This window comes from Peribacillus sp. FSL K6-1552 (assembly GCF_038005205.1).
In the GTDB taxonomy this organism is placed as follows: Bacteria; Bacillota; Bacilli; order Bacillales; family DSM-1321; genus Peribacillus; species Peribacillus butanolivorans.
This window is the reverse complement of record NZ_JBBOST010000001.1, coordinates 2,362,974-2,420,644: the sequence shown is the minus strand read 5'-3', so window position 1 is coordinate 2,420,644 and position 57,671 is coordinate 2,362,974. Positions and strand designations below refer to the sequence as shown.

The following is a 57,671-nucleotide window of genomic DNA, read 5'->3' as shown; positions in this document are numbered from 1 at the left end:
CTAGCACAAAACTTGGGACTAATAATTTCATAGAACTTACAAATCCTTGAAATAGTTCAATTAATGCTTTAAAGAATGCCATAACAACTATTTCTGGAGATGGGAAGATAATTGGGCTTAACCATCCCGTAAAATTTGTTATATAAAACCATAAGGCGAGTAAAGCAATTGTAATTATCGTTGTATATATATAGATAGAAAAAAACTTTTTCATCATATTCTCCTTATCATTTGAGGTCTAAGTTTTGCTCATTATATCTTTGTAATACTTGTTTATAATATTTATCATTTGGATTCCCTTTAATCAGCTCATCTAATGCTTCTTCATACATAGAAAGATCGAAGTGATTTTCTAGATTAATAGTTTCTACGTCTGAAATATACCCAATATCTTGCATTTTTTTCCATGTGTTAATAACTTCCCTTTTGTTTGGGTCTGCAGAATTGATTAAATGTTTCTCATTAACTATTTCGTTCACTCTTTCTTCAGGTAATTGTTTAAAAGTGGGTTTCGAGGCTTCTAAATTTTTCTTTGGATTTTCTAATTTTACACGTTCTGCCTTTATTAGCCCTTTCATGAATTTCTTATAAGCAACTGCCTTATCACCAGTTATATTGCCTCTTACGGTAACTCGGCAGCAAAGATCATTTGGACTTAGATCATTACTCCAAAAAATAGGGGTTAATCCTAATGCCTCTGTTTTTGTCATATGCCCTGTATTGGAAAGTCCAACATCTACTTTTCCAGAATTAACAGCTTCAAGTACATCTGCCACACTTTTTACTTCTACAAATTCAACATCTTTATGAATATCAATTCCAGCATCATCTAGCGCTGACTTAAAGACAACATCAAGTGTTCCTAAACGAATAGTCGCAATTTTCTTTCCCTTGAAATCTTCTAATGTTTTATATTGACTTGCATTTTCTTTTTTTGTGACAACCGGCTGTCCACCTTCCATATGACCTCCAACAAATTTAAAATCTGCACCTTGGGCAATATAGTTTAAAGGTGTTGCTGTACCAAATGTTAATGCAATATCTATTTTGTCAGCTTGTAAAGCGTCCAATCCCCCACTAGTAAAGGAAACCATTTCTACCTCTAAATTTTCATCCTCAAAAAACCCTTCAGCTCTAGCAATATCTGCTAGAGGAGCTCCATATAATTGACCATATCCAACCTTTAATTTATATGTTTTCTCTTGCGTAGATGCTTTTTCTTCATCACCATTGCAAGCTACTAACGTTAAAGCAAAGAACATCACAATACCGAATAACCACTTTCGCTTTCTCACGCAACCATCCTCCTAATCATTTTTATATTATTTATATTCCTTCTCCTGCTGAACGGATTTCATGACCTTGTTCTAATTTTTCAAGGATTCCTTTGTTCATAATGTCTAAAATATAATTTCTTAATTCAATAAACTCTAAACTCTCTATTAACTTTTTACGATTTCTTGGCTTAGGAAAAGGTACATTAATAGTCTCAACAAGACTTCCAGGTGGTCCAGGTGAAAATATCACAATTCGATCCGCTAAAATAATAGCCTCTTCAGCATCATGTGTAACAAATGCGATAGTACGCTGCTGTTCATAATTTACTTGGAGAATCAGATCTTGTAGCTGAATTCTTGTTACTGGATCTAAGGCACCAAAAGGCTCATCCATGAACATTAAATCTGATCCTAAAGATAGCGCCCTCGCAATTGCTGCACGCTGCCTCATCCCACCTGACATTTCTCCTGGATATTTTTTAAACGCATGACCTAACTGGACTAATAGAAGATAACTTTGGGCTAAGTGCTCCAATTCCTGTTTTGTTTTTGATTTTTTTAATTTCTGCTTTAAAGCAAGAATTATATTTTCTTCTGCCGTTAGCCAAGGGAACAAAGAATAATCCTGAAATACAACTGCACTATCTGGTAAGGATTTTGCTATTGAATGTCCGTTGACAAGTATTTCACCCTTCTTTGGTTGAGCTAACCCTGTTAATAAGCGAAGAAGAGTACTTTTTCCAGAACCACTAGGACCCATAAAGACGACAAATTCCCCTTCTTTAATCGTTAGATCTATATTTTTTAGAATTTCTACACCGTCATAATCAAAAGCAATTGACTTAGCTTCAATTTTATTTCGTACATTGACCATTTCTTCTTTCACTGTATAAACTCGATCAAGGACTTTTGCCATTATCGATCCTCCAATTCTTTAGATAATTATTACAAAGCAAATGTTGTTCATCTGGCCATTAATAAATGGTTTTATGTTGGTATAAAGCTTTCATCCGCCAAATTATTTGCATATTTTAGGAAGAAAATAAACAAAAACCAGAGACGAATTCCGTATTTAGAAACTGTCTCTGGTTATCCAGTAAACAAAATATTAAATTCCAAATTTAGTAGTTGTTAAAAACATCAAGAAAAAAATCTATCCATATAGCAGATTTTTCTACTATTAGAATACCTATTCTTTCCACCTAATTTTTTAATTTATTTTCCATCTCCCCACAGCTCAAGTGGTAAATTAACTAACTCCCTACCTATTTGTTCGCGGGCCAAATTATTTGAAGGAGCCATCGGGATTCCGCCTCTAGCATCGCGGTAAATTCGTTCAAAAACCCCCTCGATGTAACCAAAACCACCTGCTACATCCATTGCAACCCGAGCTGCAGAATCTGCTAATTCTGTGGATTGAACTTTAAGTTCTGTTACCTCAGTATTAAGTTGAGTTAAAGGTTGGTTAGTCTCAAGTAACTCATCATAATGTCTAGCTAAATCAAGTTGCCAAGCTCTTAGACCTGTAATTTGAATTTTAATCTCAGCCAATTTTTGACGAATTACTTGATATTCTGCTAGGCTTTTGTTGAAACCTTTATGAATCGTTTTTGTTACATGTGCTACCGCGGCATCTAGAGCACCTTGCGCCACACCAAGCCATACTGCGCTTAAACCGAGGACTGTACCGGTGCCATTCAATATATCTCCGCTAGCAGCGTTCAATAAATCACGATGACTTACCTTCACATTTTTAAACGTGAGTGGTCCACTATGATTTCCGCGTACACCTAATGCTTTCCAAGGTTTTGCTCTTATCCCTTCATCATGACCATTCACAATAAAAAAACTATGATCACTCAGGTCGTCACTATTTGCGGTACGGGTTTGAACGACATAAAAATCCGCTTGTCCTCCACTTGTAGTAAATGACTTCTCAGCATTTAGAATAAAATCTTCACCGTCTCGTTCTGCCTGGCTTAAGTTATACCAAACATGCCCCCCAGTAGCTTTTTCACTTACTGAAAAAGTACCGATAGCACCTTCACGAATAGGCAATAACCACCGATCTTTTTGATTATCATTACCAAAAATATTAATTACTTGAGCTGCACCAACATGCATCGCATATACAAGACCTGTAGACGCATCTACCCTGCCAATTTCTTCTGCCACAACGGACAAACCTACATAACCTAGGTTTAAGCCCCCCCATCTCTCAGGAATCGTTACCGAAGTCCAGCCTTCTTTTGCTAGGGCCTGTAAATTCCCTCGTGGAAACATGCCTTCTCTATCAATCATATCTGCATTTGGTTTAATTACTTTTTCAACAATCGGTCTAATCTTTTCTCTAATTTCCTGGATGTACGCTCTTGAATATATATTTTTTTCTAATGCTGCATTGCTCATTTTTATATCCTCCAACTTTTTGTTTATAGATAGAAAACTCACAATTATAGACTTATCTATATCAAACTCTATATGATAATGAATACAAGGAGAAAACTTTTAGTAGATCGCTTAATATCCATAGCAACCCATCTACTTAAAAGTAAATTTGCTTCAGCGGAAGCTTAGTACCGTTCACAACGTAATTACCGATAGCACGTGCTTTGTAGACAGTTGGATTATGAGAAGCTATGGTACGGATATTACGCCAGTGACGATCGAGATTCGCTGACTTTCTCGTTGCAGATGCTCCTCCCACTTCAAAAAGTAACGTGGAAGCTTGCAATGCAAGATCGTCCACAATAACCTTAGCCTGAGCCGCCCGAAGTGAAGCATCATGACTTAAATCATAGTCAATCACGCCGTCGACCGCTGAATTCACAGCAATGTCCAGTGCATCTACAGCAGCGAGAACAATCGCTTCGGACGCGAACGCACTACTTGAGAGCTGTCCAACAACCTGTTGTAGTTGCGGGTCTTCAGATGCAGTGTCTGCAGCAGCAAAACTAAATGTTCGAGTTCGTTTATGAACCAAAGCTGATGCGTCTGCCACTACATTACGCAATATGCCTGAAATAACCGCATGGAGATAAAGCTGTAAATATGAATTGAATGGCGTCCTGTCATCACGGATTACAGTCACTTCACCTTTATTGACGAAAACATTGTTTAAATGTGTCGTGCCACTCCCAGTCAATCTTTGTCCGATTCCATCCCAATCGTCTTTTATTATGACACCTTCACGATCAGTTGGGATGATCACGGATACAGGTATTCCATCTAAGGTAGATGCCGTAACAAGTACCCAGTCAGCATACATGGTACCTGTACTAAAGTACTTCGTGCCGTTCAATCGGTAACCCTCACCTTCAGGGGACAAAGTTGTTTCAAAGGCCAAATGCCCCACATTTTTCGATGAAAGCTCAGTAAAAGCATTGCCAATGATTGCTCCATCTGCTATTCTTTGTAACCACGTATCACGTTGTTCACTTGCAGGATTTCGAAGTAATTCATCCACGTTGGAAAAATGAGAACGAAGGCTATGCGCGATATCTGGATCGGCTTCAGATAATCGAATGATGACATAGAAAAGTTCACGAATACTAGCACCGCCACCCCCTAGTTCAACCGGTAAACGAAGAGCACCAAGTCGGGTTCGTCGGATTAAATCGATTGCATCATAAGGGCGAGCTTCGCTACCAGAACTCCGACGGTTCTCAGCATCTATTGCAATATCTGTAATCAATTGATCTAATTCAGCAGAGCCAACTTTTACTGGTTCAGTAAAAGTTAGTGAAGTTAAACGATCTTTGTTAACACCTAAATTTAATTGTTTTTGATTAGACATTTTTTAAATAACTCCTTTAATTATATTTTAAACACGATTATTCTTATCATATTAGTCGTATTTATTTATAAAAAAATAATTAAATAGTATTAAGCTTGCTCATATTACTGTGTAGCTCCTTTCAGGACAAAAGCATCAATAACATGCAGTAGGATGACGTTCATCATTTTGTTTAATCAAATACTTTTTATGTAGTAAATCATTTTGAGCTCTCTTGAAGACCAACTTTTCTATATTGATTCCCTACGTGGTTTTCTGGTAAACGAGCTTTTTTTCCAAATAGCTTTTCTCTGAAAGTCCCTTCTTCATATTCCATTTTCACTAATCCTCTTCGTTGAAGTTCTGGTATGACAAGTTCAACAAAATCTTTAAACGTTCCTGGTGTTATCGCATATGCAAGATTAAATCCATCGATATCCGTATCCTCAATCCAATCTTCAAGCGTATCAGCAATTTGCTCTGGTGTTCCGATTGCCACGGGACCCATTCCACCTATACCAGCAAAATTCGCTAACTCACGTACTGTCCATTTTTTATTTGCACTTGCTTTTGTCAAACTTTCGAGCATTGATTTAATTGCATTTGTTTCAATATATTCAATTTCTTGATCAGGATCATATTCAGAGAAATCAACTCCTGACCACCCACTTAGTAAGGAAAGGGCTCCTTCATAACTTATATATTTCGATAACTCTTCATATTTTGCCCATGCCTCTTCTTCTGTTCGTCCCACAATTGGAGTAAGTAATGCGAAAACTTTCACACTTTTTGGATCTCTTCCTTGCAAATTAGCTTGTGCTCTAACATCTTTAACATATAAAGAAATCGCTTCTTTTCCAGGACCAGAAATAAATGTACATTCTGCATGTTTGCCTGCAAATTGTCGGCCTCTTGCAGATCCGCCAGCTTGATACAAAACAGGAGTTCTTTGTGGTGAAGGCTCACACAAATGAATGCCTGGTACATCGAAATATTTACCATGATGGTTGATTTCGTGAACTTTTGTTGGATCGGTATAGATTCGCTTCTCTTTATCTTTCACAACTGCATCGTCTTCCCAGCTACCCTCCCACAATTTATAGCAAACTTCTAAATATTCATCGGCTATATTGTATCTTTCCGCATGTTGAAATTTATTACCGATGTCGATATTTTTTGTTCCACTTTCTAAATAGGAAGTAACAATATTCCAAGCAATTCGCCCGTTCGTTAGATGATCCAATGTAGACATTCTTCTTGCAAACGTATATGGGTGTTCAAACGTTGTCGAGCATGTGATTCCAAATCCTAAATGTTTAGTTTCATTAGCCATTGCTGAAACGAGCAGAATTGGATCATTTACCGGAACTTGTGTTGCTTCACGAACTGTAGTTTTTTTATCTCTACCATACACATCATAAATCCCGATTACATCCGCAATAAACAAACCATCGAACCGTCCTTTCTCCAATGTTTGCGCTAACTCCACCCAATATTCAATCTCATTATAGCGATGTGATTGATCTTCAGGATGTACCCACAAACCTGGTGATTGATGGCCAACACAATTCATATCAAATGCATTTAATAAGATTCTTTTTTTGTTCATTTTTTTTGTCTCCTTTTCTGACTTTTTGAAAACTGATAATACAATAAATATTTGATAGTAAAAGATTAAAAAAAAACAAAAAACCAGAGACATCTTCTACAAAATCAGAAATTGTCTCCGGTTGACCGGCAAACTATATATTAACTATTCCTATGTTATTACTAAGTTTTATATTAGCGGGCATACTTCACGTTGTCAATACACCTTATGCACTTTTCTTCAACTTTTTGCTGCACATTTAAAAGGTAATTTTCCCTAAAATCCAACAATAAAAAATTAACAACTATAGACATAACTCCGGACAACCATTGAGCAACATGAAAGGATACATATCAAATAGAACAACAACAAGTACAAGTCCTAATGAACATCCAATCATATATTCTAATAGTAAAATTAGCGAACAAGCTAAATCATTGGTACAGTACTACCATCTAAGAAAATCCGACTTTCCATCGAAAGGACTACTAAAATCTCATTCATTTGGATTGTTCTCTTTATCTTTTGATACAGTTCTTTATTTTTTTTTGTCTTTGTTACCCGACAGCTTCATTTAATATTTTTTATTAGTCCAATTTATCGAACCCGTATCACAATGAGGATGACTATCTAATTGAATTCTTTTGTATTCATTTTCTAACTCTTTTAAAGATAAGTTCAACAGTTGTTCCTTATTCTTATATACATTAAAGACAATCAGTTTATTAATTAATTTTCGCCTTATTTCTTCCATATCTCCGCAAATTTTATACCCCATATGACCTTCTCCTTTTCATCGTTTGTAGAATTGTAAAGGATTTAAAAAACCTTCTTCAAGAATGAGAGGTACGCCTTAAACTAGATTGTGGTAGCACGGAATTCTAAAAAAATCTTTGCTAGAAGTTTCAAAGGCCCTTTTCCTTCACCTCTCTGAATAAGTTTTACAAAGTAAATTCATGTAAACAAACAACTCTTAAGAAAAAGTACTCCACTAAATTACTTGAAATTCAAAAGGTATATATCCCCATAATCTTTAAAACTAACTAAAATTAGATGATCTCACTCTGGGTTATTATCGGAATACGTTTAATGCTTCATATGCTCATCTTTTTTTATCACTAATTTTATTATATTCTTCCTGTAAATCAGATAAAGTCATTTCAAATAAATGAGTGTTATTTTTCTTATAAATCCCTTCTTTAATTAACTTGTTTATCAGGAAAACCTTTTTATTATTTATAGCATTACGTAATAATTTTCCCAAGATGTAGCCTCCTTTTATATTCAAATCATTTCGTTGAATAGTGGTATGTAACAAAGAATTGTATCGTTAATTTTAGTTGTAAAACGCGTTTTCTTCCTGTTCCACCTCCTTCCATACCGTTGATTTCTATAGCCAAAAGAGGCCCTCTGTCCAAGATACACTTCATCTTGAACAGAGAGCCTCTAGTAATCTAGTCAGCACATTTTATTAGTATGAATATTTAAGTTTATACTAAATTATATTAAACACATATGTCAAGTATGAATTAAAATATATACTCGACTGAACTTATTAATAAATGACTCCGAGACCCCTCCCCAAAGCAAAACGTGTTTCACGGATACTTTTCAGAGTTATGTAATTTTATCAGGGTCATCAGGGAAAAAATCTGGCCTTCATAACCTAATACAGTGTCTTTGCTCTGATTTGATAATCCGCAAAAACAATCTTATACTCTTGCCACATATTTGAACGCCTCCATAAAGTGCTTTTATACGAAAACACTCAGTAGTGGAATAAGAGAAGAATTTTTTTTAATTAAAGACCTGTTATAACATGCTGTTGATTTTTCACAAAGAAAAAAGGACCATATTAATAAGGTCCCTTGGTAAAACATCTTGATTTAAGCTTGAAGAGCTTTCTGTAATGATTTTTTCATTGCTTCTACAAAGTTCTGACGTGTTACATCAGATAATTCTAACAAGGAAAGATAGGGATTTAAATCTTCTAATTCAACTAATAAAAGTTCACCTTGTGCATTCCGACAAGCATCAACTCGTTGAATCCCCCAATCAAGATTATTCCATTCAATAAATCGGTTAGCAAAAGTTAAATCTTCTTCAGTAGGCACATATTCTTTTAATTCCCATCTTTGCTCTTTATCTGGTGCATAAAGAGCATACTGAAATTCTTTATCGATAAAATAAAATGAAACCTCATACTCAAAGTTGATAAATGGTTGTACCAATGTGTTTTTTGATTCTGAATCAACTTTATCTCTCAATTCATCTTTCGTGACAAATTCCATACCGATAGAATCTGCACCATCTTTCGGCTTTACAATATACGTTTTTACATTAGGGAGTTTATCTAAAGAATCAAGAGTATCGATAGTTGGAATAACAGGAAATTTAGCATTCGTTAATTCAATTAAATATTCCTTCCCGTTCATATCAGCCTTTCCGTTAAATGAATTGTATGTTTTCAAATAACCAGAAACTACTCTATTTCGGAATTCTTGATACTTATCCTTAAAATTCGCTACTGGACCAGCATTTCGAAATACAATTAAGTCAAAATCTTTTTCAAACGTTTCGGTATCTTCAGGATGACAAATGACCACCTGAAAATCTTCTCTAAGCTTCGAAGTAAGGAACAAATCCTCCTCATAATAATTTCTTCCTTTTGCTTCATAGTATAAATCTGTTACGAATAATAGTGTCTTCATTACACCTTCACCTCTTTACATTTATTTTCATTGATTTAAAAAGGATTAAAAAACAAAAAATCCCGTCTCATTAAGAGACGAGATTTTAACTCTCGGTACCACTCTTGTTTAATAAAATGCTTCGAAAGCACTTTACACCCTTACAAACGTACAACCATACGTTGTTCCTTGTAACGGAGGAAACCGATAAAGCTTACTAATACATTCGGCTTTACTTCTCAGAGATGATTTTCGGTTATTATCTGGACACTGGCTTTCAGCAAAACACCAGCTCTCTTTGGAACAGAAACTATAACGTACTCTTTCTCTTCATAGAATTTTAAAAATTAGATTATTTTGAATTATTTTATATTAACCAGCAATTAAAATCAATGGTTATTTGATGAAATTAATTTTCTGCCCCTTTAGCTCGATAAGAAAGGGATCATCAGCAGCGACTTATTAAACTCTTGCACCCGTTTATTTAAAAAAGAGAGCTGATTTCAGTACTTGCTTCATCCATCCTTATAATACTGATGAATGATAGAAAAGAAACATATCCTTTCTATGGTGGTGATGGAGTTAAGAACCTAGTTTCTTCATTAATATTTACTAACTTGTTTTGCATTCTCCTATTTACAATTGAGTGCTTTAGTTAAGTATGGTGCTAATTTTTTCTACTTTTATTCGACTCTCATCTGAATGATGAGCCATCAACAGCAGCTTTGCATTTAATAAAGAAAGAATTTAGCTGGTAAAAAATAAATATAGTTTTCCTATTAAGTCTCCTTATTTATTCTATGTATAATATCGAATGCTTCTCCACATTAACTCCATATAACACGGTTATAATGATACAAGAGGTGATACCATGAGGAACTATCATATTCTTGTAGTAGAGGATGATCAAGAGATTCAGGAATTAATTAAACAATTTTTAATGACACAACACTATACTGTTGAAGTTGCATCAGATGGATTAGAGGGAATGAAACAATATAATAAGCAATCCTTTGATTTAATTCTTTTGGATGTGATGATGCCAAACCTTAACGGATTTGAAGTTGCCAAAATGATTCGAAACCAGTCAAATGTACCAATTATTATGCTAACCGCTTTAGAAGAAGAACAAGATCAAATGAAAGGTTTTGATCTTGGAATCGATGATTATATAACTAAACCTTTTTCTTTTCATGTTTTGATTAGACGAGTCGAAGCAGTACTGAGGAGAAGCTATGATCGAAGTACAGCTAATCATTTAGTTTTTAAAGAAATGCATGTCGATTGTGATGCATATAAAGTATATGTAAATAAAGTTGAAATACCTTTAACAACAAAAGAATTTGAGATGCTGCAACTACTCCTTCAAAATGAGAAAAAAGTACTCACAAGAGAAAGCATCGTAGAAAAAGTTTGGGGATACGAGTACTACGGAGAAACACGAATTATCGATACACATATTAAAAACATACGAAAAAAATTAGAAATACCCTACATTAAAACGGTAAAGGGAATTGGTTACAAAATCGATGAATAAGATATTAAAAATCATGAAGATGAACAAGATTACCTATAAACTCTTTTTGATTACATCCCTTATTTTGTTAGCCTTTGCAGTCCTGATCTATTTAACTTTATACTTCTTTCTCCCTACGTTTTATGAGCAGTATAAAACAGACCAGCTTCAAACAGGAATAGAAGAAATAATTGATAAATCTAAGGATCTTTCTTTTCAAAATGCAATACCACTTTTTGATGAATACGCTCAAAAAAATAACGCAATCATCTACCTTCAAAATAATGAAGGAACAATAATGTATTCTCCTTTTTTATCTTTTATTCAAGGTAGTACTCAAGCATTACCAGGTGTAAAATTCGATAATACAAAGCCATTAAGAAATTCAAATAACCTTTCCAATTCATTTGATGTTGCCATGCCAATTCAATTCCAAGATGGTAACTTAACGCTCGTAGTATCCGCAACATTTCAACCAATTAATGAAGCTTCACAGGTCTTGGTACGTTTCCTTCCTTATATCAGTATCATTGTAGTTGTTATTGGTGTTGGAAGTGCTTATTTATATTCGAGGTTTATTACAAGACCACTCATTTATATTAATAGAGGGGCACAAAAGATGGCGAACTTGGATTTTTCCGAAAAAATTGAGGTTCGTTCCAATGATGAATTAGGGGAATTATCCAATAGTTTAAATGATATGTCACTTAATTTACAACAAACTATGCTTGATTTACAGAAAGCGAATCAGCAATTACAAAGCGACATTGAAAAAGAAAGAGAAATAGAAAAAAAACGCAGGGAATTTTTTTCAATTGTAGCACATGAATTAAAGACTCCTCTCACTGTTATGAAAGGACACTTAGAAGGAATGATGTATAATATCGGTCCCTATAAAGACCGGGACACATATTTACAAAAAAACTTTCAAACCGTTCAGGATATGGAACAACTTGTTCGTGAGATTCTAGGTATATCCAAATTGGAACAACATACCTTTAAACTAAAATTAGAAGAAGTAAATCTCGCGGAATTAATTAATATAATCACAAAAAATCTCGGTTTTTTTGCTTCTCAAAAAGACATTCAAATAATAAAACAGATTGGTTCTCACCTTTCTGTTTTTACAGATCGTGCTCTTTTAGAAAAAGCCTGTAAAAACATTATTCATAATGGGATTATGTATTCACCGCATGGCGAGAAAGTATATATAAAGCTAACTCAGGATTCAAAACAACACCACATCCAATTTCAAGTCATCAATACAGGTGTAAAAATTAAAGAGGAGGATATACAACATATTTTCAAACCATTTTATCGAATTGAAAAATCAAGAAATCGAAATACTGGGGGAAGTGGCTTAGGGTTATATATTGTAAAGCAAATTTTTGAAGCCCTTTTTATCACGTATTCTATGAATAATACTGAACAGGGTGTACAATTTTTAGTTACCATTCCATTATCCATAAAGTAAACAAACAAAAAAAGAGTCTGAATCTCATTTCTATAGGATGAAATGAGATTCAGACTTTTATTTAATTTCAATGAATTTACATAATCATAAACACTCATAACTAAACATGAGTGATGTTATGTCTAGTTGAATTAAATTGGTCTGTTTCTTTAAAGCGACGCTCATAATTTTTCCCGAACGTTGAGAAGTGAGGTACTTTATCATGGAAACCGTAACCTAAAAACCAACGGTAAGCCATATTCGTTTCAAATTCTTCAATCGTTTTACGCATTGAACGAATACCGAAGGTATACTGAATGAATGTCAATTTAACTAAAATAACTGGATCAATACTTGGGCGCCCTATCTCTGAATACATCTCTTTCACCAAGTCATAAATGAAAGTGAAGTCAATGGCCCCCTCAATTTTACGAACCAAATGGTTCGCTGGCACCAGTTATCCAAAGTAATCATTTCAAGTTGATCTCGCTGAATAGAATTATGTTTCGAAAGCATCGTCATCACCTCTAGTTTTAATACTCCTATATTAAAACAAAAAAGAATGTAGGCAAACCTGGTTATATCTAATTGTTAAAACAAAGTTGATTGGAACGGAAGGTGCGAGACTCCTGAGGGAAAAGCGTGTCCAAGGGAGACCCCACAGGCGCAAAGGCGCCGAGGAGGCTTCCTGACCGCCCGCGGAAAGCGAGTGCCCTACGTTCCAATCAACGTTCGAATTTTTACACCCCCTCAAAAAAACTGTAGACAAACTCGATTTTCATCGAGTTTGTCTACAGTCTGGATTCTATATTTTAAAATATAGAATCTTTAAGCATGTATTTTTTTACTCATACTCATTCATTGGAGACTTCATTATGTTTACCTTCTGAATATTTCCTAAAGCTCTTCTTTCATTTTTGCCTATCCTCTGAACCTTAATAGGGCTTTGCTTCCCCCTTTGTAGAGCCTTCCTCAGACCCTCCTTGATTAGGAGGGGACACGTCTCCCTGATTTGGTCCCATTTCATCTTGATTGGAAGGGAAAAACACCTCTGGATTATCCTGAAATAAATCTTGATAACTATCTTTTTCTTTTTCATTCAATTCTGGATTATCCCCTAAATTCATCAAGTTTGTAAACGAACCAATTAAAAGACCTATTGTTATTAAACCAATGGATGTTGCAATTTTAATCCATACTTTCATCCACATCTTCTCATTCCTTTTTCATGTAGTTGAACATTTTCTCTAATTAAATTTATATTACTTAGGTATATTTCTTTTTTTATCTAACAGCGTTACCGAAACGAGTTGTAACTTCTACTATTTATTTGCCTTACAACTCTTTGATTACTAAATTTCTTTTTTCGAGATACACCGCTTTATCAGATTGTTTAGCCACCTCTTGTGAATGAGTGACGACAATGATACATTTATTTTCTTTATGAGCAAGTTCTTTAAATAACTCGATAATTTCCATGGAAGTTTCTTGATCTAGATTCCCAGTTGGTTCATCAGCAATTAATAAATCTACATTACAAGATAATGCACGAGCAATCGCTACACGCTGTTGCTGACCACCGCTAAGCTGTAATACCTTTCTTTTTGCTTCTCCTTCTGTCAGCCCTACCTTTTCTAATAACTCAAGTGCTTTTGCCTTTTTGTCTTTCACATCGACTCCTGTAATCTCCATCGCAGTGACTACATTTTGAAGAGCAGTCATATACGTAATGAGATTATATGATTGAAAGATAATCGAGACATGTTGGTTTCGATAGGAATCCAAACCTATCTTCCTTATATCTGTTCCTTTATATACTACATTCCCTCTACTTGGGATATCTAATCCACTAGCTAAACTAAGGGTCGTTGTTTTTCCTGATCCCGATGGTCCTAAAATGGTATAAAATTGTCCGGCTTGAAACGCAAAGTTTACATTATCTAATATAGTGATTTTTTTATTATTGCTTTGATAATGGTAATTCAGATCTTTAAACTGTAAAATAGTGTCCATGTGTATATCCCTCCTATTAATCTTTTAATAAAATTTCTTTTGGTTTCAATCGAAGAATCGATAATGCTGGAATAATGGTTGATAAGATTGCGATTAATAGACCTAATCCACCTACTTTCAGCACATCTTGGGATGTTACACTTACATCAATATTATCAATAGGATCCACTTCTTGACCTTGGTCATCATTCATCCCAAACATAAATGTTTGATCCCTAGGATTATTTTCTTGCTCTTCAGCGGTAATTTCTTTCTGCAATAAACTGTCTCCCATTTTTTGAGACACTGTCCCACCTGTAAATATAGAGAGGCTAAATGCTAGAACAGCTACACATAATACTTCTACTAAGAGTTGGCCTATTAATTTCCCTTTTTTCTCGCCAATCGACAGTAAGATTCCTAACTCCTTCCGTCGTTCTTTTATAGTCAACATAATGATAAGACCTAAGATAATGGATCCTGTAATTGAAACCAGGTAGATAATCCATTTTGAAGTGGATGCCATGTTCTCAATAGGGCCTATCATTTTTTTATATAAGGCATCATGAGCATCTAGTTCAAAAAGGTCAAAATCAATGTCTGTTTTCTTTCCCTTTGCTTTAAAAGCATCGATATGATTCGGGTCAGTTAAGTAATAAATTGCTTTGTCAATTGGCGTGCCCTTCATATCCTTGTTTCCTGAAAATTCTTTTAACGATTCGTACGAAACATATATTTTGTTAGATGGATGAAACAACGGTGGTGCTGTTTCCATTTGGCTAGTTATGTTGGATGTCTCATAAATCCCTATTATTTCTAACTTTATTGTCGATTTTCCATCGTCTTTTTTGATTTTTACCTTATCACCAACTTTAAGTTTGTTATGTTCAGCTAACTGTTTTTCAACCAAGGCTACTTTCTTATCTTTGTCTTCTGCTGTTATTTCACGTCCCTTAATGATTTCCTCCGTTCCTTCTGTGAATTCTTTCAATAAACCAGAGCTTCTTACGCCGGTAATTGATAGATTTGGCATTTCTCTATCAGGGTTGCCTCCACCAGCTATGGAACCACTCATCACGTCTTCATTTCCATCAACATTAATGGGAATATAGCCATCTGCTAAACCCTGATTTTCTTTTAGATAGTTGAAATTTTTCACATAGGGTGATTTAGCTAACTTATCTGCTTCCTCTGAAGAAATTTCTGGAAATTGTACTGGCTCATTAGGATTTTCTTCTCTCTGTGTTTCAATATATTTTGGAAGCTTTTCTTGATTTAATCCTAGCGTTACGTCAACTCCCAATTTTTTTCTAGCGAGATCACTCGCTGTGTCTGTGACATTTTGCAGGGCGAATCCTGCTAATACTAAATTAGTAACAACTAAAAAAACAGCAAATAAGATAAGGGATTTTCCCTTTCTTGCTCGTACACTTAAAAATGCGCGTTTGATAAAATTCATTTTTATTACCTCCTTGATATCTCTAAATGTACAGGACTAATCTAGAGTCTATATGGAGATATAGAGGAGTTTATATGGAGATATAGAGGAGGCTATATGGAGAAGTGTGGTGTTTTTGCCAAACGGTAAAAAAGGTTGTTTAGTTACGAAAAAGAACCGACCATTTCCGTGTTCATAAAACAAACTAATTAATGAATAAAATAAAAAAGCCAATTTTATTAACGTACAGGAGATTGACTTTTTTGATGGAGGGGCTTAAAGACTTATTGATCTAAATCTAAAGCCACAAACAATAATTCGATAATACCACTAAAAACAAAAAGTAACTTAATGGAATAAAGAAGAAAGGCTTAACCAAAGTACCATCCGGAGGAATGGAGAGATAACGGGTATTAAAAGTATACTTTTTGCTAATAACGTCGGTTTGTATCCTATTCCATAGAGGTAAAGGTATAAAGTCCCCGAGTAATTTCATTGATATTGTTTACTTTCTCTATAAAGTGAAAAGTTCTCCTAACTTGCCATTGTAAATAAGATCTTTACTTTGTTAACCAGGCTAATTACGATACTCAGCCTGTCCGTTTGCCTTCAGTTTTCCGTCATCATGGCCCACTTTGATAAAAGCTAACCACCATGTCAGACTTACATGAAAAAAGCCAAGGTCAGCGACTATACAAATCGCTGACCTTGGCTTTAATAACTACTATTTAATGTTGTATCTATTCTCTAACTTATTTTAATGCGTAAGCTTATCTGTATAAAGTCAAAAAAAGAAAACCATTTTCGAACCTAAATAAAGAGATTGTTTTACTACTTAGTATCCTCTTTTATTACCACTTGGGTCTCCAACGACATTCTGCCCATATCAGTTTGTCTTCGCCATACCACTTAATTATCCGTTTTTTTATAAAAAATTACTGAAGTTAGGCAGAATCTCTGCTAGCTTTCAGAGCTTTTGATTCACTCTTAATAAGCTCTCAAAAAGTGAGTGGTTTCATACTAAAAAATCGCAACTATTTTATCAAGTATTCCAGTACTATCAAGAAATACGATGATAATTACTAAAGGAATAATGAACCTCATTATAAAAAACCATATATTAAATGCAGAAGCCCCTAAACGAGAATGCTGTAATAGTTCCTCTCTCAAAGTGCTTTTCTTAATCTTAAGTGGTACGAAAATAGAGATTAAAAACACTCCTAGTGGCATTAATATATTACTAACTAAATAATCAGCTGTATCAAATAAATTTTTCGAGAAGATTAACATATCAGCAAAAACACTATAGGATAATGCAGAGGGAATTCCTACTGCAAAAATTAAAACACCAATAATAAATGCATATTTTGTTCGCTTCTCCACTTTTCCTTTAATTAGTGATGCGACAATTATTTCTAACATAGAAAAAGCCGAAGTTAATGTGGCAAATAAAAATAATGCTAAAAAACCTAATAAGAAAACTTCTCCAAAAACAATTTGATTAAACACAGCAGGCAGTACAACAAACAACAAACCAGGTCCTTCAGCTGGTTCTAAACCTAGTGAAAATACAGCTGGGAAGATTGCTAATCCTGCTAATAAAGCAATGAATAAATTCATTGTAACGATTGAAATGGCCGGTTGAATTAAGCTTTCTTTTTTTGAAAGATATGAACTATAAGTAACCATTACTGATACTCCGACACTTAAGGAGAAAAACGCTTGACCCATCGCATACAGAATACTTTGAGATGTAATACTCGAGAAATCAGGTGCTAGAAAGAACTTCACACCTTCCATAGCGTTATCGAGTGTTAGTGAGCGAATGATTAGAACAAAAAATAGTAAAAATAAAGCAGGCATCAAAATTTTATTTACTTTTTCAATGCCATTTTGAATCCCCTTTGCTACAACTAAAACGGTAATCGCCAAAAATGCAAATTGAGCTACAATCACCAAGATTGGATTTCCAATCGTCTCGTTAAAGACAGATCCATAATCTGCGCCCTCACTAATTATTCCACCAAATAAACCTTTTGTAAAATAAATAACAATCCAACCACCAATTACACTATAAAAAGACAATAAAAGAAAACAGGTAAATACCCCTAACCTACCAATCCAATGCCAATTACTATTAGGAGCTAAACTGCGATAAGCACTAACTGCTTCCTTTTGTGTACTTCTACCAATAACAAACTCTGCTAATAACAATGGAAAACCTATAAACAAAGAAAATAAAATAAACAGAAGAAAGAATGCGCCTCCACCGCTTATTCCAGTTACATAAGGAAGCTTCCATATTGCGCCTACTCCTATAGCTGATCCTGCTGCTGATAAAATAAAACCAATCTTCGATGACCATTGCTCTGATGTTTGAATGCTAATCAATCCAATCTATTTTTATTACGTCCTCTACAAAACAAAGTAAAGAACAAAAAAAGCCACGTCTCTATCGTTAACGATAGGGACGTGGCTGTTCACGCGGTACCACCCTAATTGGAAACAATACATGTTTCCCACTTGTTAAAATAACGGTTTAATCCGTTTTATACTACTTTTTCAATGTTGCAGTATAAAAAAGCTCCAAGAATGAAATTCACCTAAGTCTTTGTATCAGTTTGCACCAACCACTGATTCTCTATTAACAGGGAGACCGGCTTAATAATGTTCTTTTCTTCGCTCATTAAATATTTTGAATAATAAACGAAATTATAGTATGATAACATCCGATGGTCAAGCCCTTTTTTCAGAATTTAATATTATTTAACCCCAATTACTCCTCTCAACTCTTTATATACACCACATTCCGAGACATTTCCAAAATTCAAAAATTTATTTTAAAGGTGTACAAATTGTATACTATGTAGCACTAGTATTTGCTTAAGATTCTCATTTCCTGGCGTTAACTTTAAAGAAAAAAGATCAACAGATTGAAGAAGAACAAGTCACATTATAAGAAATAAACCGCTTAATTTTTGGGCAAATAGAAAGAGCATGTTTTGAAAGAAGATTATTCAAAACATCTCTTAACATATTCAATTAAATGATTCTTTTATAAAAAGTTTAATTATTTTCTACCTGTGTCGCTCAAAAATCGCACTTTTGCGTTGACCCCTTTGACCATTCTATTTTTATTTTTGCTCTGTATAAATTAATCGCTCCTAAAGCTACAGCGATTCCAACAAGATATAATGCTAGCTGATAACTATTCAATATATTTACGACTAAACCGAATAAAGAAGGTGCTATAACAATAAATAATTGATTTAATGTCAAAGCTGAACTCACCGTTAAGCCTATATAACGGGGATCCGATTGCTCTGTGACACAAGCAATAAAAATTGAATACCAACCAATTGCTACAAACCCTAATAGAAAACAGAATAGCAGCATCAATATTTTTATTTCTACATGAATGATTAGTGGCAACATCAATGTAAGAATTACTGTAAAAACCATCACAATAAGCAATAATCTTTCTCTATTATGCTCAAAGAATTGATCACTCATCCATGCGATGACTACCCGCCCAATCATTCCACCTATTAAAACAAGGCTTAAATATTTCCCTGCCTCTGTTAGGGAATAGCTACCTTCTTGATGAAAATAACTCATAAAATGTGCAATGATAACCATTTGTAATGACATCATCACAACACCTACAATGTACATCGGATATAATTCTTTATTATTTTTGATAGCATTCATTTTCTCCTTAAAGGACACCGATTTCGATTCTGTAGGACTAGTACTTTCTGGCTCATGATAAAATAATAAAAAGAGTAGACCTCCTATAATTGCTACAACTCCTTGTACAACATGCGCGACTGACAAATTGAAATGATAAAATGTATAGGTTAACATTACAGAGGCTAAAGCCCCTCCTATTGGTATACCGGTCTGTCTTATTCCTAAAGCTAGACCTCTATGTTTGTTGGGAAACCATTTTACGATAGCAGTACTACCACCAGTTTGAGCACTGCCGTACCATATCCCAACCAATAATAATAAAAGCAGCAATACAATATAATTGTTAACAAAAACGAGTGTTAATGCTGAGAGCCCTAATAAAATTGTCCCCCATCCAATAATTTGTTTTTCCCCTTTTTTATCCATTAGGTAACCAAACACTAACATTGAAAACATCGGACCAATATTTACAGCTGAAACAATAAAGCCTGTTTGCAGTGGTGTTAAGTTCCATTCAATTTGATAGAATGTAGCGATAGGTCCCATGCCATATGTCACAAATGTTGCTGCAGTTTGTGATAGTGTAGCCACTAATACGATTAACCATTTATAATATGTATTCATTAATGCCCCTCCAATATTTTGCTATTACATATGTATTCAATCAGTAAAATTCGGCTATGGATATTTATTATAGAGTGAATAGTCTCGTAATCTATTATTAGCTTGTAGCATCATCTCGACTCCTTATTTATTAAGCTAACTAGAGTTTACTCTCCTTACTGAGAAGCGTAAAATGGAGGAAAATGATAGGATCCATAAATTTTTTTTATAGGGTGTGTGACAAACAAAATGAACATCGAAGAAATTGCATTAAAAATTGAAATATTAAATCGACAAAATTTAAGTAAATCCGCAGAAATCACAAACTATACTCAATCCGCACTTACTGCTAAAGTGAAAAAAATGGAGTCAGAAATTGGAAAACCCGTTTTTAAACGAACACCCCAAGGATTGAAAATTACTAGCGTAGGTACCCAGTATCAAAACTATCTTCAACTTATTACTCAAGAGTACGAAGAATTTTTACAATCCATTGGTGCCTATCAGCTTAACTCTAAAGTGAACTTTGGCACATCACATACAACCTTAAAAATCTACGGAGCCCCCCTCGCCAATATGTTGAATACGAAAGACATTCAATTGGATGTAGACTTCGCAGTAGATTCTAGTAATGAAATAAATCAAAAAGTACACAATTCCGAATTGGATTGTGCACTAATTAGTGAACCTATTAAAAAATACCCCGATTTAGCATACTATATTGTTGCCACTGAAACATTTGAGATTATTTCAAGTAATGATCATATAATCAATTTCGATCAGAAAACACCTATTACATTGCTCGTTTTGAGTAAAGGTTGTATGTATACAAGAGCTGTAGTTGATTGGCTTATGGATAATCAACTACAATATAATTTAAAGGAAATAAAATCTATTAGTAGTATTCAAGATTTTTTACAAATCAGTAATACCATTGCTGTATTAAATACTAAGCTTATTGACTTATACAACTATACAAACATTCACTATTACAATTTAAACTTTGACAATGTCCTTAATACCGTTTTCATTTATAAGAAGAACGAAAGTAAGCAGAACAATATTTTACAATTAAAAAATGTACTTGAGACGATTTGTTAATTTTACTATTAATAATAGAATGTAAAAAGTTTAATAGGAATATCGCATAAAAAAAATCCAGTTTGAACAAAGAGTTTTCAAACTGGATAGGATGCAATGGAATTCATTCTCTGCTGATTTCCATTGATCATATACTTGATTAAATTCTTCCATAACAGTGATTAATCGACCAATTAAAGTACAGATTAAATTTCCTATTTAGATACTGCTCCTGCTTCAATTAGTAATTCTACGAGATGTAGAGCCCTTATACTTTCTTCTAGACCTTCCCTTTTTATACCCAATTTCATTTGTAACAAGCAACCGGGATCTGTCGTTACGATAATAGAGGCTTTAGTATCCTTTGCTTTTTCCATCTTCAAATCTAAAATATCCATGGATTCTTCGTAATTAACTAAATTGTAAATTCCTGCTGATCTATTTTATTCTTCACCTGAATCACCATATAAGGGAGGAACGTACCAAAAGAAGCATCGTAACTATAACTATGTCTATCAGATAAACTCGTAAAAATTTGGTTAGAAGGAATGTTTTCCTTTACTTCATTCAATTTTAACTGGCTCCTTCGATTAACCAATATTTGTAGATACAAATTTCTTTTCTAAATATTCTTTTTTTCCTAACTTTTAATCGTTTTACTTTTTCTACAAATTTGTTGGTTAATTCGGCGGCAACTTCATGATGAACATAGAATATATTCCTACAGACGCAGGTTTGTAAAACATTATTGACGCCTACTCACTTGCAAAATCCTAAATAATTCTTCCCATTTTTGTCCTCTACTATTGAGTCTTAAGCTTTCGTAACTCAAATTTCATCCCCTCCCTTGTAATAATCACGTTTCCAAAGTTCAATATATTCAATCGCATTATGAACATTTTCATTCTTATCTTCTTCCGTTAGCTCCCTAACCACTTTAGCAGGAATTCCTATAGCTAGTGCTCCTTCTGGAATAATCCTGCCTGGGGGTACAACTGCTCCAGCTCCTACTTGTGCTCCCTTTCTAACGGTAGCCCCATCTAGAATTTTCGCTCCAATGCCGATCAAAGCCCCATCCTCAATTTTACAGGCATGTAGGATAGCACCGTGTCCAACAGTTACCATTTTCCCTATATGTAAAGGGAAATCGGGTGTAACATGACAGATACAACCATCTTGTATATTGCTTCCTTCCCCTATTTCAATAAAATTTTTATCATCTCCCCTTAACACGGCTTGTGGCCAGACGCTCACATCTTTTGCAATCCTAACATCTCCAATAATTTGCGCTGACTCATGTATAAAGGTTTCAGAATTAATGGATGGAACTCTTCCTCTTAAACGATGAATCACCAACACCATCCCCCTATCACTCTCGTAATTAATATTAGGTGTTATATATTTAACTCTTTATAAGATTGGTCAGATTTTTCTAATCCTAATTCTTTTAAAATTTCCTCTGTATGTTGCCCTAGCAATGGAGCTGCATTTCTTATTTGACCGGGATTTTTTGATAATTTGATAGGAATACCTAAAGCCTTAATTTTCCCAGCAATAGGGTGTTCTAACTCTTCAACCATTCTCCTGGAAATGGTATGTGAATCAGTTAATGATTCTGGATAAGAATTAATTGGGCCGGCAGGTATCCCTACCTCTTCAAACTTCTCCAGCCAATAACTTCTTGGGCGTTTACTTGTTTTTTCTTCAATTAATTGTATGAAAACCTTTAAATGCTTGATCCGTGAAGGATCATCGACAAATCTTTCGTCATTTAGAAATTCGGGTCTTCCTATGATATGACAAAATACAGGCCAATGATGTGGCGTATCTGCTCCTACAGTGAAATAGCCATCACTCGCTTGAAAGGCTTGATAAGGTGCCGATAATCGGTGTCCGCTCCCCGTAGGCTCTGGTGTTTCACCATTCACCCAATATTGCGTGCTTTCCCAAACAGATAAAGCAAGACCGGTATCAAATAAAGAAGCATCTATAAATTGACCTTCATTTGATTGAACACGTGCATACAAAGCAGATAATATTCCATAGGCAGCGAACAGTGCAACACCCAAATCTGTGATAGGCAACCCACACTTTACTGGGTTTCCGCCTCGTTCTCCGGTCACACTCATGATTCCCGTCATTCCCTGCGCAATTAAGTCATAGCCCCCGCGAGATGAATAAGGACCATATTGACCAAAACCGGAAATAGAGCAATAAACTAAACGAGGATTAATCTTGTTTAGGGTGTCATAGTCTACACCCAATCGCTTAACTACACCGGGACGATAATTCTCAACTAGTACATCTGCTGTTTCAATCAATTTATAAAATATTTTCTTGTCTTCATCATCTTTCAAATTCAGCGTCATGCTTCGCTTATTTCGATTAATTGCCATAAAAGCAGCACTTTCTCCATCGATGTGAGGTGGCCACCTTCTAGTATTCTCACCAGTGGGTGGTTCAATTTTTATTACATCAGCTCCCATATCGGCTAGTAACATACTGCAATAAGGGCCTGCCATTACCTGACTGAGATCTACGATACGGATACCATTCAAAGCACTCATCAAATCAATCCCTTCTATTATTTACTAAATATTTATTAATCTATCAACACAGTATCCTCCATAAAACTCATAAATAAAGTTCATTGTTACGAAGAATAGTTACACCGTCTATTTCCACCATAGCGTCTTTAACAACCATATCGTAATGACCTTTTGCCTTAATTACACCACCAATATAAGCATTTGTACCTAAAGCAACGTGAATGGTGCCAAACACCCCTTCGTCACTTAACATACTATTTTCTAACTCACATTCCGGGTTCATACCAATTCCAAATTCACCTGCATAATAGATGTTCCCATCTTCATCATTTCGTTCAATTAATATTTTTCTAAACAAATCTGCCTCCTTTCCCCCTGTAATGGAAACAGCCTTCCCAGCCTTAAACTCAACAACCACAGGAGTATCTATAAGTCCAACTCCTGGTATACTTCCATCTACCACTAAGACCCCTTCTGCAGATCCTTCAACAGGTGCTATACTGGATTCAATGCAGTGCACAGCAGATATATCCTTGGTATTTGCAAAACCTGTCAATGCTCGCCCTTCCCTTCCTTTAATGGATAGTCGTAAATCCGTTCCTTGAGTTGTCGTTACCCTAACTACATCACCCTTGGTTAATAAATTTGCTACTTGTTCCACTTGGGGTCTAAGTGAAATAAAATCAGCTTGTAAGCCTTTACTCAACAAAATGTTTTCATGGGATTCTGGCAAGACTAAAACTCTAGCACCAGCCGCTTGTGCCTCATGACGAGCATTTGTGTGTGCGATGTTATAAGTAGTTGGAGCAATCACAACATCTACTTCTTTCATAGCTGCGGCAACTGGATCGGGTAGAGCATCACCATGCCCCTTTCTTGGTGGCATGGACATCGTGATCGGTTCAGCACCTAAAGAGGAGGTTACATCTGCCAATGTTTTAGCAATACTTTCTGTTTGAAAATCAGTTAAGATCAACACTTTCTCGCCTTCTACAACTCCTGCCAAAACTTTTATCAACGCATAGGCTCCTGGATACATCATAACTTCATTCATAACTTGTGAATCCTCCTCTTGGTCTATAAATCTCTTTATCATCTTCCTTGGAAAATTGGTATTTGTTTATTAAAAAAAGATTCAATGGCATGTTTATGATCTTGCGTATCCTGGCAAGTAATAAAAGCATCTAACTCAAACGCCATGGCTTCCTGCCAATTTACATCCATTGTTTTTTGAATTGTTTCTTTAGCATTCCTGACTGCAATTGGTGCACGTGAGGCAATCATTTTTGCCCAATCTAAAGCTTCATTCATTAATGTATTATGAGGAACAACTTTGCTAGCCAAACCACGTTGAAGTGCTTCATTAGCTAATACGGTTTTCCCGGTTAATATGACTTCCTTTGCGTAAGCTTCTCCCATCAACCTTACAAGTCGGGTAGGTCCGACAACTAATCCTACTTTAACTCCTGCTGCACACAGCTTTGCTCGATCGGACATAATTCGAATATCACATGCTAGGATCAGTTCAAATCCCCCACCAAAAGCATATCCATTAACAGCAGCAATCACTGGTTGTGGCATTTCATTAACAACATCATAAATGCGGCAATCTTCTTTGAGAAAGTAGCGTACAGTCTCAGGGGTCAATTCACCTTCTTCATTTAAATCAGCACCTGCACAGAATGCCCGGTCACCGTCTCCTGTCAAAATAATGACTCGAACATCAGTACGGGACTTTAGATTTTCCATATACGGCACAAATTCTTCACGAAATTCCTTCGTCAAAATATTCATTGGTGGGTTATTTATCGTTATGGTGCAAATCTGATTTTCAATATTGGGCTTTATCCACTTCATTCGTCCCCTCACCTTTCTAAATTTGCTGATCCACTTCTACCGGCACCTCACTTCGGTTAGAGGAATCTTCTAATCGACCGTCAATCCCTTTGCTTCTTTGGTATTTATCCCAAAAAATCACAGCAATTGGACAAAGGATGGAAGTAGTAATAGTAGAAATAGAAATTTGAATTGTAGCTAGATTAGCTATTTGTTGAAAACTTTGTGCCTCGTCTAACGACATAAGTCCTGCTCCTGCAGCAACAGAAGCAGCAGCTGCTATGGCTGCTGGTGTTCCCACTGCATTCCCTGCTGTTGATGCTTCGGCAACGGGACCAATTGTACTTTTCTCACCAAATATACGATAAACAAGGATTCCTGTTAGAGCGGTAAAAATGACGGTTGCAAAACCTAGGACAAGACCGCCCCAAACAGCTTCAGCATTAAAGAAACTCATAAAGTTCATTCCTGCTCCTAGACAAAAAGCAAAAAAGGGAACAAGTAACGTTTCACCTGGCTTTAGAAATTCCCTAATGTCCTCATCCAAATTTCCTAATAACATCCCTAATGCAATTGGTAACAATACCGCGATAAATGCAATAGCAGGGAAGTTAATTCCTACTATTCCCAATGCCATCATGGTAAAGAATGGACCATCATTTAAGGTCAATACAGAAATTGCTCCTACATCTGAACGGTTACCATATTGTCCGGTGAGAACGGCATACATTCCTTCATTACCATTTGTCATTGCAGCAATTATGGCCAGAGTGGATAAGCCAAGCAACCCGTTCATAGGATCAAAAAAGAAACCGAACAGAAGTCCAATTGTAATTCCAGTCATACACTTACTAGAAGTTAATAGAATCCCTTTTTTTAAGGCTTTTCCACCCACTCGTAAATTCATCTGGCTACCTGCGCAGAACAAGAATAAACCAATAAGCGTCAATGTCCCGTTTTTAAAGAGAGCTTCCGAAAACCCTCCAATTCTCATAAACTCATAAATGCCTTCTTCAACAGGCGTTACACCTAGTGTTTTTAGAAATCCCATTACAAATGGAATATGAAGCTGATCAATCGTATTAAAGAGTGCTCCTATAATGAGTGGGATTACCATAAGACCACCCGGTACCTTTTCAATCCTTCTCATTATTTTCATAAAATCATTCACTCCTTAAAGGATTTTTACAAAAAAGATTACGTATTTAAAAGCTAGTGTAGTAGTTATATATGTTCCAGAGTAGGGAAATCAGGGTAATCAACAACCATATTGAAAATCTGATACCAGGAACCTGGAGTGTAGTTACAATTCTATTTAGTAAATTTTTCCGTTGTTATATCACCTTTTTTGATTTACATTCTATGAATGGTTCCTATTTATTATCTGATGGAACTAATGGTCGATCTGGCTTGATAAAAAACCATAATAAAGCTGCAAATACAACAGGAATAATGTTGATTAAAAGAGTAGTATTCCAACCCATTTCTTGTGCAAACCATCCACAAATAATTGGAGAAGTGGTTCCCCCAATCGCTCCCCACGTATTCATCCAACCACTGACGGAACCTGAGTATTCCTGACCCAAGTCATTCGCAATAGCCCATGAAGCAATAATAGGAAGTCCTAGTGCACCGAGTGCTACTGTCAACCAGACAACGTTTAACCAAGGACTACTCGTGTAGGCAGTAAGATACAGTCCTGTAATGAAAAAGACGAACCCGACTATGGCCATTACTCCACGTGCAATCATACGAGAGTTTGTTTTTTGCAGAATTTTGTCTGAAACAGCACCACCGATTAGAACAGAGAGACAGATTGCTAACCAAGGAAAACTTGCAACGAAACCCATTTCTTTTAAGGAAAAATCACGGGCCTCCATCAAATAAGTAGGCAACCATGTTAGAAAGAAAGTGAACATATAAATCACAACAAGGTATTGTACCCCTACTACCCAAAATCTGTAATTTTTTAAATACTGATTCCAAGGAGCCCTTTTTTTCTGACTGTTGGAAATACTTCGGTTTTCAAGAATAAGCAGTTTTTCACTTTCGGTAATCCAAGGGTGCTCTTCCGGCTTATTTCGTCCAACGAAATACCAAAGCAATGCAACTGCAATGCCTAATAGACCAAAAATATAAAATACCGCTTTCCATCCAAACCATGCCATAATGGCTACTGATATCCCAGGTGCAATAACCGGACCGAAGAATGAACCGGCCAATAACGCACTAGAAGCACGTCCTTTTTCATGCTTTTGAAACCAGTAAGAGTTGAAAACTGCATTCCCAGGATACATGGGTCCTTCACCCGCACCAAAGAAAAATCTGACGATGCACAATACAACATAGTTGGAAGTTGCAGCTGTTAATGCTGTAAATAGCGACCACCATCCAACGGCAATAGTAACGATATTCCTTGCTCCAAACCTTTCAGCTAGCATACCTCCTGGAATTTGCGCAAAACAATACCCTAAATAAAAAAGTGAAGATAATAATCCAAATTCAACTTTATTCAATCCTAAATCTTCCATCATAGGTACAGCCACAATAGATATATTAGAACGATCCATATAAGCAATAAATCCTATGATGAAAAAAATAAAAGCAAGGCCCCAACGCAACCCTATTTTCTTTTCTTTTGCCGGTAACGTATCTAATGGTTTTTCAGCAGCTAATTTGCCCATCATACCCTCTCCCTTTGAATAATTCGTAGAATACCAAATCATTTTTTAGTCATATCAAAAACTATTTATTCTTATTCTTTTCTACTAGCCTAACCCATAAATGATAGAAACGGCGTAGATAATTCTCTGCACATAGCTCCATTAAATCTTGACGGCGTTTTTCATCTACTGCTTGTTCTTTATTACCTATTTCTAGATAAGCTAATGTTTCCTTATGATCCTGGCGTGTTCACATTAGACAACCAATACTATAGACTCTGAGGGTTAATGGGGAAAAAATCTTTAGAAAAGACCTTACCTTCAATTGATAATTAGAGCTTGATTTTTCTTACGTTAATTATTGGGAAATTGATACTGTGCCAAAAAACGCTTTAAGAAACCGCTTTCAATTGATTGCTTGATGATTTGGATTTTGAATTTTAGAAATAATCTTCCTGCTCCTATTTATCCAGAGTAAACCGTGGAAGCACAACTACAGCTATCCTGTTAACTGAAAAGATACTTGCAAATGACTCAACTATTGAATTTAAATCGACCACCAGAATCCCTTCTTAATCTAAGAAAATCTCTCCATCCTTCATAAGAATCTTTCCATCTACTTCTATTACAGGGTTTCTCATTACAAGATCGCAATGACCGGGTGCACGAATACTGCTTCCAAAAGTAATACCATTTCCAATCCCAATATGCATCGTCCCAAACTCTGCTTCATCCTCTAATTGACCCCCTCTGCCTATTTTCGCCTTAGGGTTCATGCCAATTCCCATTTCAACAGCACAATAGATATTTGGATGATTATAACTTTTTAGTGTTTGCTCTAGCATTTTTGCGTCTTCACCACCTTCAATCAAAACAATTTTTCCTTCTTTAAACATAATTTTAATAGGTTCATGGCAAGCTCTTCCCGGAACCACAGCACCGTCTACATACATTATTCCTTCTGTCGTACCTTCCACCGGAGCCACCGCTGATTCAATGCAAGGTGGAGGTGATATGCTTCCTGGGTCATGACAAATACCCGTTTGTGGAACAGCCTGTCGACCTGAGATTTTCATGGTAAGTCTCGTTCCCAACTCTGAGGAAATGCTTAAAAAATTTCCAGCATCCAAAATTGCTGATAATTTGTCAATTTTCTTTTTCTGAGCAAAAAAATCAATGTCTAATGAACCGTCCAAAAAAACCTCTTCGTTTGCATCTGGCATAAATATTAGCCTCGCACCGGCGTCACTAGCAGCTTTTCTTGCATTAGAATGATTAATAGAAAAAGTTGTTGGGGCAACAATTGCATCAGCTGCTTTCATAGCTTCTGCGATAATTCTTGGAGGCTCTTCACCATGTCTTGTTGTTGGACTCATAATAGTCATAACTACTTCTGCATCCAAACCTTTGCCTACAATAGAAAACATCTCTCCAATTTCAATTGTGTTGGTATCGGTTAAAATAAGAAGGTTTTCACCTGGTTTAATATTTAAGCATGTCTTTAATATTGTCTGTACAGACTTCATCATAAACATTTTGCGTATTGTATTCATAAACCAACCTCACTTTATTTTTTTGTCTTCGAACAATTATTAATGCAAGTTCCATGCCAAGTTATTAGAGATATCCAATAAATAAACAATCCCTTATTTTTTCTAAACTAATTTAGGTTTACATTTCAGAAAATAATCCTTACATGATACTTTCATTTCGCAAAATGCAAATTTAAAAAAGTAGGTTTAGTCCTAATAAATATTAAAAAGGACTAACCTACTACCGTTTTTAATCATTCGCAAAATGCGAACTACATTTGCATTTTGCGAATGATTTCGAACTTATTGATTTTCCTATAAAGAGTTGCAACGTTTATTCCTAATTCCCTTGCAGCCTCCTTCTTTCCATTCAATGTATCACCGTGTTTTTTTAACGATTTTAAAATCATTTTTTCTTCCATATCCGCTAAGGTCAATTCTTGGTTTAAAACACTTTGATTAGTTTTTGTCTTAACCCTAGTGGGTAGATTCTCTGATGTAATCCAAAAAGATTTTGCCATATTAATAGCGTACTCCACGGTATTTTGTAGCTCTCTTATATTTCCTGGCCAGTCATAAGAACAGAGACATGCTTCGGCTTCGGGAGTAAAACCCCTTACTTGCTTTCCTGTAATATTCACATAATGATCAACAAAATGGCTAAGAAGGACGGATACATCTCCCACTCTTTCTCTCAATGGAGGAATGTGAATAGGAATAACATTTAAACGATAAAATAAATCCTCTCTAAACTCTCCATCCTTCACCATTTGTTCTAAGTTTTTATTGGTTGCTGCTAGCACCCGTACATCAATATCTAGAGAAGAATTGGAACCTAACCTTTCAACCCTTCTTTCTTCTAATACCCGTAAAATTTTTACTTGTAGATGGAGAGGCATGTCACCGATTTCATCCAGAAAAATAGTTCCGCCATTGGCCATCTCAAACTTTCCAGGCTTTCCTTTTTTCCTCGCCCCAGTAAATGCTCCTTCGCTATATCCAAATAATTCGCTCTCTAGTAGGTGTTCTGGAATTGCAGCACAATTTATCGCCCTAAAGGGTTTGTTTACTCTTAGACTTTCTTGATGCACTGCCCTTGCGAAAAGTTCTTTACCAGTCCCACTTTCACCTAAAAATATTATGGTGGAGTCAGAGGTTGCGATTTGTTTCGCTATATCTTTCACTTGTAGAATCGCTTTACTTTTCCCTACGATAATGTCAAAGGTTGAATCATCTACCTCTGACGTAATCGAATATGCTAATTTTTGCACATCTTTTAAATCCTTAAATGAAATGGCCACTCCTATAATACGATCATCATGAACAAGTGGAATAACACTACCAATGACCTGAATCTTTTTTTTATGTATTTGAAGTGAAAATTCAATGTCTGAATATCCTTTCGCTGTTGATAAAACTTTCGTAATTGGCAAATCAGGGATGATATCAGATACATTAAGAGTTAGGATTTCATTTCTTTTCATTTTCAGTGTCTTTTCTGCAGCACGATTTATCTCTAAAATATACCCATTTTGATCTACTGCGATGATCCCTTCATACATCGATTGCATAGCAATTTGAAGCATTTGAAACATATGTAAATACTTTCCCAACAACGTTTTTGCATTTATTTTACTGCTAATTAAGTCAGCCATTTTCCCAAGGTAATTCGATAAAACAAGGTGCCTTTCTTTAAACTCTGCCTTCTGTTCTTCAGAAAATGCGGTTAAACTAATCACCCCTACGTTTTTCCCTTCATGTTTCAGAGGAAAGGACACATCTGCTTTTTCGGGGCAGTTTCCATGGAGAATGCAGCTTTTACAAACATCATGAAAACCTGGTTCAAAGTTATAAACATGCTTCCCTGTTTTTATCACTTCTTTTATAATATGTCCTCGAACCGGCTCACCCACAACAGCATGATGACCACCACCTGTAGCAGCAACCACCACTTTATTCTGATCATAAACAATGACTTCCAAATCTAATACTGACTTAATTGCTTCTGCTACCAAATTCACTTCTTCTTGCACTTCAAAAAGGATCGATTTCTCCATCTTCCTCCCCCTATTTAGTAAGACATAGATCCTTAATATTTTTTGCTATATATAATTCTTCTGCTTGTTAAAAGGAAAACCTTCTTTTTATATAATGAGTTTATAAGAATAATGCGCTATATTGTGCTTTCGAACTCTTAATTAAAGGAGGAGTCAATTGGCCAATACCCATCTTCTTCGATACCAATAAAATATTATGGTGCTCATAATAAACAACTTCACGTTTTTACTTTAGTCTACGTTAGGTACATGTAATATCTAATGCTCTTTTATAAAAAGCGGACAGGTCCTAAAATACCCCTACACCTTGCGCAACAACAAATTTAAAGCTAGATAGATAGTCGGACTCGAGTAAAAAAGAATTGGGTTACCTTCCGGGGAAATTTTAAATGAAACTATAGGAGAATAATGAAAAAAATACATACTTTTGATCTTATCATCATTTGTATTAATTGTTTTTTTGATTGTGTTTGTCATTTTTAAGAAAGATAGTACTCAAAGAATTATTGTAAATGGTATCGAGAATTCCAAACCAGTTTCTGGTCTAGTGGACAAACACAATCTAGATGGACAAGTGTTTTCCAAGCGGATGCCACGAACCAATTTCAATAAAAAATACCACTTAATTAAAAGTGGTATTTTCCTTATAAAACCTTATATAACAAGGGTTTGTACAGTAAGATGACCTGTGAGGGATTCGAACCCATGACACCTACACTGTCAAGTTTCCATTAAGTCCAATAAATCAAGATTGTAATGTTTATTATTGCGACACACTCCACAAGTCCAGAGTGTATGTGACAACACAGGGGATATTGGTGAAGACTTACTACATCAATCCAGTTACATATTGCATAGGCGGTGCATCTATATTTGGTCTAAAAATCAACCTTTACCAAGTACAACCCAGCTGCCTCCGCCATACGACCCGTTTGGATTCTTTCTTTTGACTCTAAAATACTTGGTATATTTTCAGCATCTATTTCACCCAACCCAACTTCTATCAACGTTCCGACAATCTTTCTAACCATATTATAAAGAAATCCATCACCTCGCACTGTAATTTGGATGAAGCCGGCATTTTCTTCTATATCAATAGAATATATTTCACGCACCATGGATTTTTTCTTAGACTTTGCATTTGAAAAAGCAGTAAAATCATGTTCACCTATAAAATATTGACATGCTCTTTTCATTCTTGTGATATTTAGCTTTTTCTCAACATGCATACTGTACTTTCGCATGAAAGGATTTGTATATTGCTCGTTCCAGATCTTATATAAATAGGTTTTATCCTTAGCATTATAACGGGCATGAAAACGTTCAGGTACTAGCATAACCTCCACAATGCTGATATCTTGGGGTAAATATCTATTCAAATAATTCATGATTTCAGATTCAGTCATATTTTCACCAATCTTAAAATTGGCGATTTGAGCAAGAGCATGTACACCGGCATCCGTTCTGCTGCATCCGATGATTTCAATTTTTTCCCCTACCATTTCCGTTAATACATTTTCTATTTTTCCTTGAATCGTATCATCACTATTACCGAGTCGTTGCCAGCCCTTATAGCGCCCGCCATCATATTGAATTGTCAATTTATAATTGTTCATTTCTTCCTCCTTATTTTATTACCTTATAGTCTTCTAAACAGAAAATTCTTGATAAAATACAAGCCCCCCATACAACTCCTGCTGTATGAGGGAACATATCAGTTTTTCTTAAAAACACAACAAATTGTTAAGGTGTTATTGGTCTTTGTATTATATTGTAATGTGTTTTTGTACAACCAAAAAATATTTCTCCGAAGTTCCCCGATTCCCACCGTTCGAATTAAAATAAAGATTTTCGACTGAATCCCTATTTTGCTCCTTTTTTATTTCAAAAGACTTTTTTTGAGAGAGGAGAGAAAGAAAAGATAGGAATGGCAAGGGATTGACATAAAAAAGATCCCAAAATCGGAAATGTCTATTTTCACGAAATTAGAGTTAAAATCGGAAGCGGTTATTATTGGGTTACACTTTTAAAACTAACTTTGACACACACTCCACATGTGCGAAGTGTATGTGGTGATGCATGGGGTGTTTCTTTTTATAAAGCTGTATCCCTTTATTCCCCTATAAATCGGTTGAACTGAACTTCGTTACTTCTTTCACTAGTCTAGGCGAATGTAATAACAGGATAAAATGCTCCACATTTCCAGGTTTCTTTTGGGAGCACCACACTGCTTACAAGGACTTTAATAAATGATTTATGAAGATCAAACATATAATTTATGCCATTCCATAATAAATCCTAGCACTCAAAGTGAAAAGTACTTCTGCATAGTGTACCAAAGAGGCTGACGTCATGCAACGAACGAGACATTCAAAAGATTTTAAGATGCCTCACGAGCAAATTAATAATCAAAGTGAGTGGCCTACTTTGTCTATCAACAGAATGTGCATTAAAAAACTATTTTTTGTTTGTTATTCATAAAAGCTATAGAAGCAAGAGAACTTGATGAACGCCTACAAGAAATTGAAAAACATATAATGCTAAAATAGTTGTACTTCAGCTTCTAATCTAGCATTTTTCTCTTCCAATGTTTTTTCTTTTTTACGAGATCTTCCTGAATGGTTTATTCGTGAATCACTCAATCCCAAAACACCCGATTTTTTATAAGCAGTACGCCTTCTATAGGCTGCTTTTTTAACCCTGTCAACACCAATGATTTCAATATCAAATCCATACTCTTCAAAAAAAAGATGTGGTAGCTTTCCTTTTTCACTTTCAGCGATAAATTTTCTTATAAACTCATCTGTATATGTAATTGACTTTGAAATAACAGATTTAACACAAGGATTATTCGATAAGTTATTTCTTTTTCAGTAAAGTGTTTTTCATTTAAAACTCCCCAATTCGATTTTTAACTCATAATACAAAATAGTACCCTATAGAGTAGTCCTTTTTTCAAAGTATCTACTCTATAGGGTACTTTTTACAATACTGAATTCATTTAATCGCCGCTTAATTAGCAGGGTGTCTTTTATTAAACTGTCCGAAATTTAGGGCGTAGTTCTTCATCTAAAGGGTACTATCATATAGCTGAACAACAGGTAAAGAAAATAGAGAAAAATAATTAATAATTAGGAAAAAATGAATCAGTTTGATCCACGGCTGAAAGACCAAAAGAAGAAACCAAAATATGTTTCACTCATATACCTGTCCAGCTCTTTTCTTTAGACGTCCTGCCAGTGGTACTACAATTATACCGGCTAATACGACCTGCATAACGTTTCCGGGGATGGAGCCGAATGGCTGTATCCAGTTACCGTAAAGGATAACTTCGACAAAATAGTAGCCCACGATTTTTATAATCAGTGCAACGGCAACTGCCAGTGTGTATACAAGTTCTCTTTTGCCGGGTACCTTTTCGGATATGAGGCCGGCTAAAAAGCCCATTGTACCTACGATGATGAATGTAAACGGTGCCCATGCTGCCCAACCAGAGATAAGATCGAAGAAGCCCATTCCTAAGGCGCCTGCTATGGCTCCTGTTTTTTTGCCATAAACCAACGCTGCTATAAAAAGAGGAACGTTACCCAGATGGATTAGGCCTCCGTTACCCATTATCGGGAGCTTTATGTTGATGAACATTGTGGCTACAAGAGTAAGTGCGATGAAAAGTGCATTGATGACTAAGGCTTTTGTTTTAGTTGTTTCTGTCGGTGAGTATGTTGAATTCATATGATAACCTCTCTCTTTTTTTAAAATATTATCATACTCCTAATCAGATTTGTTGAATTATTTTAAATACACACCTTATTTGAAAATAGTTTTGCAGACCCATACTATTTAACACACCCTTACATGGAGGTTTTTTAATGTTAGTCAGAAAAGTAGGTAAAGTATGGTGTATTAAAATTAAGGGATAAAATGGAGATGTCAAAAAAAGAAAAAGTCCAAACCCTTGAATAGGATTTGAGCCTTTGGCAGTTGATGACCTGTGAGGGACTTGAACCCCCGACCCAAACCCTGTCAAAACTATTTCACTCTTTTTCTCTAGTTCTTTATCATTCCAATGAATACGGATACGTATGGGTTTATTACACTTTTCATCAGTAAAATTACCCTCTGATACTTTCCGATTATTTGGAATCCGCCACCATTTAGCCCATTTATATTAACTGCTGAAATAGTGAATGTTGAAATCATGTTTTACTAACTCGAAATGTGAATTGACACAAAAAAAGCCAGCATCCGCTGACTCATTAACCCTTATGAAATTAAATATCGTAAATTGAATCAAAACCCATACCATAGAATAATTCTTTATTTTCTACTCTCAATTCTGCTAAGGTTTTGTTTTTTTCTTTCACAATGCAATATTCATAGGCATTTATTTTACCGCCTGTTACAAATTGGCTCGCCCACTCATTTAAGGAGATAATTTTTCCATTGAATTCTACGTTGTTCCCACCGTAAATTTTCGCCTTCGATTCTTCTTCTTTGTTTCTATAAAAGCAATCGTCCCCTTCAGACACCAGACCAACCTCTACCATGTGGCTTAGTTTTGGGAATTTCATTCTTGAGCCACCACTTTTTCGCTTCCTAGTCGTTGGTCGTTTATTTTCACTTTTTATAATTTCTGAAAAATAATCGTCATCTGAACCCAACGGCAATAATTTCTTGATTTCCAACAAATATTCATTACCCGTCTCTCTTTCAATCAATTGTGGAGCGATTTCAAAACATGAAATATCAACACCCTTTGTCAGCAACCATGCAGAAGCGGATAAGACACTAGGTTCAAAACTTGAGGCAACTAGAATAATTCTTTGGTCCGCATTGAAATCATTAAATGTTCCATGCTCCTTCAAAAAGGTATAAATATCTGTTATACCCTGTTCAACAGCTTTTTCTTCCTCCACACCCATATATCGTATAAGATACTCGGCATGGACTTTCTCCACTAATTCTTCTATGCTATTGATTTTCGCAAAAGACGCAGCATATCTTATAGCTTGAGATTCGAAATTATCTCTTCTAATTTTCATGTCGTCTGCATCGCGTTTGATTTCAATAATTACAACATTGCCGTTGCTATCTACACCAACTAAATCCGTCCGTTTGTTGGAATTATCCCGGACTTGTTTCCCTATAATTTTTAATTCATAATCTTCTTCCTGAGTTAATATTTCAATATTCTCTTGCAGGAATTCTTCCAAAGCGTTTTCAACAAGCCCCAAGCTTTTGTATGTTACCTTTGCTATTCCACATTCGTTTTTCTTGATTTTCATTTTACTTGATTCATTTTCTTCTACTTTGATTTGAATTAACATGCAACATCATCCCCCGACTGAATATGAACACAATAAATGAACAGGTATTTAATTACTTTAAAACGATAAACATGGATAAAACAATCCATCTTGAACTATTTTAATCCCAATTATAGATGTGGCGAAGCGCTCCTCAGTATGTTTGAAAGGCAAATATGCGGTTGTAATATGACGTAAAAGCTTTCCGTTGGGTATCCCGTCTGCCCCGGCTACGATTTACTCTCGTAGTGTCTCCCGTTAAAAGGGAACTATAGAATTTACTTATATATTTACTGAAAGAAAATATAATCGTTTCGGCGGTTCGTACATATCCCAATTAAATTTATATGAGTTATTAAAAATAAGTTCAATATCTTTTCCAATCTTGGTATGCTGTCCTATACATTCTAGCAGGTTCCACAGCATAGCCTTTGTATGTTGGAAAGTCTTCTCCAGCAGTAGAATCTATAACTCCACTAAACAATACCAGGACTGTATTACTTTTTCTCACCATTTTTCGCATTGCTAACCTCATTTTTTTCAGCCTCTTTTACTCTCCGTCCTTCTAATATACTTTCTATAGCACTTCTTTTGCAGGGACTAATTTTCCATAGTCTTCTGAATCATCAACAGCTTCTTTATCAAAAATCATGTTCATTACCTCTATCTAGTATTTCTGTGATAGGTGCACTCTATCTTAATTATAAAAAAATGTAATACTTGAAAGTTAATATTCTAGAAAAATATTCCTAAAAGGAAAAGAAAAAATACGATATAATAAGGATATTAGCAAGCTGATAAATCAAGAAGGAGCTCAGATAGACATAGTGTCACTGGGGTCATCTGTTTTCCCATTTACTCTAGGAGGTATATTTTGAAAGAATCTAAATCGAATAAAGGATGGTTAAGTTTGGGGGCAATCGGGTTATTTTTCCTAGGAAAAATGAAATGGTTGTTTGCGCTATTGAAAATAGCAAAAGTAGGTTCTCTGATTTCTATTTTCGTTTCATTAGGAGCGTATGCCTTGGTTTACGGTTGGAAATTTGCCGTAGCCCTAGTCTATCTAATTTACATCCATGAAATGGGGCATTTACTTGCTGCTAAGAGAAAAGGCATCAAAACATCCAATGCCATTTTCATCCCTTTTGTCGGAGCGTTAATTGCCCTCAAAGAAGAACCCAAGAATGCTAACCAAGAAGCTTATCTTGCCTTCGGAGGTCCTTTATTAGGTACATTAGCATTTCTACCAGCCATCCCCCTATTTATGATGACGGAAAATCCATTTTGGCTTTTAGTTATTACACTTGGAGCCATGATTAACCTATTTAATCTAATGCCTGTGCATCCTCTTGATGGAGGGCGTATAGTGGGAGTCATCTCAACAAAGCTTTGGGTATTAGGGATTATCGGAATGGTTGTATATTTGTTTCTCCATCCAAATCCATTTTTAATTCTTTTCTTATTATTGGGTATTTCTAAGTGGTGGAAAGAATTCCGTAGCGAGACAACCAGAAATCAAAGAGACAACATCATTGAATTGAATCAATTTGGTTTAAGGCAACTAGAACAATATGCAGGTGCAACAGATGAAGAAAAAATTCGCCTGGTTAATATTTGGAATATGGAATTAAGCCAACTACATGAAAAGTTTAACAACATGAAGAGTTGGCATATCCCGCTATTTGATGATAATAAGCTAAAAGAAAAACAGCTGACTGAGGTAAAATTAAATATTTATAGGTCCTTAATGGATGCTGCTAATTCGAATGAATACCAGTACGGACCGACCGATTTTGAAAATATAGGCACGTATGAACGAATAGTAGCAACGTTCTTTAAAGAAGTGCAAGAACAAACTGAAATTAGGGATAAAGAGAAATCCTATTACTCATCGAGTCTCAAAACAAAAGTCATCTGGTTCTCATTATACATTGGGCTTGCCATTTTCTTAATGCTAACAAGCTTATATGCAGGTGATTTAATGGAACAATATAAAACTTTCTTACCGTAATACATTATGAAAGAGGACCTCATTTATGAGTGTCCCCTTTGATGATAATTTACGAAAATGTTCAAAACTTGGGTCATCTGCATTTAGGACAGCATATTCTTCATCTTTAGATTTAAATGTAATTCCGAGCCTAGAGAATAAAAGCCCTTATATTCCTATATTGTTCAATTATGCCATGATAATCCATGCGGTCTTGAGTAAGGTTTGTAAATAAAGCTGTTCTAAAGTTACACCCCATTACACGCTTCATGTCTTCTTAATTTGATTTGCTTTTTCGAAAAGGTTTATTAATTGCATTTTATATTCTGAAACCAAAGCGTATTTTTTCATGTTATCCTTTTTGTTAACTATAAAGCCGAATTTCCTGCTGGGGAGCTTTCGATTATTATCCGCCACCCTGCGCGCAATGCCTTTGCCCAATTGTTAAGTTAAAGGTGTCGATTTATTTTTCGACATTTTCTTTTCTTAAAAGGAAGGAATCAATACTTAGATTAGCGAATATAGGTATTTAAGTTTATTAGATGGGGTGATTCAAGTGAGTATTAACATGGCAGAACACAAACTTGTCAAAGGAATAGCGATTTCAATCATCTCTACCCGTTTAGAAAAAAGCTTGGATGAAGTAGATAACTTATTTGGTGTTATACTCGATACAGAACCGGCAGAAGTATTGGCAGCAAAAGCTAAACAGTTAGCCTCTGCTACAACTGTAGAACAATGCATTGATATTTTTATATAGAAGATTGAAACATAAAAGGCATAACAAAAAAAGGTACTCACCATTGTTGTAACGGGTTCCCTTTTGAGGTGCAAACATTGCAAATCACATCATGTTTTTTGTCACTAATATCAATGAAATTCTCAATGGAATTCTCTGAGTAAATAACATCAATAAACGCAAAGAAGGGATAGCTTAATGGCTATCCCTTAAATTCTCTATCGACTCCCGTTAGTTAAATAAATTTGTTGTCTGTTTTTATTGAGTGTCCTCATCGCTTTTGTACTCCAAAATATCACCCGGCTGACAATCCAAAGTCTTACATATCGCTTCTAATGTTGAAAAACGAACCGCTTTTGCTTTCCCATTTTTCAGAATGGAAAGATTCGCCATAGTAATTCCAACCCTCTCAGAAAGCTCCGTTACGCTCATTTTTCGTTTTGCTAACATCACATCAATATTAATAATAATTGCCATATCCTCCCCCTCAGACCGTCAAATCATTTTCTGATTTTATGTTAATCGCTTCTTGTAGAAGCCGTTGGAGGATAGCAGCAAAAACGGCGATAACCAACGAAGCAAAAATGATGATGAGTCCCATTAATACAATAGGAGGGTCAACTTTCTTCGCTATAAAATGAAAGAGTGGCAAACCTAATACATACAAACCACTGATTGTAATCGCACAGCACTTTATGTTCTTTAACGCCTTTACAGATAATTCCGAGAACGCTGTGTTCTCGTCAATGTACAGTAAAAGATTGAAAGCCTGATAGAGAGCAAAGTAAAAAGGCACAGCCGCTCCATACATCACGATGAAAACGAGATATTTCATTGGGGCAATATTTGGATACAATTTTGCTGCGAAATTCGCCATATGAGGCACTAAAAATATGCACAATGCAAGAACTGGGATTCCTATAAAAATAACAGCTAGCTTTAAAAAGAGTGTCGTAACTTGTTTCATAAAAAGTACCTCGTTAATTAAATTTTCTCAAACCGTTAATCATTTTTTGACTTAATATCTGGGACATTTTTTAATGGCTTTTGAAGTGCATCCACAATGGCTGCGATGATACTTGTTGCTAAAATACCCATTAGACTTAGTGATATAGGACCTGCTGGGTCGTCTCCTGTGATTTTAGAAAGCACCTTTAAGCTTACTATTCCTAACAGAATGAGGAAAATGACTGTAAAAGCACATTTTTTTATTACCTTCAAAGATTTAAGGGATAATTCAGAGAAAGCATTGTTTTTTTCGATATAGGTTAGTAGTTTAAATGCTTGATACAACGCAACAGAAAACGTAATACAGAATCCATATGTACATACTAAAAAGGGGATTAGGAAATAAGCCGTATCTGGATGTACCTTTGCATCTTTAATGGCTATCTCAGGCAACCAATAGATACATAAAGCAAGCATCGCAATTCCAATCAGAAAAATAATTACCTTTAAGAAAGTGGTTGAACCTTGTTTAACATTCATTTAAAGCACCTCACTGATTTAATAATAAAATGACTTTAACACACAATTTATTGTTTTACAATAAACTAATATCGTTTTTAATTATATTATTATTGTTATTATTATATCCTTTTAATTTTAACAAAAATAAAAAGCATTTCTCATTACAAAGAAATGCTCTTATTTTAAAATGTTAAATTTACAACTTGTTAAACAAAACTTCTCAATAGTTTAATAAAGTAAATCAACAACGAAAGATAACAGAACCTACTTAAAATAAATAATATCCTTCATCGTAAATTGTTTATCGGCAATTCCCAATCTTTGAGCTGGTGTAGCCTCACTTTATCCCATGAATTGTATAGCAAACAGAAGTTGTAGAAAGTACGAAGGATGGTTAAAGCATATTGGGCATATTAGCTTACCTTCGTTGTTTTACTTTTACTCTTGTTACCTGATTTATCTTGAGCGTATACCTTTATAGTAGAACCCTTCTTTTGTGCCTTGATTTTCACTTTATAATTTCCTCGGCTATCTACTACACCTTGTCCGATTTTCTTGCTTCCATTGTAAATATATATGGATGCGCCTTTTTCACTCTTCCCAGTAACGGTTACAGTCTTGCTCGTTATTTTATTAACGGTTGGGACAGGTGGAGCTGTTTTATCAATGACCTTAACGGCTCTGCTGGAGCTCTTATTTCCTGAAGCATCTTTCGCATAAATAACAATGGATGTGCCAGCTTTTTGCTTCGAAATCTTCATGGTATACGAACCGCTTTTTGCTGTTGTTTCCCCGATTTTCCTGCTACCTACCATGGCATATACGTTTGCATTGGTTCTTCGATGATGAAATGCTCTATGTAAAGAAGCTTCCAATGCTGGAGCATCTTCGGAAAAAATCATTGCATGAACATCAAAATGAAACGGAACTGACGCCCCACCGAGTTCTCTTACGCGGTCCATAGGCTCTAAACGTCTTGTCATTCCGATTTTATATACACTTTCACCAAAACAGCCGATATTTGATATTACATATACATATCCCGCTTTAGTATTTTTAACCCGATAATCTACTTGTTCTTTCTGGTCTCTAATTTCCTCTAATCTATCTTGATACTGGAGCATTTCTTGTTCACTTATTTGTGAAGAAAGTTTTGATATAACATTGAGTAAGTGTTGTTCTTCTTTCTTAATTTTATTCAATTCTTCCTCAAGTTCCTTTTGTGCCCTTCTTTCCTCTCTGATTAATTCGTTAATTCTTCTCTGTTCTTCTTTTTCTTCTTGTTTTTTCTCTGCGTACTCATAAACCAAAAATAGTTCTTCTAATTTTAACTTTAAGAATTCTTCAGTGATTGAAAATGAATTGTACTTATTTAAACGATTAATATCATAAAAAGAAGAACGTATCTTTTTCTCAGCAACCTCAACGTTATTAAATTTCACTTTACTAATAGCTGCATCACACTCGCTATTAAAAGATCTGATAGCTAATTTAATTTGTAATTTGCTCTGAGCACTACCTTGGACCACGTTTCCTTCTTGTAGTGAGATAATATCGTATTCAGTTGCCCGCTTCTCTCTTACCAATTGTTTTTGCTTACCTCTAACAATGTTCAAGTATTCTAAATACTCTTCGGAATTTTCCAGAAAAAATTTATTATCATAAAAGCCAAATGATTGAAGTAATAATTCATCCTCTAAATTAATCTTTTTCTTTTCGAGAATTGATATTTGCTGTTTTATTTCTCCGAGTTTTTTCTCTCGATTTTCAACTTCATTTTCTCTATGTAGTAATTCTTCTTCTTTTTCTCTTATTTTAGGAATCATCCTAATACATTGAGTAAGGTCAATTAAGCTAATTTCTCTTTGTTTTTTAACAAATAGTTCCTCAATCTTTTTCTCTTGTTCAATTAGATCGTTTTTCTGATTGAGCAATTCTTCCTCTTTTGCCTTTATCCTTGAATTGAACGCCTCCATTTGTTGTTTTTTCTTATTAAGATTGTCTTCCCAAAGAAGTAATTCTTCTTCTTTCTCTCTAATCTTTGAGACTAGCCTAATCGTCTGAGTCAAATCTGTCAGACTAACTTCTTTTTGTTTACGCTGAATTAACTGCTCAATTTCTACTTCTCGTTTGCTGATTACATTTTCCCAAAGTTGTAATTCTTCCTCTTTCTCTCTTATCTTCGATACCAGCCTAATCGTCTGAGACAAATCTATCAGACTGGCTTCTTTTTGCTTACGTTGAATTAACTGCTCAATTTCTACTTCTCGCGTATTAAGCCCATTAAATTATGGACCGAGAGGATTTCCCTACGATTCGTATCGGAAGAAATAAACGAGTCATGGCTCACGAATTTGCAGCTTGGATTGAAAAACAAACAAATAAACAAACTGCTTAAGGAGGAATACACATCATGTCAGTCATCAAGACAGGGAACACTTGGGCTTTTAGAACCGATGTAGGAAAAGATCCTGCCACAGGTAAACGAAAACAAAAATATCAGGGAGGTTTTCGCACGAAAAAAGCAGCAAAACTCGCACAGGCTGAATTTATTACGAAGGTGAAAAATGAAGGCTATTTCACTCCTAAAAACGAGCTAATGGAAGTCTTTATCAATAAATGGCTTCATACTGTGTACAAACATGAAGTAAAGCCAACAACATTTGAACGTGCAGAACGTGTTGTCAAAAATCACATTCTTCCGGCTTTTGCTAAAAGTGAAGTGAGTTCGATTAAAACATATGATGTTCAACAATTTTTATCGAGCAAATCATATGACGGTCTGTCACCTGCCACCGTCAAAATTATTCGAAATATCCTGAGCAAGGCATTTCAAACAGCCATCGATTGGGAATTAGTCAGTAAAAATCCGACAGAACGTGTAAAAGGGCCATCAATTGAGAAAAAAGCAAAAGAAACATGGACAGTAGAAGAAGCAAAAACATTCCTAGAAGCTTGTGATGAGCTTCGGTGGAATGTAGCCTTCTCACTGGCCCTGCATACGGGAATGCGTCGCGGTGAAGTTCTTGCCCTAAAGTGGGACAATATTAACTTTGAAAAACAAACGGTAAAAATAAAAGAATCCCTTGCCTACACAAAGGAACATGGGCTTATCTTCACCACACCGAAAACCTCCAACTCATTCCGCGAAGTTGTTATTCCCACTAGCCTTATCGAGTTATTACAAGAACTGAAAACTGAACAATATGAAATGAAACAGCGGATGGGCACATCTTATCAAAACTTCAACCTTATTGTTTGTACCACTGATGGTAAACCTGTACACCCTCGTAATTTAGTTCGAACCTTCGATCGACTAATCAAGAAAGCGGGAATTAAGAAAATCTCTATTCACGACTTACGACATACAAATGCAACACTACTAATGAAACAAGGTATCAATCCCAAAATCGTCAGTGAACGTCTCGGTCATGCAAATGTCAGTATTACTTTAGATATATACTCCCATACTGATTTAGACATGCAAATTGAAACAGTAGCCAAATTAGAAAGAATGCTAGGTTGAAAACAAAAGGGTTCCGTTTATTAAAAATGACGTGTAAACTGGTACACGTCATTTTTTTCTTCACTATAATAGACAATCACATTAACATAATCCCCAAAAAGTTTAATCAGTTTCCGTACCTCTTTTTGACAAATGCACCCGTTCAGGAAGAAAAATAATCCTTATTAAAGAATCGCGCCCGATTGTGGAATAACTCAATTATTAACAATACCCTAATACTTTTATTATTCAAAGATTCTTCCCTTTCATTATAAAAATACCCCTTTAAATCAGCAGATCCAAAGGGGCAAAGTATTTTATCTTTTCAAAATCAAGCATAAAGTTCCCTAAAATAGAATAAAGCATAAAGTTTCCAAACGAAAATTTTATACTTTACGTCACATCATTTGGCGAAAAACTCTATTTATCGCCTGTTTTAGACTTATTTAATGGAGAAATTATTGCGTACACAATCGGCTCAAGGCCAACCTATTCCCTTGTTTCAGAGATGTTGGTTAAAGCTTTAGAACGCTTACCAGAAGACCACCAACTTCTAATGCATTCAGATCAAGGCGAGCATTATCAAATGAAAACGTACCGTGATGCTTTACAAAAAAGAAGAATTAAGGAAAGTATGTCTCGTAAAGGCAACTGTTATGACAACTCTGTGATGGAGAACTTCTTTGGCATTATGAAATCAGCGTTTCTATATCTCAAAGAGTTTAAGAGTGTGGAACATTTTTAACTAGAACTTGAAAAATATATTGAGTACTATAACAACAAACGTATTAAGGAAAAATATAAAGGCATGAGTCCCGTACAATACCGGACTCATGCCCAACAAGTTGCCTAATGAAATAACCGTGTCTAACTTTTTTGGGTCACTTCATATGACCGGCTTTTGCATGTTATACCACTTATTAATCTGATTTTGTGACGTTTTATTACAGCCCCATGATTTCTTTCTTTTTAGCATCAAACTCTTCCTGTGTTAAAACACCCATATCAACTAGTTCTTTTAGCTTTTTCAATGTTTCGATCTGCTTGTCGAAAGACATTGAAGAACTTGGATTTGAAGAAGGCTGCCCTTGAGGTCCAATATTCTGGGCCATATTCATTCCAAAAAGCATACCTCCGCCAGTCCCAAGTCCATTATCTTGAATACCCTGAGCAATTTTTTGCTGTGCAGCAATATTGGATGCTCTCTGTGAAACATCTTCATAAGCTCTCATATTCATCTTGTTAGAAGAGAACTGGTTAACAAGTTCTCTAGATTCTGGTGAAAATTCTATATTTTCAACTGCAACCTTAACAAGTTCAAAACCGAATCGGTCTTTCCATGTGCCAGCATTATATAAATCTTCAGATATTCTCTTTGAAATTTCAACTGCCTGTGAAGGCAACTGTGAAATCCTATATGTAGTTGAAAGTGAATTCAATGCAACGATAAATGATTGTACAAATTCTGAAAGAACTTGGGCTCTCACTTTTGGATCATCAAATGAATAGCTAATTACGTTAGCTGGCACAAAGTTTTTTATAAACTTCTCAGGATCAACAATTTTAATAGAGAAGCCACCATATGCATAAATTTCGAGGTCGCAACCATAATACAAATCATTATAGACCTGAGGGCCACGTGTTCCAAATTTAATATCACGAATTTCACGTAAATTGACAAATGCTATTCTCTTTTCCGAAGAAGAGATGCCACCGTAACCGATTCTGTCTTTAACCTGTTTAAAGATTGATGCTACTATATCCTCTCCATTAAATACGCTTTCCTCACCATCTTGATATTCATAGACGCCAGGAGTTGTGATTATATTTTCAATTCCGGCTTGGTCAAAAATGAAGGCTACTGTATTTTCAGGAATAAATATTTTCGAGCCGTTTGATATAACATCCATTAAGCCATGTTTATTGACTCCACGCCCGTTGTTATTCATTTTAAGTATTCCTGGTGCTACAGCTGTATGTTCATCAAAATGTCCAGCAGTTATTAGTTCTTTCCACTGATCAGCAAATACTCCTCCTACCGAATCAGAAAGTGCTTTTATAATTCCCATAGTCATCAACCTCTCTCATCATAAAATTTGGTCTGTATCACAATATCTGCAGCGAATGCTTTGACCTTTGGTTCCAGTAAGAGGTGACATACAACCGATACATTTTTTTGTAGCCTTTACCGGTTCATCCGCAGCTTTGATTTTGGATTTAATTCCGAATGTTCCTTTAAAAACATCTATAGTATCTTTAAGCGTTTCTGTTACAATTTCTGCTCCGGGAATTGCAAATTGATTTGCTACTGAATTTCTCGAAGACTCTTTCCCAATTAATACCTTGCTAATTTCATTAACATATTTCACAATTTCTTTTTTGCCTGAGCTTTGAAATTTGAAAGCCACCTGGCCATTTTCAAAATATATCTGAAGATCAGGTATACCATTTGTACTTTTTCCCATAATAGCCTGTGCTTCGCCATTTATGATTTTCACCTGATTGAGTGGGTATTTCTGCACCCTTTTTGTATTTCCAAACATGCCCTTACTAACATGGATAATGTTCATGTTAGTAAGAATAAGTTCATCGGTATATGCGGCCATAAGCCCGCCGCCTTCACAAAGGACACCGGTACTCTGAATAAGAATTGATTCACTTGGCTCTAAATTGTAATTTACCATATTTATCCTCCTAAGCTCTTTTATTGACGTTCAGCCTTTCCTTTAATTCGTTAGGAAAGGCCCATATTCCATCAATTATGGGGGCAGTTTTTTCATTGTGCATAAAGCACAAAACTAATGACATATATTTCGATCACCTACTTTATTATTATATAAACATCATAAACTTACTATTTTCATTTTTATTTAATTTAAGGCGACTGGCACGCAAATTATTCAGAATTGTATTGGTGTCTAGCACTTAAATTATGTAGTTTTCACCTATACCCGTAACTGCAGAAATTTCTCCAATGCTACCATAATCTCGTCTAATCTATGAGAGAAATTACGAAAAAATATAACTCTATTTCTATACCGAATGCTGTTCCAAGAGGCAGTGATGAAAAACCTGTTTTATAATTGTAATCAGTAAAGTATCCGTTATGTATCATGTTAAATTGCTCATTTATTATTTCCTTTATATCGTTTCAAGACTCGCATTCTCTATTTCTTTTTCATCTAATGATCGGATAAACATTAAGTATGTAAACTCAATCACTATAAGAGGCTGTGTAATTCCGCCTGCCCAAATATCCGTCCAAATTTTTTTATTTTATGTTTAATTTCTCCTCTTATCATGTTAGTTCTCCTTATTATGATGTAAGAAATCTAGCTACATAGTTCTATTATACCAAAAAGGAAATAAGCATTTTCTATGTACAAATAATTTCCTCCAAGTATTATTTAAATAAGAAATGATTTCAGAGAAAGGGATATTCTCTCTTGTAGTAATCTTTGAAGTAATCTCTGTAATCTCTGGTATGGTCATATTGTCCCCTTCTAGAGGTGGACATTCTGTGCCTTTATTCGGCAGCCCCTTCCATATATAACCACCCTGTCTACGACCGCATTGATTGTTCTAAACCGCCCGGCCTTATTTCACTATCCCACCTAAATTAAATTTAAATATCTAGTTTACGAAAAAGATGTTTTCCAACAATATGGCCCGATTGTTGAACAAAGATTATACAGCATTCTCCACACCTTGCATGAAAATAACGTTCCATGCCTATACTATTTAACACACCCTACCTCCATCTCAACATGGAGGTTTTTTAATGTCAGTTAAAAAAGTAAGTAAAGTATGGGCCTTTCGCGTTGATGCCGGTATTGATGAGCGAACTGGGAAACGAAAACAAATTTATCGAAGTGGCTTTAAGTCGAAGCGCGAAGCTTTAGAAGAAATGAATAAGCTAAAAAAAGAAATTATGACTGGTGAATACAGCGAGCCTTCGAAAACTTTATTTAAGGATTATATTCAAAGTTGGCTGTACGACACCCATAAATATGAAGTTCAAATTTCTTCTTTTGAAGTCGACGAAACGATGGTTCGTGTTCATTTAATTCCATTCTTCCAATCGACCCCTTTGACTAAGATTACAACGTATGATATCGATCGATTGTACGCTCAAAAATTAAACGATGGCTTAGCAAATGCGACTGTTAAGAAAATACACAATCTATTCGAATGGGAAATTCAAATTCTATTCTTAACCACTTTGCAAATTCTAGACAAGCCCTTCTAACTTCTGGATAGACGCCTTGTTCACATCTTATTCTTAATCCTTGTCGTGGGTAGTCTTCCTTCATATAATCACCTCTAGTCCCTAAAAACGATATTACTCCAATAAGGTCTTCTCACACTAACCTGTCCCTTTAGTTTAATTAGGAATTATGCTTTTTTTATTGCCAAGAAGTAAGTGCTAATGCCCATTATAAATCCTCCAACAATACCGATTAAAGTACCGATTCCAGCCCATTGGGTGGATAAATATATACCTAACATAAACATTACTAATCCAATAAAAAACAAAGTCATCCCTTTTTTCATACTTCTCCTCCAATGACTATTATGAAAATTAATATACAAACTACTTTTTATACCAATTCTCCGACAATAATAAATTATCATTTTTGAACTAAACTGCTCCGATAGTTGCATAAAGGAAGAGCTGCCTTAAAGATAGCCCGGCCTTGAGCTAACGCACCAAGTTTAAAACTAATCACCTATGGCAAATATATGTTTTTTTCGCTGTAACGCTTCTATGCAAAAAAATTTTAATTCTTTAGCAAAACGTCTAACTTTTTGTTCTTTGTCCTCTCCTTTGTATTTATTAATTACGCCATCACATATACCTATTAATTCATTAATCTCTTCTCTATACAATATTGTTTCACCATAAATATTAAGATTTAGAAGTAGACCAAACTCATTTTTAGAGTCCTTTTCCCTGCTTAAAAGATATGAGTGTATTCCCTCTTCAAACTCTACATATGTTTCTTCCTTATATGCTTCTTTATAGGTGTTAGCTAAAATGAAACTGATTCCACACATTTACTTCACCCTTCCTGCCTTGTGCTTTTTTAGTCGTCAAAATCATTTTCATAAGGGTTTGCATACAAATCAAAATCAATTTCAGCTTTAATACTATTTGCAAATTCAATCTGTTCGTTATCAAAATACAAACCCGGTGTATCTCCATTTTCCATAATAATAACAATGATGATTTTACATTCCAGTTTATACTTTGTTTTTAACTGATTTATTATATCTGCTTTATTTTTTAACGGTCCTAAAATCTGGTCCATTTGTTCCTTCACATCATAGGATTCTTGATAGCCCGTACTTAATTCCCAGGCTGTTTCTTTTCGATAAAGAGTTTTCGTTGAAATAACATTTGGATTATGAGGTCTTATGATGACTTCACCCTTTTTATAGGTTTTTGTTGGTTCAATTTCCAACGTTTCGGTCACATAACTTATTGGAAATTCATCTCCATACAAGCTGAAGTAAACCATTACTTGAGTTTTGTCCAATTTCAAATTTCCCCTCCCGTTAGTTGCATAAAGAAAAAGCTATCTTAATGACAACTCCGATCTTCAGCTAAAGCACCCGGTAGTTGAAGATCAAAATAATCAATTACTATATGTACCCTCACTCTAACGGTTTCCAATTTGGGTCCTTTATATCGGACTTATTTGGCTTTCTGACATACTTCAAACTTCTTTCACCTTTAGCCCCAAATTTTTTGAAATTTTGTTGTGCTTCTCTAAAGGAAACATAATTTGCTCCATCCTCATCTGGATGTTCATATTGGTAACCATCATCTTCCCAAAAACAGGTTTCACAAATATCATACGTTCCTGGAGGTTCTTCATCTAATGTTTTATATCCACAGCAAGGACAAGTATATTTCATACAATCACCTCTTAGTTGTTTGTTTTTCTTTTTTATAGTTAAACATAATTCTTCAACTAACCTGCCCCGGTAGTTCCATAATAAAAAAGAGCTGCCAAAGCAACTCTCTTATTGAAGTAAAGCACCCGTTAGTTTAAGTACAATATTTCACAAACTTTCTTTTGGTAAAAGAAAAAGAGGGAATTCACCCCATAATCCATTCATATAAAAAATATCCGCCTGTACCTATTAAAAAGTATTTAAGAAAAATCAAAAGTTTACTTGGCTTATCGTGATTTGCAAGTAACATAACTAATCCAAATAGAACCCCAAATCCAAGTGATTTAAATAAAAGTGTCATTTTAACCGTCCTTAAACAAAAGTTAATGTGATTATAAATTTCAGATAACAGTATTTTTTTAAAAGTAACCTGCCCCTTTAGTTCTATAAGAAAAGGATCTGCTGATCAGCTCCTGGTAATGAAGTAAAGCACCCGTTAGTTTATTAAAAAAATTAGTTAATTATTAGACAATAAATTTAGTAAACCACGCAATATAATCTGCCCCTGGAATAAATAATACTTGAGCTAGTATCGTTCCTAATAAACGAGAAGTAACCATCATAAGAGATACACTCTTGAGATTAAGGTAACTTCCCTTTTGATTTATTACGTCATCCGCAAGAATAGATATTTTAGGGTCAATAAAAATTATAAGTAAAATTGTAGCTATTCCATTTATAAGACCCGATGCCATAATAGCTGTTGTTGCTCTTTCTGGAGCTATTAAAGCAGCATATAACGCTGATAACACTCCAATCGTATAGATTGCAGTTATTACCATATTAATTAAGAACAATCTTATGGGAATATCTTTCAATCTAATATCCTTTAAGTATGAAAACCTTGGTAAATGAATGTGTTTTATCCCACGCTTAATGTATTCGAAAGTTAACCCCTTTTTTATCAAAGATGGAATAGAACCTCTTTCTTCAGCTAAATGAACAATAGCCCTTGAAAAGATTGCAATAAAAGTAGGAAGTAAAAGAATACCTATAATTGTTCCTAATGTTGATGAACCAATAATGACTCTATATTGGTTTTCAACAAACGCTAGTGTATTTACTTTTGGAGCATTATCAACCAGGCTCCCTGTAAATGGTTGCTGCATCATATTCGCTAATCGAGAAATCATAACCATCAAGTTAAATAAGGATAGAGCTGAAGCTAACAATCTTACTCTTGCACCAGATAACCTAACTGCATATGCAAGTGTTTCGATAGAATGGATAATAAATATAAATAGAGATATAAGAATTAATTTTTCTGTTAAGAGTTCCAAAACAAATTACCTACTTTAATATATTTCTTCCCATATTACCACATATATTTCCAGTTTGTGTTATGGAACTATCCTGCCCCGTTAGTTCCATAAATCGAGTAGGAGGAGGCGCCTAGCCTCCGACCTCTCACACCACCGTACATACCGTTCGGTATACGGCGGTTCAGTTTAAGTCTGACGTAGTTTTGTATATCGTTCATATAGATTTACTAACCCATGATGGAGCCAATAAACATTATTAAGGGTTTTGTCTAGAATAGGACTATGCGCTATGCGCCAATAACCCTTTCTGCTATTTCCCCATTCATATGCTTTTCCAAATGGGACGCCTAATCCTTTGAGTTTCTTCACCCTCGTTCTTGGCAATTTCCATTGCTTCCATAGGCACATCCTGAGTCTTCTTCGAATCCATGAATCTAAATTCTTCAATACGTTCGGAGTATCAATGAGGGCGAAATACCCCATCCAACCTCTAAGGTATTGCTTTAACTTATTTATTCGGAGTTTCATGGGTATCGGTAATTTTCTCGAGGTCATTTCCCTGATTCGTTTCTTTACTCTCTTCACCGTTTGTTTAGCCAGTAGAACCTTCGGGTTCTTCTTTGACTTCGTGAAACTAAAACCGAGAAACGTTCTGTTCCAAGGGCGATCATACTTCGACTTCTCGTAGTTGACCTTTAGCTTCAGTTTATTTTCAATGAAGCTTGAGATATTTCCCATTGCACGTTTGGCGGCTTTTCGTGTCTTCACAAAGATAGTACTGTCATCCGCATACCTTACGAATCGAAGATTGCGTTTCTCTAGTTCTTTATCTAAATCGTCTAACATGATATTAGATAATAAAGGACTTAACGGACCTCCTTGCGGAGTTCCCTCCTCACTTTTATGAAAAAGTCCGCCTATCATAATGCCTGCTTGAAGGAATTTACGAATCAGTTTGAGAACTCGTTTATCTTCAATTTTCCGCTCTAACATTCCCATGAGCTTGTCATGATTCACTTTATCGAAGAACTTCTCCAAGTCCATATCCACTACCCATGTATAACCTTCGGTTATATAGGACTTTGCCTTTCGAACCGCCTGGTGCCCTTGTTTGTTAGGGCGAAATCCATAGCTATTCTCCGAAAAGGTTGAGTCATATATCTTAGTCAATATTTGGGCAATGGCTTGTTGAATGAAACGGTCTAGAACGGTTGGAATACCCAATAGCCGAACTCCGCCGTTTGGTTTCGGGATTTCGATACGACGGACGGGCTGCGGTTGATAGGTACCCTGTAAAAGGGCAGTTTTCATGTTGTACCATTCGGTTGCGAGGTGCGGTCTCAGGTTTTGAACCGGCATTCCATCTACACCATGGCTTCCCTTATTTCTTTCTACACGCTTCAATGCCTGTATTAAGTTTTCCCTCTCTAGTATCTGTTCCATTAACATCGTTGATATCCTTTCCCTGCGTGGACGAGATGGTCTATTTGTGCCTTTATCTGCTCCGCCCTTTTGAAGTTCCCCGTGTATTCACCACTTCTTCCTTCAAATAAGTTCCGTTAGGAATTGTTTGCTTCTTCGCAGATAACGAACGCCTAGTATTCATCCTCCTTAATCTGTTCGGTCCTTCCTTATCTTCTCGAGTAGACAAGTACTATGACCTCTGCTGACTTCTGATGATTCAGCTGTCCATCACTGGACAGGTTACCAAGTGTACTTGGCTGTCATCAGACCTCCCCGGGTAAGAGTGCAATCTTTCCCTCCATCTATCTGCTTCATTTACTCTGTACCACCTTCGGCAGTAAGGACTTTGTTTTGTTTCGCAAACTCATCCAATGATACCTAGCCTTATATGAAGTTCGTGTTCCTCAGACCGGAGGTTTGCCGCTTGCTTCCTTCAGATTCCACGTCACCGTGGACACCCTTGCATTAAGCTAACCACTACTACTGCCTTCATGGTTCGGGACTTTCACCCTATAGATTGCACCCATGCCGGGCGCACGAAAAAGCTGCCTTAAAGACAGCTCCGATCTTCAGCTAACGCACCAGTTACCTAAATAAGCATTAATCTTCTTCAAGAATATCTCCATTTACCAAAGTATCGTTTATTTGTGTAATCACTGTTCCTCTTGGTAAGTTAGAAATGAATTTATCTAGGGTGAAATATTTCTCATCGTTTGAAAACAAGTAAAACCCTGCTCCGTCGTGAAAAATAGTGATAAAAGTAGTTTCTCCCTTTGTTTTGAAAATTGGAATCGACCGTTTTCTTTTTCTTCCCCATTCAATAACCTCCCCTAATTCGAACATTAAATTATCGGAAAAGGAAATTGAGTAAAATTCATTTTGAGCTGGTAACCAAAAAGTTTCATTTAATATAAAAGCTAAAGAATTTGAATCTTCTATCTTCGCAGTAAAGCAAGGTGGATGATATTGGTGTTTCCCAAGGAAATCATAATAAGTTCTTTTTTCTTCAAGGTAGTTTAACGTAAAATCAATTTTATTTTCTTTTAAGAAAGTAATATATTCGTCAGTTTGATCCTCATAAACAATGAAGGAAATAAATAGAGGATACTTGTTTTGGAAAAATAAGAAGTCCAGTAAAAAATTTTTATTTTCTTCTACATAATCTTCTCCGTCAGCAGCAATAAAATAGGCAATATCTAGTTCCCCATCTAAGCTTATATAATGTCCCAAATCATCTAAAAACTTCTTTGAAACTCTTTCTTCTTTAATCCATATTTCTGCCATTTTCTACTCCCATTCATTTGATTTATAACTTTATTATTTACTTAATTAATAGTAACATTATTAGTAAACTAACCTGCCCCGTTAGTGCCATAAGAAAAAGGCTGCCTCAGCAACCTGCCTTATTGAAGTAAAGCACCCGTTAGTTGAAGAAGAAATTATTGTTTATATTTACTCATTGTTTGTCCATATTCCACTTATATGGAATTTTCGACCATTTATATAACAGAATAATCAAGAACATTATAAAACAGACCATTATGTTATCTATCCAATTAACCTCTTTGTTAGCAATAAATTGCCAAACGGTTAATACCACAAAATATATTAAGGGGAATCTGATGCTTTGCTTAAACATAATATCATCGCCTTCATTCAGATTTTTTCTGCAAATTTTTGTTATTCAACTAAACTGCCCCGATAGTTCCATAAAGAAAAAGCTGCCTTAAAGACAGCTCTGATATTCAGCTAACACACCTGTTAGTTTAATATTTCTCTATTCTTTATTTCTGATCATTAAGTTTGAAATAGAAGATAATGTTTCACCGTCTTTCCCTTCCAAAACGCCCCCTACTTGCTTTCCATCTTGCACGACTGCGGAGCCAGTTTCGTTGAACCACACCTTATATTTTTGCCCTTCCTTGTTATCCTGGTCTATAAACCAAAATACAGCATCTTCTTTGCTATCTTTATTAACTAATGCTGTTTTATCCCATTTTACATCTGCCGTAATGTTTTCAATTTTTTTCACATAATCTTTCTCTGATATACCTTTTCTATCACTTAATACACCGTTATTCTGTACCATTTGATAGCCAACAACTTTTGCTTCAGGAGAACCCGAAGTTTTAGAGGAACTTGAACATCCCCCTAACGCCACAATGATGACAACCAAACTTAAACTCCATAATAATTTCCTCACACTCAAACCTCTTTTTCTCCAATTGTACCATTTATAAGCAATATAGGATGAGGAATTACAATCTTTTATCAACTCTATTTTACTACTTCTTATGCAACTATCCTGCCCCGTTAGTTGCATAAGAAAAGGAGCTACTGATCAGCTCCTGTTAATGAAGTAAAGCACCCGATGGTTCTATGGACTTATTATAGAATTGAAATGATGATATTTTTAGATATAGTGTTATTTCTATGCTTATATTAATCAAGTTCAACTAGTAGCTCATCTATAACTTCTGCTATTAATTCAACGCTCCTATTTTCTTCTTCAATTGTATTTTCTACCCCTCCAATTTGAAGAAGGAGTGAGTTCGCAAATAAGTCTTGATTATAAAAGTTTTGATTATTAGGATTTTTTGTTCGTGATTTTTCTTTCATTAAGACTCCCCTAGAAAGTCCAGGATACTTCTTTTCTAATTTTTGATGAAAGAGATTTGCAATTTTTCGGTTTTCTTTAAAATTAGGACTGTTTTCCGAGACAACAAATGACACACTGGCTACATCTTTTCCATCTATTCTAATGGTTGTAGCATCTTTTAGTTGAGAATCTCTGTGAATATCTATAATTAATTTTAAATTCTTATTTTTATCAAGAACAGTTTGGACTTCTTTCCCTGAAATATCGTATATTTTTGAGTAATCTAAATCACGGTTACGAAGTATTTTGTGAAAATCCGTGGTGCTGTGCAATACATTAATATTTTTTTTCTTTAATTCACTAGTTAGTTCTGCACCTACCATCGTAATATTTTTATTCTCATCGTATGCTTGATCTATGTTTTTATTTTCAAGAAACGGCGTAAAGGATTCCGTGGTATGGGTGTGGTAAATAAATACAGAAGGATTTTTATTTGAAGCAGTTATGCTTTCCTCATTGTTTTTAGGAATGGCAGACATTACATTATGATAAGACTTTAAAATGTACTGATTTCCTCCAAAAAGGGAAATCCAAGCTGTAATTGCCACTGTAGCAATAACTACAGACCAATAATAAGAAAGTTTCTTTATTTTACTTACTTTGTTTATACGATTAGCTTTTTTAATTAATAGGTGTCTTGTATCATTCACAAATTCCGTTCTTGGATTTAAATCTGGTGAATGTTTAATCTCTTCAAAAATTTTATTATCATTTTGCATTCTCGAAAACCTCCTCTATGGAAACATTAAGGTTCTTTCTTAATACTTTTAGGGCTCTATGGTAATCGACTTTGACTTTTGATTCATTACATTCCAATATTGCTGCGGTTTCCTTAATGGAAAATTCATTTATTCCCCTTAGAATGATGATGCTTCTATACATAGGTTTTAATGACTGTATAGCCTGTTGCAATATTTTTGTACGTTCATTATCTTGTAGTATCTCATCAGGAATTTTTCGATTTGAAACAAGTTGTTTAAAAAAGCTATCTTTAAATACAGAATAAAATCTTTTTTTTCTGTGGTGATCAATTGCTACGTGTTTTGCGATGGAAAGAACCCACGTTTTTAATGTACATTGCTTGTTAAATTTAGATTGAGATATTAGTAACCGTATAAAAACATCTTGGGTTAAGTCTTCAGCATCGTTTTGGTTTCCCGTAAAACAAATTAAGAACTTATAAACATCTCGATAATACTTGTTATATATTATCTCGATGCTCTCGTCTAAATTATCTTTATCAAGCAAAAATACCCCTCCTTTTTTTATGTTCAATTATTAATCGAATAAGAATCCAAAAAGTTACAATTATTCAAAATAAAAAAATATTATTTTTTAGAATTTTTAGGAATTAGTTATTATAAATGTATACCGCGTTGAATTAATTCGGGAAAATAAATTTACTAGTAACAAACCATTCCATACCCTTAATGAGCTAACCAGCCCCTTTAGTTCCGTAAGAAAAAGGTTGCCGTAGCATCCTCCCTTATCAACATTAATGTTTAAAAAAGAAAAATTTAACATAACTAGGTTAATTTGTTATAGTTTAAAGTAATTTATTAATTATATAAAG

53 protein-coding genes, 4 pseudogenes and 2 other annotated features (1 of these 59 only partly in view) are annotated in these 57,671 nt (G+C 35.2%); of the genes and pseudogenes, 8 read left to right on the top strand and 49 right to left on the bottom strand.

Going from position 1 to position 57,671, the window contains the following annotated elements:
• The 9 genes from NST21_RS11815 to NST21_RS11775 form a co-directional block, all read right to left on the bottom strand.
• Nucleotides 1–214, bottom strand: partial view of an ABC transporter permease gene (locus NST21_RS11815; RefSeq protein WP_340889269.1) — the beginning only. 557 nt of this gene lie to the left of the window's left edge; 214 of the gene's 771 nt are visible here — the first part of the coding sequence; it begins with the start codon at nt 212–214; the stop codon falls past the left edge of the window.
• Nucleotides 215–227: 13 nt separating this feature from the next.
• On the bottom strand, nt 228–1,295 hold the full coding sequence (locus tag NST21_RS11810; protein WP_340889267.1) for an ABC transporter substrate-binding protein: 1,068 nt from the start codon (nt 1,293–1,295) through the stop codon (nt 228–230).
• 31 nt (nt 1,296–1,326) lie between these two features.
• Nucleotides 1,327–2,193 carry an ABC transporter ATP-binding protein gene (locus NST21_RS11805; RefSeq protein ID WP_340889265.1) on the bottom strand — a complete coding sequence of 289 codons (867 nt, stop codon included), beginning with the start codon at nt 2,191–2,193 and terminating at the stop codon, nt 1,327–1,329.
• Between the two features lie 299 nt (nt 2,194–2,492).
• Nucleotides 2,493–3,686: an acyl-CoA dehydrogenase family protein gene (locus tag NST21_RS11800; RefSeq protein ID WP_340889264.1), complete on the bottom strand. Its 1,194-nt coding sequence runs from the start codon at nt 3,684–3,686 to the stop codon at nt 2,493–2,495.
• Nucleotides 3,687–3,822: 136 nt separating this feature from the next.
• Nucleotides 3,823–5,073, bottom strand: a complete 1,251-nt coding sequence (locus NST21_RS11795; protein ID WP_340889263.1) for an acyl-CoA dehydrogenase family protein — start codon at nt 5,071–5,073, stop codon at nt 3,823–3,825.
• A gap of 199 nt (nt 5,074–5,272) precedes the next feature.
• Entirely contained in the window at nt 5,273–6,661 is a 1,389-nt protein-coding gene (locus NST21_RS11790) for an LLM class flavin-dependent oxidoreductase (protein WP_340889262.1), read from the bottom strand.
• Between the two features lie 553 nt (nt 6,662–7,214).
• Nucleotides 7,215–7,418, bottom strand: coding sequence for a Fur-regulated basic protein FbpA (locus NST21_RS11785; protein WP_340889261.1), 204 nt, complete (start codon nt 7,416–7,418; stop codon nt 7,215–7,217).
• A 324-nt stretch (nt 7,419–7,742) separates the two neighbouring features.
• On the bottom strand, nt 7,743–7,904 hold the full coding sequence (locus NST21_RS11780; RefSeq protein WP_056522971.1) for a Fur-regulated basic protein FbpA: 162 nt from the start codon (nt 7,902–7,904) through the stop codon (nt 7,743–7,745).
• Nucleotides 7,905–8,526: 622 nt separating this feature from the next.
• On the bottom strand, nt 8,527–9,351 hold the full coding sequence (locus NST21_RS11775; RefSeq protein WP_340889259.1) for a hypothetical protein: 825 nt from the start codon (nt 9,349–9,351) through the stop codon (nt 8,527–8,529).
• 70 nt (nt 9,352–9,421) lie between these two features.
• Nucleotides 9,422–9,673 (bottom strand) — a binding site (T-box leader).
• A 528-nt stretch (nt 9,674–10,201) separates the two neighbouring features.
• Here NST21_RS11775 and NST21_RS11770 point away from each other — a divergent pair.
• Complete coding sequence (locus NST21_RS11770) at nt 10,202–10,867, top strand: response regulator transcription factor (RefSeq protein WP_340889258.1); 666 nt, start codon at nt 10,202–10,204, stop codon at nt 10,865–10,867.
• A 13-nt stretch (nt 10,868–10,880) separates the two neighbouring features.
• The gene (locus NST21_RS11765) at nt 10,881–12,320 is read left to right on the top strand and encodes a sensor histidine kinase (RefSeq protein ID WP_340892517.1); all 1,440 of its coding nucleotides are present in this window, start codon (nt 10,881–10,883) and stop codon (nt 12,318–12,320) included.
• 112 nt (nt 12,321–12,432) lie between these two features.
• Here NST21_RS11765 and NST21_RS11760 read toward each other — a convergent pair.
• The 7 genes and pseudogenes from NST21_RS11760 to NST21_RS11730 all read right to left on the bottom strand — a co-directional run.
• Nucleotides 12,433–12,815, bottom strand: a pseudogene (locus NST21_RS11760) (transposase); the annotation flags it as partial.
• Between the two features lie 419 nt (nt 12,816–13,234).
• Nucleotides 13,235–13,504 (bottom strand): hypothetical protein, encoded by a 270-nt coding sequence (locus tag NST21_RS11755; protein ID WP_340889257.1) that lies wholly within the window; start codon nt 13,502–13,504, stop codon nt 13,235–13,237.
• A 130-nt stretch (nt 13,505–13,634) separates the two neighbouring features.
• Entirely contained in the window at nt 13,635–14,312 is a 678-nt protein-coding gene (locus tag NST21_RS11750) for an ABC transporter ATP-binding protein (protein ID WP_340889256.1), read from the bottom strand.
• Between the two features lie 16 nt (nt 14,313–14,328).
• Nucleotides 14,329–15,750, bottom strand: coding sequence for an ABC transporter permease (locus tag NST21_RS11745; protein ID WP_340889253.1), 1,422 nt, complete (start codon nt 15,748–15,750; stop codon nt 14,329–14,331).
• Nucleotides 15,751–16,027: 277 nt separating this feature from the next.
• Complete coding sequence (locus tag NST21_RS28805; protein WP_377374170.1) at nt 16,028–16,225, bottom strand: DUF3955 domain-containing protein; 198 nt, start codon at nt 16,223–16,225, stop codon at nt 16,028–16,030.
• Nucleotides 16,226–16,749: 524 nt separating this feature from the next.
• Nucleotides 16,750–18,111, bottom strand: coding sequence for a sodium-dependent transporter (locus NST21_RS11735; RefSeq protein ID WP_340892515.1), 1,362 nt, complete (start codon nt 18,109–18,111; stop codon nt 16,750–16,752).
• An 81-nt stretch (nt 18,112–18,192) separates the two neighbouring features.
• Nucleotides 18,193–18,418, bottom strand: a binding site (T-box leader).
• A gap of 401 nt (nt 18,419–18,819) precedes the next feature.
• Nucleotides 18,820–20,046: an MFS transporter gene (locus tag NST21_RS11730; RefSeq protein ID WP_340889251.1), complete on the bottom strand. Its 1,227-nt coding sequence runs from the start codon at nt 20,044–20,046 to the stop codon at nt 18,820–18,822.
• A 228-nt stretch (nt 20,047–20,274) separates the two neighbouring features.
• Between NST21_RS11730 and NST21_RS11725 the strand changes: the two genes are divergently transcribed.
• Complete coding sequence (locus tag NST21_RS11725) at nt 20,275–21,126, top strand: LysR family transcriptional regulator (RefSeq protein ID WP_340889249.1); 852 nt, start codon at nt 20,275–20,277, stop codon at nt 21,124–21,126.
• A 194-nt stretch (nt 21,127–21,320) separates the two neighbouring features.
• Here the strand turns inward: NST21_RS11725 and NST21_RS11720 are convergent.
• The 15 genes and pseudogenes from NST21_RS11720 to NST21_RS11650 form a co-directional block, all read right to left on the bottom strand.
• Nucleotides 21,321–21,542 (bottom strand): annotated as a pseudogene (locus tag NST21_RS11720) (heterodisulfide reductase-related iron-sulfur binding cluster); the annotation flags it as partial.
• The gene (locus tag NST21_RS11715) at nt 21,521–21,676 is read right to left on the bottom strand and encodes a hypothetical protein (protein ID WP_340889248.1); all 156 of its coding nucleotides are present in this window, start codon (nt 21,674–21,676) and stop codon (nt 21,521–21,523) included. The gene NST21_RS11715 and the pseudogene NST21_RS11720, both read right to left, overlap by 22 nt.
• A 257-nt stretch (nt 21,677–21,933) precedes the next feature.
• Complete coding sequence (locus NST21_RS11710; protein WP_340889247.1) at nt 21,934–22,458, bottom strand: gamma carbonic anhydrase family protein; 525 nt, start codon at nt 22,456–22,458, stop codon at nt 21,934–21,936.
• Nucleotides 22,459–22,499: 41 nt separating this feature from the next.
• On the bottom strand, nt 22,500–23,672 hold the full coding sequence (locus NST21_RS11705; protein WP_242489107.1) for a CaiB/BaiF CoA transferase family protein: 1,173 nt from the start codon (nt 23,670–23,672) through the stop codon (nt 22,500–22,502).
• A gap of 67 nt (nt 23,673–23,739) precedes the next feature.
• On the bottom strand, nt 23,740–24,708 hold the full coding sequence (locus tag NST21_RS11700; protein WP_340889246.1) for an aminopeptidase: 969 nt from the start codon (nt 24,706–24,708) through the stop codon (nt 23,740–23,742).
• Nucleotides 24,709–24,746: 38 nt separating this feature from the next.
• Nucleotides 24,747–25,511 (bottom strand): enoyl-CoA hydratase/isomerase family protein, encoded by a 765-nt coding sequence (locus NST21_RS11695; RefSeq protein WP_340889245.1) that lies wholly within the window; start codon nt 25,509–25,511, stop codon nt 24,747–24,749.
• A 16-nt stretch (nt 25,512–25,527) separates the two neighbouring features.
• Entirely contained in the window at nt 25,528–26,649 is a 1,122-nt protein-coding gene (locus NST21_RS11690; protein ID WP_340889244.1) for a 2-keto-3-deoxygluconate permease, read from the bottom strand.
• A gap of 214 nt (nt 26,650–26,863) precedes the next feature.
• Nucleotides 26,864–28,174 (bottom strand): MFS transporter, encoded by a 1,311-nt coding sequence (locus NST21_RS11685; protein WP_340889243.1) that lies wholly within the window; start codon nt 28,172–28,174, stop codon nt 26,864–26,866.
• Between the two features lie 551 nt (nt 28,175–28,725).
• Nucleotides 28,726–29,706, bottom strand: coding sequence for an aminopeptidase (locus NST21_RS11680; RefSeq protein ID WP_340889242.1), 981 nt, complete (start codon nt 29,704–29,706; stop codon nt 28,726–28,728).
• A 251-nt stretch (nt 29,707–29,957) separates the two neighbouring features.
• Nucleotides 29,958–31,742, bottom strand: a complete 1,785-nt coding sequence (locus NST21_RS11675; protein ID WP_340889240.1) for a sigma-54 interaction domain-containing protein — start codon at nt 31,740–31,742, stop codon at nt 29,958–29,960.
• 878 nt (nt 31,743–32,620) lie between these two features.
• On the bottom strand, nt 32,621–33,358 hold the full coding sequence (truA, locus tag NST21_RS11670) for a tRNA pseudouridine(38-40) synthase TruA (RefSeq protein WP_056523007.1): 738 nt from the start codon (nt 33,356–33,358) through the stop codon (nt 32,621–32,623).
• A gap of 930 nt (nt 33,359–34,288) precedes the next feature.
• A pseudogene (locus NST21_RS11665) lies at nt 34,289–34,600 on the bottom strand (IS3 family transposase); the annotation flags it as partial.
• A gap of 337 nt (nt 34,601–34,937) precedes the next feature.
• Nucleotides 34,938–35,474 (bottom strand): ECF transporter S component, encoded by a 537-nt coding sequence (locus NST21_RS11660; protein WP_057217127.1) that lies wholly within the window; start codon nt 35,472–35,474, stop codon nt 34,938–34,940.
• Nucleotides 35,475–36,013: 539 nt separating this feature from the next.
• Complete coding sequence (locus NST21_RS11655; RefSeq protein WP_340889238.1) at nt 36,014–37,027, bottom strand: hypothetical protein; 1,014 nt, start codon at nt 37,025–37,027, stop codon at nt 36,014–36,016.
• A 388-nt stretch (nt 37,028–37,415) separates the two neighbouring features.
• A complete protein-coding gene (locus NST21_RS11650) occupies nt 37,416–37,583 on the bottom strand; it encodes a hypothetical protein (RefSeq protein WP_340889236.1) in 168 nt (55 codons plus the stop codon).
• A 339-nt stretch (nt 37,584–37,922) separates the two neighbouring features.
• On the opposite strand from NST21_RS11650, the gene NST21_RS11645 reads away from it, so the two are divergent.
• Nucleotides 37,923–39,059: a site-2 protease family protein gene (locus NST21_RS11645; RefSeq protein ID WP_340889235.1), complete on the top strand. Its 1,137-nt coding sequence runs from the start codon at nt 37,923–37,925 to the stop codon at nt 39,057–39,059.
• A 130-nt stretch (nt 39,060–39,189) separates the two neighbouring features.
• On the opposite strand, the gene NST21_RS11640 is transcribed toward NST21_RS11645, so the two are convergent.
• Nucleotides 39,190–39,297 (bottom strand): Mur ligase family protein, encoded by a 108-nt coding sequence (locus tag NST21_RS11640; RefSeq protein ID WP_340892512.1) that lies wholly within the window; start codon nt 39,295–39,297, stop codon nt 39,190–39,192.
• A gap of 297 nt (nt 39,298–39,594) precedes the next feature.
• Between NST21_RS11640 and NST21_RS11635 the strand changes: the two genes are divergently transcribed.
• On the top strand, nt 39,595–39,798 hold the full coding sequence (locus tag NST21_RS11635) for a hypothetical protein (protein WP_340889234.1): 204 nt from the start codon (nt 39,595–39,597) through the stop codon (nt 39,796–39,798).
• Between the two features lie 237 nt (nt 39,799–40,035).
• On the opposite strand, the gene NST21_RS11630 is transcribed toward NST21_RS11635, so the two are convergent.
• The 4 genes from NST21_RS11630 to NST21_RS11615 form a co-directional block, all read right to left on the bottom strand.
• On the bottom strand, nt 40,036–40,254 hold the full coding sequence (locus NST21_RS11630; protein ID WP_004434885.1) for a helix-turn-helix domain-containing protein: 219 nt from the start codon (nt 40,252–40,254) through the stop codon (nt 40,036–40,038).
• Nucleotides 40,255–40,264: 10 nt separating this feature from the next.
• Nucleotides 40,265–40,744, bottom strand: coding sequence for a DUF2975 domain-containing protein (locus NST21_RS11625; protein ID WP_340889233.1), 480 nt, complete (start codon nt 40,742–40,744; stop codon nt 40,265–40,267).
• Nucleotides 40,745–40,779: 35 nt separating this feature from the next.
• Entirely contained in the window at nt 40,780–41,265 is a 486-nt protein-coding gene (locus NST21_RS11620; protein WP_340889232.1) for a DUF2975 domain-containing protein, read from the bottom strand.
• Between the two features lie 395 nt (nt 41,266–41,660).
• Entirely contained in the window at nt 41,661–43,457 is a 1,797-nt protein-coding gene (locus NST21_RS11615) for a DUF4041 domain-containing protein (RefSeq protein WP_340889231.1), read from the bottom strand.
• A 203-nt stretch (nt 43,458–43,660) separates the two neighbouring features.
• On the opposite strand from NST21_RS11615, the gene NST21_RS11610 reads away from it, so the two are divergent.
• Both NST21_RS11610 and NST21_RS11605 read left to right on the top strand, forming a co-directional pair.
• Nucleotides 43,661–44,773: a site-specific integrase gene (locus NST21_RS11610; RefSeq protein WP_340889230.1), complete on the top strand. Its 1,113-nt coding sequence runs from the start codon at nt 43,661–43,663 to the stop codon at nt 44,771–44,773.
• 382 nt (nt 44,774–45,155) lie between these two features.
• A pseudogene (locus tag NST21_RS11605) lies at nt 45,156–45,605 on the top strand (IS3 family transposase); the annotation flags it as partial.
• A gap of 91 nt (nt 45,606–45,696) precedes the next feature.
• Here the strand turns inward: NST21_RS11605 and NST21_RS11600 are convergent.
• On the bottom strand, nt 45,697–46,821 hold the full coding sequence (locus NST21_RS11600) for an SPFH domain-containing protein (protein WP_340889228.1): 1,125 nt from the start codon (nt 46,819–46,821) through the stop codon (nt 45,697–45,699).
• A gap of 18 nt (nt 46,822–46,839) precedes the next feature.
• The gene (locus NST21_RS11595) at nt 46,840–47,436 is read right to left on the bottom strand and encodes a hypothetical protein (RefSeq protein WP_340889226.1); all 597 of its coding nucleotides are present in this window, start codon (nt 47,434–47,436) and stop codon (nt 46,840–46,842) included.
• Between the two features lie 1,097 nt (nt 47,437–48,533).
• On the opposite strand from NST21_RS11595, the gene NST21_RS11590 reads away from it, so the two are divergent.
• The gene (locus NST21_RS11590) at nt 48,534–49,001 is read left to right on the top strand and encodes an Arm DNA-binding domain-containing protein (RefSeq protein ID WP_340889225.1); all 468 of its coding nucleotides are present in this window, start codon (nt 48,534–48,536) and stop codon (nt 48,999–49,001) included.
• A 146-nt stretch (nt 49,002–49,147) separates the two neighbouring features.
• On the opposite strand, the gene NST21_RS11585 is transcribed toward NST21_RS11590, so the two are convergent.
• The 11 genes from NST21_RS11585 to NST21_RS11535 form a co-directional block, all read right to left on the bottom strand.
• Nucleotides 49,148–49,306 (bottom strand): hypothetical protein, encoded by a 159-nt coding sequence (locus NST21_RS11585; RefSeq protein ID WP_340889224.1) that lies wholly within the window; start codon nt 49,304–49,306, stop codon nt 49,148–49,150.
• A gap of 168 nt (nt 49,307–49,474) precedes the next feature.
• Complete coding sequence (locus NST21_RS11580) at nt 49,475–49,810, bottom strand: hypothetical protein (RefSeq protein WP_340889223.1); 336 nt, start codon at nt 49,808–49,810, stop codon at nt 49,475–49,477.
• Nucleotides 49,811–49,839: 29 nt separating this feature from the next.
• Nucleotides 49,840–50,274, bottom strand: coding sequence for a DUF4279 domain-containing protein (locus NST21_RS11575; protein ID WP_387512507.1), 435 nt, complete (start codon nt 50,272–50,274; stop codon nt 49,840–49,842).
• Nucleotides 50,275–50,410: 136 nt separating this feature from the next.
• A complete protein-coding gene (locus NST21_RS11570) occupies nt 50,411–50,674 on the bottom strand; it encodes a CPCC family cysteine-rich protein (protein ID WP_340889221.1) in 264 nt (87 codons plus the stop codon).
• 184 nt (nt 50,675–50,858) lie between these two features.
• Entirely contained in the window at nt 50,859–51,014 is a 156-nt protein-coding gene (locus NST21_RS11565; protein ID WP_153246111.1) for a hypothetical protein, read from the bottom strand.
• 163 nt (nt 51,015–51,177) lie between these two features.
• Complete coding sequence (locus tag NST21_RS11560) at nt 51,178–51,993, bottom strand: lipid II flippase Amj family protein (protein WP_251543967.1); 816 nt, start codon at nt 51,991–51,993, stop codon at nt 51,178–51,180.
• Between the two features lie 168 nt (nt 51,994–52,161).
• The gene (gene ltrA / locus NST21_RS11555; protein WP_053344638.1) at nt 52,162–53,424 is read right to left on the bottom strand and encodes a group II intron reverse transcriptase/maturase; all 1,263 of its coding nucleotides are present in this window, start codon (nt 53,422–53,424) and stop codon (nt 52,162–52,164) included.
• Nucleotides 53,425–54,039: 615 nt separating this feature from the next.
• Nucleotides 54,040–54,723 carry a hypothetical protein gene (locus tag NST21_RS11550; protein WP_340889220.1) on the bottom strand — a complete coding sequence of 228 codons (684 nt, stop codon included), beginning with the start codon at nt 54,721–54,723 and terminating at the stop codon, nt 54,040–54,042.
• Nucleotides 54,724–55,216: 493 nt separating this feature from the next.
• A complete protein-coding gene (locus NST21_RS11545; RefSeq protein WP_340889218.1) occupies nt 55,217–55,642 on the bottom strand; it encodes a hypothetical protein in 426 nt (141 codons plus the stop codon).
• Nucleotides 55,643–55,881: 239 nt separating this feature from the next.
• Nucleotides 55,882–56,817, bottom strand: coding sequence for a stage II sporulation protein P (gene spoIIP / locus NST21_RS11540; protein WP_340889216.1), 936 nt, complete (start codon nt 56,815–56,817; stop codon nt 55,882–55,884).
• Entirely contained in the window at nt 56,807–57,346 is a 540-nt protein-coding gene (locus NST21_RS11535) for an RNA polymerase sigma factor (RefSeq protein ID WP_340889215.1), read from the bottom strand. Before NST21_RS11535 ends, spoIIP begins: the two co-directional genes overlap by 11 nt.
• Between the last annotated feature and the right edge of the window lie 325 nt (nt 57,347–57,671).

Excerpts from the sequence above, each read along its gene's own strand:
- NST21_RS11805 (WP_340889265.1), bottom strand. The coding sequence starts at position 2,193 with ATGGCAAAAGTCCTTGATCGAGTTTATACAGTGAAAGAAGAAATGGTC.
- NST21_RS11800 (WP_340889264.1), bottom strand. The coding sequence starts at position 3,686 with ATGAGCAATGCAGCATTAGAAAAAAATATATATTCAAGAGCGTACATC.
- NST21_RS11795 (WP_340889263.1), bottom strand. The coding sequence starts at position 5,073 with ATGTCTAATCAAAAACAATTAAATTTAGGTGTTAACAAAGATCGTTTA.
- NST21_RS11790 (WP_340889262.1), bottom strand. The coding sequence starts at position 6,661 with ATGAACAAAAAAAGAATCTTATTAAATGCATTTGATATGAATTGTGTT.
- NST21_RS11785 (WP_340889261.1), bottom strand. The coding sequence starts at position 7,418 with ATGGGGTATAAAATTTGCGGAGATATGGAAGAAATAAGGCGAAAATTA.
- NST21_RS11775 (WP_340889259.1), bottom strand. The coding sequence starts at position 9,351 with ATGAAGACACTATTATTCGTAACAGATTTATACTATGAAGCAAAAGGA.
- NST21_RS11770 (WP_340889258.1), top strand. The coding sequence starts at position 10,202 with ATGAGGAACTATCATATTCTTGTAGTAGAGGATGATCAAGAGATTCAG.
- NST21_RS11765 (WP_340892517.1), top strand. The coding sequence starts at position 10,881 with ATGAAGATGAACAAGATTACCTATAAACTCTTTTTGATTACATCCCTT.
- NST21_RS11755 (WP_340889257.1), bottom strand. The coding sequence starts at position 13,504 with ATGAAAGTATGGATTAAAATTGCAACATCCATTGGTTTAATAACAATA.
- NST21_RS11750 (WP_340889256.1), bottom strand. The coding sequence starts at position 14,312 with ATGGACACTATTTTACAGTTTAAAGATCTGAATTACCATTATCAAAGC.
- NST21_RS11745 (WP_340889253.1), bottom strand. The coding sequence starts at position 15,750 with ATGAATTTTATCAAACGCGCATTTTTAAGTGTACGAGCAAGAAAGGGA.
- NST21_RS28805 (WP_377374170.1), bottom strand. The coding sequence starts at position 16,225 with ATGAAATTACTCGGGGACTTTATACCTTTACCTCTATGGAATAGGATA.
- NST21_RS11730 (WP_340889251.1), bottom strand. The coding sequence starts at position 20,046 with ATGAATACATATTATAAATGGTTAATCGTATTAGTGGCTACACTATCA.
- NST21_RS11725 (WP_340889249.1), top strand. The coding sequence starts at position 20,275 with ATGAACATCGAAGAAATTGCATTAAAAATTGAAATATTAAATCGACAA.
- NST21_RS11705 (WP_242489107.1), bottom strand. The coding sequence starts at position 23,672 with ATGAGTGCTTTGAATGGTATCCGTATCGTAGATCTCAGTCAGGTAATG.
- NST21_RS11700 (WP_340889246.1), bottom strand. The coding sequence starts at position 24,708 with ATGAATGAAGTTATGATGTATCCAGGAGCCTATGCGTTGATAAAAGTT.
- NST21_RS11695 (WP_340889245.1), bottom strand. The coding sequence starts at position 25,511 with ATGAAGTGGATAAAGCCCAATATTGAAAATCAGATTTGCACCATAACG.
- NST21_RS11690 (WP_340889244.1), bottom strand. The coding sequence starts at position 26,649 with ATGAAAATAATGAGAAGGATTGAAAAGGTACCGGGTGGTCTTATGGTA.
- NST21_RS11685 (WP_340889243.1), bottom strand. The coding sequence starts at position 28,174 with ATGGGCAAATTAGCTGCTGAAAAACCATTAGATACGTTACCGGCAAAA.
- NST21_RS11680 (WP_340889242.1), bottom strand. The coding sequence starts at position 29,706 with ATGAATACAATACGCAAAATGTTTATGATGAAGTCTGTACAGACAATA.
- NST21_RS11675 (WP_340889240.1), bottom strand. The coding sequence starts at position 31,742 with ATGGAGAAATCGATCCTTTTTGAAGTGCAAGAAGAAGTGAATTTGGTA.
- truA (WP_056523007.1), bottom strand. The coding sequence starts at position 33,358 with ATGAACAATTATAAATTGACAATTCAATATGATGGCGGGCGCTATAAG.
- NST21_RS11660 (WP_057217127.1), bottom strand. The coding sequence starts at position 35,474 with ATGAATTCAACATACTCACCGACAGAAACAACTAAAACAAAAGCCTTA.
- NST21_RS11655 (WP_340889238.1), bottom strand. The coding sequence starts at position 37,027 with ATGAAAATCAAGAAAAACGAATGTGGAATAGCAAAGGTAACATACAAA.
- NST21_RS11650 (WP_340889236.1), bottom strand. The coding sequence starts at position 37,583 with ATGAGGTTAGCAATGCGAAAAATGGTGAGAAAAAGTAATACAGTCCTG.
- NST21_RS11640 (WP_340892512.1), bottom strand. The coding sequence starts at position 39,297 with ATGGGGTGTAACTTTAGAACAGCTTTATTTACAAACCTTACTCAAGAC.
- NST21_RS11630 (WP_004434885.1), bottom strand. The coding sequence starts at position 40,254 with ATGGCAATTATTATTAATATTGATGTGATGTTAGCAAAACGAAAAATG.
- NST21_RS11625 (WP_340889233.1), bottom strand. The coding sequence starts at position 40,744 with ATGAAACAAGTTACGACACTCTTTTTAAAGCTAGCTGTTATTTTTATA.
- NST21_RS11620 (WP_340889232.1), bottom strand. The coding sequence starts at position 41,265 with ATGAATGTTAAACAAGGTTCAACCACTTTCTTAAAGGTAATTATTTTT.
- NST21_RS11610 (WP_340889230.1), top strand. The coding sequence starts at position 43,661 with ATGTCAGTCATCAAGACAGGGAACACTTGGGCTTTTAGAACCGATGTA.
- NST21_RS11600 (WP_340889228.1), bottom strand. The coding sequence starts at position 46,821 with ATGGGAATTATAAAAGCACTTTCTGATTCGGTAGGAGGAGTATTTGCT.
- NST21_RS11595 (WP_340889226.1), bottom strand. The coding sequence starts at position 47,436 with ATGGTAAATTACAATTTAGAGCCAAGTGAATCAATTCTTATTCAGAGT.
- NST21_RS11590 (WP_340889225.1), top strand. The coding sequence starts at position 48,534 with ATGTCAGTTAAAAAAGTAAGTAAAGTATGGGCCTTTCGCGTTGATGCC.
- NST21_RS11585 (WP_340889224.1), bottom strand. The coding sequence starts at position 49,306 with ATGAAAAAAGGGATGACTTTGTTTTTTATTGGATTAGTAATGTTTATG.
- NST21_RS11580 (WP_340889223.1), bottom strand. The coding sequence starts at position 49,810 with ATGTGTGGAATCAGTTTCATTTTAGCTAACACCTATAAAGAAGCATAT.
- NST21_RS11575 (WP_387512507.1), bottom strand. The coding sequence starts at position 50,274 with ATGGTTTACTTCAGCTTGTATGGAGATGAATTTCCAATAAGTTATGTG.
- NST21_RS11570 (WP_340889221.1), bottom strand. The coding sequence starts at position 50,674 with ATGAAATATACTTGTCCTTGCTGTGGATATAAAACATTAGATGAAGAA.
- NST21_RS11565 (WP_153246111.1), bottom strand. The coding sequence starts at position 51,014 with ATGACACTTTTATTTAAATCACTTGGATTTGGGGTTCTATTTGGATTA.
- ltrA (WP_053344638.1), bottom strand. The coding sequence starts at position 53,424 with ATGTTAATGGAACAGATACTAGAGAGGGAAAACTTAATACAGGCATTG.
- NST21_RS11550 (WP_340889220.1), bottom strand. The coding sequence starts at position 54,723 with ATGGCAGAAATATGGATTAAAGAAGAAAGAGTTTCAAAGAAGTTTTTA.
- spoIIP (WP_340889216.1), bottom strand. The coding sequence starts at position 56,817 with ATGCAAAATGATAATAAAATTTTTGAAGAGATTAAACATTCACCAGAT.